General features: G+C 62.3%; 58 protein-coding genes, 1 tRNA gene and 3 pseudogenes. 18 read left to right on the top strand and 44 right to left on the bottom strand.

Going from position 1 to position 54,809, the window contains the following annotated elements:
• Nucleotides 1-86: 86 nt before the first annotated feature.
• The 3 genes from BN2694_RS12510 to mtnP form a co-directional block, all read right to left on the bottom strand.
• A complete protein-coding gene (locus BN2694_RS12510; RefSeq protein ID WP_135666008.1) occupies nucleotides 87-281 on the bottom strand; it encodes a XapX domain-containing protein in 195 nt (64 codons plus the stop codon).
• A gap of 243 nt (nucleotides 282-524) precedes the next feature.
• Complete coding sequence (locus tag BN2694_RS12505) at nucleotides 525-1,250, bottom strand: nucleoside phosphorylase (RefSeq protein ID WP_135666006.1); 726 nt, start codon at nucleotides 1,248-1,250, stop codon at nucleotides 525-527.
• 103 nt (nucleotides 1,251-1,353) lie between these two features.
• Nucleotides 1,354-2,217 (bottom strand): S-methyl-5'-thioadenosine phosphorylase, encoded by an 864-nt coding sequence (mtnP, locus tag BN2694_RS12500; protein ID WP_135666004.1) that lies wholly within the window; start codon nucleotides 2,215-2,217, stop codon nucleotides 1,354-1,356.
• A 110-nt stretch (nucleotides 2,218-2,327) separates the two neighbouring features.
• Here mtnP and BN2694_RS12495 point away from each other — a divergent pair, with 110 nt between their 5' ends.
• A complete protein-coding gene (locus BN2694_RS12495; RefSeq protein ID WP_135666002.1) occupies nucleotides 2,328-3,272 on the top strand; it encodes a ribose 1,5-bisphosphate isomerase in 945 nt (314 codons plus the stop codon).
• A gap of 60 nt (nucleotides 3,273-3,332) precedes the next feature.
• A complete protein-coding gene (gene deoC / locus BN2694_RS12490; protein WP_135666000.1) occupies nucleotides 3,333-3,974 on the top strand; it encodes a deoxyribose-phosphate aldolase in 642 nt (213 codons plus the stop codon).
• A 318-nt stretch (nucleotides 3,975-4,292) separates the two neighbouring features.
• Here deoC and BN2694_RS12485 read toward each other — a convergent pair whose 3' ends face one another.
• Nucleotides 4,293-5,432: a KaiC domain-containing protein gene (locus tag BN2694_RS12485; RefSeq protein WP_135665997.1), complete on the bottom strand. Its 1,140-nt coding sequence runs from the start codon at nucleotides 5,430-5,432 to the stop codon at nucleotides 4,293-4,295.
• A 112-nt stretch (nucleotides 5,433-5,544) separates the two neighbouring features.
• On the opposite strand from BN2694_RS12485, the gene BN2694_RS12480 reads away from it, so the two are divergent.
• A complete protein-coding gene (locus BN2694_RS12480) occupies nucleotides 5,545-6,420 on the top strand; it encodes an NAD(+)/NADH kinase (RefSeq protein WP_135665995.1) in 876 nt (291 codons plus the stop codon).
• Between the two features lie 6 nt (nucleotides 6,421-6,426).
• Here the strand turns inward: BN2694_RS12480 and BN2694_RS12475 are convergent, their stop codons facing one another.
• The 4 genes from BN2694_RS12475 to rpiA form a co-directional block, all read right to left on the bottom strand.
• Complete coding sequence (locus tag BN2694_RS12475; RefSeq protein ID WP_135665993.1) at nucleotides 6,427-6,717, bottom strand: hypothetical protein; 291 nt, start codon at nucleotides 6,715-6,717, stop codon at nucleotides 6,427-6,429.
• A gap of 91 nt (nucleotides 6,718-6,808) precedes the next feature.
• Complete coding sequence (locus BN2694_RS12470) at nucleotides 6,809-7,006, bottom strand: hypothetical protein (protein ID WP_135665991.1); 198 nt, start codon at nucleotides 7,004-7,006, stop codon at nucleotides 6,809-6,811.
• Between the two features lie 8 nt (nucleotides 7,007-7,014).
• Entirely contained in the window at nucleotides 7,015-7,236 is a 222-nt protein-coding gene (locus BN2694_RS12465) for a DUF7573 domain-containing protein (protein ID WP_135665989.1), read from the bottom strand.
• Between the two features lie 141 nt (nucleotides 7,237-7,377).
• On the bottom strand, nucleotides 7,378-8,064 hold the full coding sequence (rpiA, locus tag BN2694_RS12460) for a ribose-5-phosphate isomerase RpiA (RefSeq protein WP_135665987.1): 687 nt from the start codon (nucleotides 8,062-8,064) through the stop codon (nucleotides 7,378-7,380).
• 138 nt (nucleotides 8,065-8,202) lie between these two features.
• Here rpiA and BN2694_RS12455 point away from each other — a divergent pair, with 138 nt between their 5' ends.
• Together BN2694_RS12455 and rpe are read left to right on the top strand one after the other, a co-directional pair.
• A complete protein-coding gene (locus BN2694_RS12455; protein WP_135665985.1) occupies nucleotides 8,203-10,146 on the top strand; it encodes a methyl-accepting chemotaxis protein in 1,944 nt (647 codons plus the stop codon).
• A gap of 164 nt (nucleotides 10,147-10,310) precedes the next feature.
• Complete coding sequence (gene rpe, locus BN2694_RS12450; RefSeq protein WP_135665983.1) at nucleotides 10,311-10,958, top strand: ribulose-phosphate 3-epimerase; 648 nt, start codon at nucleotides 10,311-10,313, stop codon at nucleotides 10,956-10,958.
• Between the two features lie 31 nt (nucleotides 10,959-10,989).
• Here rpe and prs read toward each other — a convergent pair whose 3' ends face one another.
• Nucleotides 10,990-11,838, bottom strand: a complete 849-nt coding sequence (gene prs, locus BN2694_RS12445; protein WP_135666425.1) for a ribose-phosphate diphosphokinase — start codon at nucleotides 11,836-11,838, stop codon at nucleotides 10,990-10,992.
• A gap of 248 nt (nucleotides 11,839-12,086) precedes the next feature.
• Here prs and BN2694_RS12440 point away from each other — a divergent pair, with 248 nt between their 5' ends.
• Both BN2694_RS12440 and BN2694_RS12435 read left to right on the top strand, forming a co-directional pair.
• Nucleotides 12,087-12,773: a triose-phosphate isomerase gene (locus tag BN2694_RS12440; RefSeq protein ID WP_135665981.1), complete on the top strand. Its 687-nt coding sequence runs from the start codon at nucleotides 12,087-12,089 to the stop codon at nucleotides 12,771-12,773.
• Between the two features lie 132 nt (nucleotides 12,774-12,905).
• Entirely contained in the window at nucleotides 12,906-13,745 is an 840-nt protein-coding gene (locus tag BN2694_RS12435; protein ID WP_135665979.1) for an aldo/keto reductase, read from the top strand.
• A gap of 18 nt (nucleotides 13,746-13,763) precedes the next feature.
• On the opposite strand, the gene BN2694_RS12430 is transcribed toward BN2694_RS12435, so the two are convergent.
• From BN2694_RS12430 to BN2694_RS12385, 10 genes are all read right to left on the bottom strand, one after another.
• Nucleotides 13,764-16,457 (bottom strand): PAS domain S-box protein, encoded by a 2,694-nt coding sequence (locus tag BN2694_RS12430; RefSeq protein ID WP_135665977.1) that lies wholly within the window; start codon nucleotides 16,455-16,457, stop codon nucleotides 13,764-13,766.
• A gap of 98 nt (nucleotides 16,458-16,555) precedes the next feature.
• Complete coding sequence (gene fsa / locus BN2694_RS12425) at nucleotides 16,556-17,212, bottom strand: fructose-6-phosphate aldolase (RefSeq protein WP_135665975.1); 657 nt, start codon at nucleotides 17,210-17,212, stop codon at nucleotides 16,556-16,558.
• 20 nt (nucleotides 17,213-17,232) lie between these two features.
• Nucleotides 17,233-18,165, bottom strand: coding sequence for a transketolase family protein (locus BN2694_RS12420; protein ID WP_135665973.1), 933 nt, complete (start codon nucleotides 18,163-18,165; stop codon nucleotides 17,233-17,235).
• Nucleotides 18,162-19,043 (bottom strand): transketolase, encoded by an 882-nt coding sequence (locus BN2694_RS12415; protein WP_135665971.1) that lies wholly within the window; start codon nucleotides 19,041-19,043, stop codon nucleotides 18,162-18,164. Before BN2694_RS12415 ends, BN2694_RS12420 begins: the two co-directional genes overlap by 4 nt.
• Before the next feature lie 202 nt (nucleotides 19,044-19,245).
• On the bottom strand, nucleotides 19,246-19,692 hold the full coding sequence (locus BN2694_RS12410) for a ferritin-like domain-containing protein (protein WP_135665969.1): 447 nt from the start codon (nucleotides 19,690-19,692) through the stop codon (nucleotides 19,246-19,248).
• Nucleotides 19,693-19,809: 117 nt separating this feature from the next.
• Nucleotides 19,810-20,718, bottom strand: a complete 909-nt coding sequence (locus BN2694_RS12405; RefSeq protein WP_135665967.1) for an AEC family transporter — start codon at nucleotides 20,716-20,718, stop codon at nucleotides 19,810-19,812.
• A gap of 105 nt (nucleotides 20,719-20,823) precedes the next feature.
• Entirely contained in the window at nucleotides 20,824-21,390 is a 567-nt protein-coding gene (locus tag BN2694_RS12400; protein WP_135665965.1) for a UbiX family flavin prenyltransferase, read from the bottom strand.
• Between the two features lie 2 nt (nucleotides 21,391-21,392).
• Complete coding sequence (locus tag BN2694_RS12395) at nucleotides 21,393-21,824, bottom strand: aconitase X swivel domain-containing protein (RefSeq protein WP_135665963.1); 432 nt, start codon at nucleotides 21,822-21,824, stop codon at nucleotides 21,393-21,395.
• Nucleotides 21,824-23,002, bottom strand: coding sequence for an aconitase X (locus BN2694_RS12390; RefSeq protein WP_135665961.1), 1,179 nt, complete (start codon nucleotides 23,000-23,002; stop codon nucleotides 21,824-21,826). The genes BN2694_RS12395 and BN2694_RS12390 overlap by 1 nt, the downstream gene beginning before the upstream one ends.
• Nucleotides 23,003-23,009: 7 nt before the next feature.
• Nucleotides 23,010-24,311, bottom strand: coding sequence for a UbiD family decarboxylase (locus tag BN2694_RS12385; RefSeq protein WP_135665959.1), 1,302 nt, complete (start codon nucleotides 24,309-24,311; stop codon nucleotides 23,010-23,012).
• A 131-nt stretch (nucleotides 24,312-24,442) separates the two neighbouring features.
• On the opposite strand from BN2694_RS12385, the gene BN2694_RS12380 reads away from it, so the two are divergent.
• From BN2694_RS12380 to dhaM, 4 genes are all read left to right on the top strand, one after another.
• Nucleotides 24,443-25,168 carry an alanyl-tRNA editing protein gene (locus tag BN2694_RS12380; protein ID WP_135665958.1) on the top strand — a complete coding sequence of 242 codons (726 nt, stop codon included), beginning with the start codon at nucleotides 24,443-24,445 and terminating at the stop codon, nucleotides 25,166-25,168.
• 351 nt (nucleotides 25,169-25,519) lie between these two features.
• Entirely contained in the window at nucleotides 25,520-26,518 is a 999-nt protein-coding gene (gene dhaK / locus BN2694_RS12375) for a dihydroxyacetone kinase subunit DhaK (protein ID WP_135665956.1), read from the top strand.
• On the top strand, nucleotides 26,515-27,216 hold the full coding sequence (gene dhaL, locus BN2694_RS12370) for a dihydroxyacetone kinase subunit DhaL (protein WP_135665954.1): 702 nt from the start codon (nucleotides 26,515-26,517) through the stop codon (nucleotides 27,214-27,216). Before dhaK ends, dhaL begins: the two co-directional genes overlap by 4 nt.
• Nucleotides 27,216-27,596 (top strand): dihydroxyacetone kinase phosphoryl donor subunit DhaM, encoded by a 381-nt coding sequence (gene dhaM, locus BN2694_RS12365; protein ID WP_135665952.1) that lies wholly within the window; start codon nucleotides 27,216-27,218, stop codon nucleotides 27,594-27,596. The genes dhaL and dhaM overlap by 1 nt, the downstream gene beginning before the upstream one ends.
• 121 nt (nucleotides 27,597-27,717) lie before the next feature.
• On the opposite strand, the gene BN2694_RS17180 is transcribed toward dhaM, so the two are convergent.
• The 8 genes from BN2694_RS17180 to BN2694_RS12330 form a co-directional block, all read right to left on the bottom strand.
• Nucleotides 27,718-27,891, bottom strand: a complete 174-nt coding sequence (locus tag BN2694_RS17180; protein WP_167880029.1) for a hypothetical protein — start codon at nucleotides 27,889-27,891, stop codon at nucleotides 27,718-27,720.
• Nucleotides 27,892-28,143: 252 nt separating this feature from the next.
• Nucleotides 28,144-28,773 carry a HemK2/MTQ2 family protein methyltransferase gene (locus BN2694_RS12360; RefSeq protein WP_135665950.1) on the bottom strand — a complete coding sequence of 210 codons (630 nt, stop codon included), beginning with the start codon at nucleotides 28,771-28,773 and terminating at the stop codon, nucleotides 28,144-28,146.
• Nucleotides 28,766-29,641 (bottom strand): 16S ribosomal RNA methyltransferase A, encoded by an 876-nt coding sequence (locus tag BN2694_RS12355; protein ID WP_135665947.1) that lies wholly within the window; start codon nucleotides 29,639-29,641, stop codon nucleotides 28,766-28,768. The genes BN2694_RS12360 and BN2694_RS12355 overlap by 8 nt, the downstream gene beginning before the upstream one ends.
• Nucleotides 29,638-30,204, bottom strand: a complete 567-nt coding sequence (locus tag BN2694_RS12350; protein WP_135665945.1) for a DUF655 domain-containing protein — start codon at nucleotides 30,202-30,204, stop codon at nucleotides 29,638-29,640. The genes BN2694_RS12355 and BN2694_RS12350 overlap by 4 nt, the downstream gene beginning before the upstream one ends.
• Nucleotides 30,205-30,324: 120 nt before the next feature.
• Entirely contained in the window at nucleotides 30,325-30,681 is a 357-nt protein-coding gene (locus BN2694_RS12345) for an RNA polymerase Rpb4 family protein (RefSeq protein WP_135665943.1), read from the bottom strand.
• Nucleotides 30,682-30,688: 7 nt separating this feature from the next.
• Nucleotides 30,689-30,982 (bottom strand): 50S ribosomal protein L21e, encoded by a 294-nt coding sequence (locus BN2694_RS12340; protein ID WP_135665941.1) that lies wholly within the window; start codon nucleotides 30,980-30,982, stop codon nucleotides 30,689-30,691.
• Nucleotides 30,983-31,031: 49 nt separating this feature from the next.
• The gene (locus tag BN2694_RS12335) at nucleotides 31,032-31,298 is read right to left on the bottom strand and encodes an elongation factor 1-beta (RefSeq protein ID WP_135665939.1); all 267 of its coding nucleotides are present in this window, start codon (nucleotides 31,296-31,298) and stop codon (nucleotides 31,032-31,034) included.
• 36 nt (nucleotides 31,299-31,334) lie between these two features.
• Nucleotides 31,335-31,514 (bottom strand): HVO_2753 family zinc finger protein, encoded by a 180-nt coding sequence (locus tag BN2694_RS12330; protein ID WP_135665937.1) that lies wholly within the window; start codon nucleotides 31,512-31,514, stop codon nucleotides 31,335-31,337.
• 124 nt (nucleotides 31,515-31,638) lie between these two features.
• On the opposite strand from BN2694_RS12330, the gene BN2694_RS12325 reads away from it, so the two are divergent.
• On the top strand, nucleotides 31,639-31,923 hold the full coding sequence (locus tag BN2694_RS12325) for a DNA-directed RNA polymerase subunit L (protein ID WP_135665935.1): 285 nt from the start codon (nucleotides 31,639-31,641) through the stop codon (nucleotides 31,921-31,923).
• 111 nt (nucleotides 31,924-32,034) lie between these two features.
• Here the strand turns inward: BN2694_RS12325 and arcD are convergent, their stop codons facing one another.
• From arcD to hisF, 3 genes are all read right to left on the bottom strand, one after another.
• On the bottom strand, nucleotides 32,035-33,516 hold the full coding sequence (gene arcD, locus BN2694_RS12320; RefSeq protein ID WP_135665933.1) for an arginine/ornithine antiporter ArcD: 1,482 nt from the start codon (nucleotides 33,514-33,516) through the stop codon (nucleotides 32,035-32,037).
• Between the two features lie 105 nt (nucleotides 33,517-33,621).
• Entirely contained in the window at nucleotides 33,622-34,443 is an 822-nt protein-coding gene (locus tag BN2694_RS12315) for a hypothetical protein (protein WP_135665931.1), read from the bottom strand.
• Between the two features lie 87 nt (nucleotides 34,444-34,530).
• Nucleotides 34,531-35,346 (bottom strand): imidazole glycerol phosphate synthase subunit HisF, encoded by an 816-nt coding sequence (gene hisF / locus BN2694_RS12310; RefSeq protein WP_135665929.1) that lies wholly within the window; start codon nucleotides 35,344-35,346, stop codon nucleotides 34,531-34,533.
• 140 nt (nucleotides 35,347-35,486) lie between these two features.
• Between hisF and BN2694_RS12305 the strand changes: the two genes are divergently transcribed.
• Entirely contained in the window at nucleotides 35,487-35,675 is a 189-nt protein-coding gene (locus tag BN2694_RS12305; protein ID WP_135665927.1) for a DUF7550 family protein, read from the top strand.
• A gap of 674 nt (nucleotides 35,676-36,349) precedes the next feature.
• Here BN2694_RS12305 and BN2694_RS12295 read toward each other — a convergent pair.
• The 5 genes from BN2694_RS12295 to BN2694_RS12275 all read right to left on the bottom strand — a co-directional run bounded on the left by BN2694_RS12295 (nucleotide 36,350) and on the right by BN2694_RS12275 (nucleotide 39,706).
• Nucleotides 36,350-36,421 (bottom strand) — tRNA-Ala (locus BN2694_RS12295).
• Nucleotides 36,422-36,475: 54 nt separating this feature from the next.
• Complete coding sequence (rpsJ, locus tag BN2694_RS12290; RefSeq protein ID WP_210408978.1) at nucleotides 36,476-36,787, bottom strand: 30S ribosomal protein S10; 312 nt, start codon at nucleotides 36,785-36,787, stop codon at nucleotides 36,476-36,478.
• Entirely contained in the window at nucleotides 36,784-38,055 is a 1,272-nt protein-coding gene (gene tuf, locus BN2694_RS12285) for a translation elongation factor EF-1 subunit alpha (protein WP_135665923.1), read from the bottom strand. The genes rpsJ and tuf overlap by 4 nt, the downstream gene beginning before the upstream one ends.
• A 167-nt stretch (nucleotides 38,056-38,222) precedes the next feature.
• Complete coding sequence (locus BN2694_RS12280; protein WP_135665921.1) at nucleotides 38,223-39,176, bottom strand: homoserine dehydrogenase; 954 nt, start codon at nucleotides 39,174-39,176, stop codon at nucleotides 38,223-38,225.
• Nucleotides 39,176-39,706: an amino acid-binding protein gene (locus tag BN2694_RS12275; RefSeq protein WP_135665919.1), complete on the bottom strand. Its 531-nt coding sequence runs from the start codon at nucleotides 39,704-39,706 to the stop codon at nucleotides 39,176-39,178. Before BN2694_RS12275 ends, BN2694_RS12280 begins: the two co-directional genes overlap by 1 nt.
• A gap of 169 nt (nucleotides 39,707-39,875) precedes the next feature.
• Here BN2694_RS12275 and BN2694_RS12270 point away from each other — a divergent pair, with 169 nt between their 5' ends.
• Nucleotides 39,876-40,559 carry a hypothetical protein gene (locus BN2694_RS12270; protein ID WP_135665917.1) on the top strand — a complete coding sequence of 228 codons (684 nt, stop codon included), beginning with the start codon at nucleotides 39,876-39,878 and terminating at the stop codon, nucleotides 40,557-40,559.
• Nucleotides 40,507-40,722: a hypothetical protein gene (locus BN2694_RS12265; protein WP_135665915.1), complete on the top strand. Its 216-nt coding sequence runs from the start codon at nucleotides 40,507-40,509 to the stop codon at nucleotides 40,720-40,722. The genes BN2694_RS12270 and BN2694_RS12265 overlap by 53 nt, the downstream gene beginning before the upstream one ends.
• Nucleotides 40,723-40,745: 23 nt before the next feature.
• On the opposite strand, the gene BN2694_RS12260 is transcribed toward BN2694_RS12265, so the two are convergent.
• Nucleotides 40,746-41,717 carry an aldo/keto reductase gene (locus BN2694_RS12260; protein WP_135665913.1) on the bottom strand — a complete coding sequence of 324 codons (972 nt, stop codon included), beginning with the start codon at nucleotides 41,715-41,717 and terminating at the stop codon, nucleotides 40,746-40,748.
• 351 nt (nucleotides 41,718-42,068) lie between these two features.
• On the bottom strand, nucleotides 42,069-44,258 hold the full coding sequence (locus tag BN2694_RS12255; protein WP_135665911.1) for an elongation factor EF-2: 2,190 nt from the start codon (nucleotides 44,256-44,258) through the stop codon (nucleotides 42,069-42,071).
• Between the two features lie 355 nt (nucleotides 44,259-44,613).
• Here BN2694_RS12255 and BN2694_RS12250 point away from each other — a divergent pair, with 355 nt between their 5' ends.
• Together BN2694_RS12250 and BN2694_RS12245 are read left to right on the top strand one after the other, a co-directional pair.
• Nucleotides 44,614-45,363 carry a DUF5781 family protein gene (locus tag BN2694_RS12250; protein WP_135665909.1) on the top strand — a complete coding sequence of 250 codons (750 nt, stop codon included), beginning with the start codon at nucleotides 44,614-44,616 and terminating at the stop codon, nucleotides 45,361-45,363.
• Between the two features lie 365 nt (nucleotides 45,364-45,728).
• Entirely contained in the window at nucleotides 45,729-47,957 is a 2,229-nt protein-coding gene (locus tag BN2694_RS12245) for a vWA domain-containing protein (RefSeq protein WP_135665907.1), read from the top strand.
• 41 nt (nucleotides 47,958-47,998) lie between these two features.
• Here BN2694_RS12245 and BN2694_RS12240 read toward each other — a convergent pair whose 3' ends face one another.
• The 6 genes and pseudogenes from BN2694_RS12240 to BN2694_RS12215 form a co-directional block, all read right to left on the bottom strand.
• Nucleotides 47,999-48,808 carry a DUF7289 family protein gene (locus tag BN2694_RS12240; RefSeq protein ID WP_135665905.1) on the bottom strand — a complete coding sequence of 270 codons (810 nt, stop codon included), beginning with the start codon at nucleotides 48,806-48,808 and terminating at the stop codon, nucleotides 47,999-48,001.
• A 1-nt stretch (nucleotide 48,809) separates the two neighbouring features.
• A complete protein-coding gene (locus BN2694_RS12235; protein ID WP_135665903.1) occupies nucleotides 48,810-50,066 on the bottom strand; it encodes a PKD domain-containing protein in 1,257 nt (418 codons plus the stop codon).
• 47 nt (nucleotides 50,067-50,113) lie between these two features.
• Nucleotides 50,114-51,103, bottom strand: coding sequence for a DUF7261 family protein (locus BN2694_RS12230; RefSeq protein ID WP_135665901.1), 990 nt, complete (start codon nucleotides 51,101-51,103; stop codon nucleotides 50,114-50,116).
• Entirely contained in the window at nucleotides 51,097-51,765 is a 669-nt protein-coding gene (locus BN2694_RS12225; protein ID WP_135665899.1) for a DUF7288 family protein, read from the bottom strand. The genes BN2694_RS12230 and BN2694_RS12225 overlap by 7 nt, the downstream gene beginning before the upstream one ends.
• Nucleotide 51,766: 1 nt before the next feature.
• Nucleotides 51,767-52,261, bottom strand: a complete 495-nt coding sequence (locus tag BN2694_RS12220; protein WP_135665897.1) for a DUF7287 family protein — start codon at nucleotides 52,259-52,261, stop codon at nucleotides 51,767-51,769.
• Between the two features lie 2 nt (nucleotides 52,262-52,263).
• Nucleotides 52,264-53,796: pseudogene (locus BN2694_RS12215) on the bottom strand (type II secretion system F family protein); the annotation flags it as partial.
• Nucleotides 53,797-53,885: 89 nt separating this feature from the next.
• Here BN2694_RS12215 and BN2694_RS12210 point away from each other — a divergent pair.
• A pseudogene (locus tag BN2694_RS12210) lies at nucleotides 53,886-54,665 on the top strand (ISH6 family transposase); the annotation flags it as partial.
• Here BN2694_RS12210 and BN2694_RS12205 read toward each other — a convergent pair.
• A pseudogene (locus tag BN2694_RS12205) lies at nucleotides 54,656-54,809 on the bottom strand (ISH6 family transposase); the annotation flags it as partial. The pseudogenes BN2694_RS12210 and BN2694_RS12205 sit on opposite strands and share 10 nt — an antisense overlap.

The following is a 54,809-nucleotide window of genomic DNA, read 5'->3' as shown; positions in this document are numbered from 1 at the left end:
AAGGCCCCGGTACTGTGGAACTCGACGTAAAAAACCGCATCTTTCATCGCAGAATCAGTACGCTCGCCCGCCGCAAATCGGGCCGATCACAGACCGAGAGCGTCCACCAAATCGAACCCGTAATCGAGGAATCCCATCAACCGGTACCCCAGGAAGATGCCAACGATACCCATCACACCGGCGAGACTGGGTGGTGCCGGGATCGGCACTTCAAAGAAGCCGAAGACGATACCGGTCAACAGACCAGTCAGCGTCGCGAGCGCGACCAGAGTCGCGTTCATTGGGCCACCCCACGTTCCGTGCGCGTACGATTCGAACGCAGTCCGGTAGTCCGGACGAGGGCGTTCGGCGAGTCGATCCGGCGACGCCCGGCCAATCCGGCGTCGTCCGGCGACACAGCGCGGAACCGTTCCCCGCGACTGTCGCGTGGCAGTTCAATCATAGACACGCGATTTTAGTCGGATTCCACTGATAAGTACTGCGATCCATTATAAGGAAAGACGCATTATAAATGGAGAGTAGGTTTAGAGCTGTGTCGCGGTGTCGAGCGCGATTTCGATCGCTCGACCGACGTTGTTTTTGGCCTTGTCGGGGAGTTCGCGTTCGTCGGTCGCCCCTTTCTGGGTCCCCTCGACGAGGTTGCCGTCGACTGTGCAGATCGCACCCGCCCGCATGCCTCGACGGCGGGCGAGGGTAAACAGCGCCGAAGCCTCCATCTCGACGGCGAGAATGCCTGCCTCTTCCCAGTCGGCAACGATTTCCTCGGGTTCGTTGTAAAAGGCGTCGTCGGTGGCGATCGGACCGACGTGAACGTTTTCGTCGTTGGCCTCGGCCGTCTCGACGAGGGACGTGAGGACGTCGTAGTCGGCGACGGCGGGATACTCCGGGGACTCGTAGCGGTCGCTCGTCCCCTCGTTTTTCGCGGCGGCAGTCGCAACCACCATGTCGCCGATCTCGATCCCCTGTTGGAGTCCCCCAGTCGTTCCGACGCGGATGAGGGTCTCGACGCCGACGTTGGCCAGTTCCTCGATCGCGATGGCGGCCGACGGTGAGCCGATACCTGTCGAGACGATCGTTAGATTCTGCCCCTCGTAGGTCCCGTTGACGACCTTGAATTCTCTGTTTCTCGCGACCGTCTCGACGTCTCGGCAATAGGAGGCGATCCGATCGACCCGGTCGGGATCACCCGGCGACAGGACAATATCAGCCAGCTGGTCCATCTCGATCTGCAAGTGGGACTGTTTCAGCATAGTGGCCCGTTCTGGGTCGATCGACAAAAGTTTATGTCTGATCGCGGCGGTTGCCGCGTTTCGATCAGTCGCGATCGGACCCTCTCCGGGACGGCCCGATCGGTCAACGGTCGACGTACTCACCGACGAGCGGTTCGACGCGACGGTACGTCTCCGCCGGAATAGCCTCGGGCTCGGTGTTGACGGTCCCCTCTAGTGCGCTGTGACACGCACACGTGTGGTCCTCCGGGAAGGTCTCGACAGCGCGTTGGACGGCCTCTTTGAGAACTGACTCATTTTTCGCCGCGTTCGCGAGGACTTCTTCGAGCGTTACCTCTGCATCGTCCTTCCAGACGTCCCAGTCGGTCACCCCAGTGATCGTCGCGTAGCTAAGCTCGGCCTCGCGGGCAAGTTTGGCTTCAGGAATCGCTGTCATCCCGACGACGTCCCACCCCTGTGCCCGATAGAATTCGCTCTCGGCACGAGTCGAGTATTGGGGACCCTCGATGCAGACGTACGTTCCGCCCCTGCGGGCGGTCTCGTCGGTCGCCTCGTCGACGGCGTCCGCGAGATGTCTCTGCAACTCCGGACAGAACGGATCGGCGAATCCCTGATGGACGACGATTCCGTCGCCGAAAAAAGAGTACTCCCGCTGGCGGGTCCGGTCGAAAATCTGGTCCGGGACCACGATGCTCCGGGGCGGGATGTCCGGCGAGAGGCTCCCGACCGCATTCGTCGCGATGACGTGGGTAACCCCGAGGTCCTTCAGAGCGTAGATGTTCGCCCGATAGGGAACCTCTGTCGGTGAGTATTCGTGGTTAGTACCGTGTCGCGGGACGAACGCGAGTTCCCGGCCCGTACCGGCAAGCGTCCCGAGCGTGATCGGCGCGCTCGGATCGCCAAAGGGAGTCTCGATCTCGACTGTCCGCGTATTCTCCAGCGGAAGGGCGTCGTAAATGCCGCTTCCGCCGATGAACCCAATCGGCATACTGTGAGGTACCGTCGCCAGTCATATAGCCGTTGATGACCCGTGGCCCCGGGACAACACGCGCGTCGAAGGCGGCGGATTCTTGGTGGTAGCGAGAGTGGTCCCGCGTAATGACCCACCAGCGAGTTCGCTCGGTGTCGACGCAGATCGAAAACCGAGACATTCGTGGGGCCGCGACGATCGCCCGCGAGACGGTCCAGGCCCTGCAGGCCCAGGCAGCGGACGCACAAGCGGACACGCCCGAGGACTTCCGGGCGACGATGCGGGAGACAGCCCGGATCCTACACGACGCTCGCCCCGACGACGACAGCCTCTTGAACGCGCTCAGATACGTCTTCCAGCGCATCGAAGGAGAAACCGTCGCGGAGTTGCAGGAATCGACGAAGGCCGCGGCTCGGAGCTTCCAGGAGAACATCGAGAACGCACGCGAGGAACTCGGACAAATCGGGTCCCGACGACTCCGGGACGGCGACACGGTCATGGTCCACTCTCACTCCGCAGACGCCCTCTCGACGGTCGAGCACGCGCTGGCAGACGGCAAGGAGATCGACGCGATCGTCAAGGAAACACGTCCCAGAAAACAGGGCCACATCGCCGCCCAGCAACTTCAGGAGTGGGGCGTCACAGTCACACTGATCGTCGACAACGCGGCACGTCGGTATCTGGACGATGCGGATCACGTCATCGTCGGTGCCGACAGCATCGCCGCGGACGGGTCGGTCGTGAATCGGATCGGAACGAGCGACCTGGCGGTCATCGCTCGCGAGCGCGGGGTTCCCGTGACCGTCGCCGCCCAGACGCTCCGGCTCCACCCGGACTCGCTGACGGGCCACAACGTCGACATCGAGATGCGCGCAGAGCGGGAGGTCGTCGACACCCCAACACGTGAACAGATCGGCAACGTTCGCGTCGAGAACCCTGCCTTCGATGTGACGCCCGCGCGCTATGTCGATGCGATCGTCACCGAACGCGGCCAGTACCCACCCGAGAGCGTGGTGACACTCATGCGGGAACTCTACGGCGGCTCGACGAAAGACCCCTGGCTCGAGGACTGAGCGTCTCCTCCGACGGATGAACCCGTCTTTTATATGCCAAGCAGTACTTAATGGAAGCGTATGGACGACGTACTCTCTCGAATCGAACACACCGTGCTCGGTCCGGAAACGACACCCGCGGACGTACGGACGCTGCTAGACGAGGCGAGCGAATACGGGTTGCGAGCGTGCATTCCACCCTGCTACCTCGAAATGGCCGACGAGTACGCCCCGGATGTCAAAGTGGCGACCGTCATCGGCTTCCCCCACGGGAACAACACTCCCGAGGCCAAGGCCCAAGAGGCGGTCGACGCGGTCGATGCCGGCGCGGACGAACTCGATATGGTCATGAATGTCGGTCAGCTCAAGGCGGAGGAAGACGACGCCGTCCGCGAGGACATCGAAGCAGTGGTGGCAGCGACGACCAAGCCGGTGAAGGTGATCATCGAGACGCCGCTTTTGAACGAGGAGGAAAAGCACCGTGCCAGCCAGCTAGTCGCCGACGCCGGTGCGGATTTCGTCAAGACGGCAACCGGCTTCGGCGGCGGTGGCGCGACTGTCCCTGACGTCGAACTCATGAGCGAGTACGCACCCGTAAAAGCAAGTGGCGGGGTCGGTTCCTGGGCGGACGCCGAGGCGATGTTCGAGGCCGGCGCGGCCCGCATCGGTGCCTCAAGCGGCGACGTGATCGCACAGGAGTATCTGGACCAGCACGAAGAGTAATCCGCCTTTAGTGCGCCAGTAGTCGCTTACACATCTTGCATCGTCGAGCGGAGCGAGACGTTCGCTGCGCACGAGTGTCACGAGTGCGCAGGTAGTTTTTCCCACCGGGAGAGCGAGCTCTCCCGAGCCCACACTCACTGTGTTCGTGTGGACCAATTTTTGCGACGAGCGGGTTGCGGGCCGACGGCCCGCAACCGGATGACGTGGCGGAGGAGACGGCGTCCGCCGTCTCCGATCGGGACAGTGAAACCGCCCCGACCGCCACGCGGTTCGATCGCGACAAATGGAGCGATCGAACCCGAGGAGTAAAAAGTGGTCTCAGAAGATGCTCGCTTGTTGGTAGACGTCGATGCCGTCGAGAGTAATGGCGTAGGGTTTGGTCTGGCGAGAGTGGTTTGCGTTGCGGATTTTCTGGATTTCGACGGCCAGACGGGTCTCCTGGGTGTCCCCACGGACATACTGGAGGACGAACACGGCATCGGTCAAGTACTCGATGATGCCGTGTCTAGAGGCATAGGGATTGTCCTCGCTGGCCTCGCTAGTTACCATCGTCGTCACGCCCGCAGCCTTCAGCGATCGGGTGAAGTCGAACACCTCCGTCCGACGACGAGATTGATCGTCGTACATCATCTCCAGCAGCGAGACGGAATCGAGCACCAGCCGGTCGGCACCGAACTCCCGAACGAGTTCAGGGAACTCCCCGCGGATGTTCTCCAGGCTGTTGGCCATCTCGACCGGATCGAGGTCGACGATCGCCAGCCGGTCCTCACGTTCGTAGCGGTCGAATTCCCATCCCCGTTCGTTGGCAGTGTCGATGATGCTCTCGCGACTTTGTTCTAACGTGACGAAGACGGCGTTCTCCCCGCTCTGGAGGCCGTGGTTGAGAAACTGCAGTCCGAAGGTCGTCTTTCCGGTCCCCGGTGCCCCGATGACGACCATCAGGTGGCGACTGGGGATGCCGCCCTGGATCATCTCGTCGAGCCCCTCGATGCCGAGGTTGATCCGAGGGATCTCCGAATCGAAGTCCTCATCGTCGAAGCCGCCGGTTTCGGCGTCTTCGCCCCCCTCAGGTCCCCCTGCCGATGCAAGCGCACTAGCGAAGTCCTCCTCGAACAACGAGTCGTCCGCTCCCTCGTCAGCAACGTCGATACCCCCGGCGCCCACGGATGCTGCGGCGTCGGTAGTCTCGGCGTCCATCGCGCCCGTGGTGTCGGCGGCCTCATCGTCTCCGGGAGCCATGGCATCGGACTCACCGGTGGTCGAGACACTATCGGTAGCCTCGGCATGCGGACCGAGTTCGTCCTCACCAGCGGTTTCGGATCGCTCACTGGCCGAGCTGTCTTCCCCTTCGGAAAACCAGTCCGCATCGTTGGTCAGTTCGGACGGGTCGACCTCTTCGTCGGCTTCGTCGGCAAGCGCCCGCTCGAACCAGTCTTCGTCGGCTTCGTCTTCACTCATGGCCGCCCTCCCCGGCCGGTTGCCATATCCGTATTTCACACCAGAGTTCAATAACTCTGTCCGTCGTCGGAGATGCTACGATTTTATGAGTGGGGGCGAGCAACCACGAGGTATGAAGCTCGGACTCGTCGGGCAGAAGGACAATCCACGAGCCCACTCGCTGGTCGAAGCCGTTCGCATGGACCTCCGGGGCGAAGGTGTCGACATCGTCGTCGACGACGTGACGGCCCGAGCACTGACGGACAACGGCCACGAGACCTACGGCGGCGTCGCCACACCGGAACTCGAGCCGCCCGAAAGCATCTCCATCGAGGAGATGAGCGACTGCGATCTCGTCGTCTCGATCGGCGGCGACGGCACGTTTCTCCACGCCGCCCGCGGCTCCGCCGGGACGCCGATCATGGGCGTCAACCTTGGCGAAGTTGGCTTTTTGAACGCCGTCTCGCCCAACGACGCCATCGAGACGATCCGAGACGTCGTCACGGAGATCCGCGAGGAGGGGACGACTCCGACGCGGGAACTGCCACGGCTGCAGGCCAGCGGCGACGGCTGGAGCCTCCAGCCCGCGCTCAACGAGGTCGTCGTGCAGGGCCCCCAGCGCGGCCACGGCAGCGGCGTCGGTGTCACCGTCCGGGTCGACGACGCGCTGTACACGAGCGGGCACGCCGACGGCGTCCTGGTAGCGACGCCCACGGGCAGTACAGCCTACAACCTCAGTGAGGGCGGCCCACTCGTGCACCCTGATATCCCAGTCTGGGTCGTCACGGAGATGGCCGCCGAGCGTCCGATGCCGCCACTCGTCGTCGAGGAAGACACCACGATCACCATCCGCGTCGAGGACGCCGAGACGGCCTCGGTCGTCAGCGACGGCCGGACGACCGAGGAGATCGAGCCCCCGACACAAGTGACGATTGAACGCGCCGAACAGCCGGTAGAAGTCGCCGGACCGACTCTGGAGTTCTTCACCGCGCTCGGGAAGCTCGAGTAACCGGCGTTACTGCCTGGAAGTCACGTACAGTACCGGACCGGCAAGCAGCAGCACCAGCCCGAAAAACTTGTACTGCAGAACCGACCCGAGCAGACTCCCGTCGCTCGGTTCCAGCGCTGCGGTGGGCGTCACCACCAACAGGAGACCGAACGCGATTGCTTGCGTCGAGAACATCTTCCTGGATCGCAACACGATGGCCGCAAGTACCGAGAGTCCGAGCAACAACAACAGTGCGTCCCCCACGTTGTAGTTGAGAAGGACGCTATCCACCAGCTGCAGGGGGAGTAGCCCGTTCATTCCTGTCCCAGAATCACCCTGACTCGATCATTAAACTTCCGCTACCCCCTGGAATCGCCGCCACGGTGGGCAAGTGACAACCGTCGAGCGCTCACGTCCCCCGGAACTCGAGATCTCGAACCCAGCCGTACCACAGGACGAACACTGTCGCGAGGTAGCCGACCCCCCAAACAACCCCGCCGACCGTCGGATAGCCAGCGCTCGCCAGGGCGTAATCGGCCAGGCCAAAGCCGACGACACCGCCGAGCAAGATCGCGACAAACACCAGTCGGGACCGTTGTAACGTCACGTTCACGCTCACCACTTCTTACAGGCCGGACACACGAGGTCCCCGTCTTGATGCCAGCGACGTTCAGTCGCCTCCCCACACGCCTCACAGGTCCCTCCGTCCGGGACGAACGCGTAGGTCGTCCGCGCCGGCTCGACCCCGACGGCGTCGGTCTTCCCCGACTCCCGACGCTGTGTCCGGGATCGATCCTCTCTCTCGACGAAATCGCCGAGAGTCGCGTCCTCTCCCATATCGCTAGCCAGTAACGGGATGAACTTAGCCGTGACGACAGGGGAACCGGACGACGGCAACGAAGGCAGACCGGCTCGAAGGGTTCCCAGTGCACGCCGGATAGAATCAGGCGAGACTGTCAGTGTCGATCAGCGTCGTCGCTACGGGTCGAGGACATCGACACCATCGGTCGTACCGACGTGAACCACATCGGCGAATGCGGGGAACAGTCCGTGTTCGACGACGCCGGGCAGCGTCGCCAGGTCGGTAGCCAGCGCCGTCGGATCGTCGACTGCGCCGAAGTCACAGTCGAACAGCAGGTTCCCATTGTCCGTGACGACAGGGCCACTCTTGCGTTCGGCTCGCCGAAGGATCGGATCACCACCCAGCTCTTCGACTGCCGCGGCGGCCGTCGCCCGGGCGTCGGGCAACACTTCCAGGGGGACCGGTTCGTTGAGGACGTCGCTACGTTTGGTCTCGTCGACAACGATCACGAGCTCGTCGGCCGCACTCGCCACAATCTTCTCCCGGGCGTGAGCGGCTCCACCGCCCTTGATCAGATCTGCCCCGACGAACTGATCGGCGCCGTCTACCGTCACGTCGATGTGACCATCGGTCTCGTCGAGGGTCGTCAACTCGATGCCGACCTCGATGGCGACCTCCCGCGCCTGAAAGGACGTCGGGACGCCGACGATGTCCAACCCGGAATCGACCCGATCACCGAGGATCCGGATCGCGTGTTCGGCCGTACTGCCGCTTCCCAGACCGACGACGTCACCGTCGGAGACGGCTTCGACCGCACTCTCGCCCGCCCGACGCTTCGCCTCTGTTCGGGTTTGTTCGTCCATGTCCATACGTTAGGCCTCCGCGCCAAATAACTACTGTTAGAGGCTGAGAAGACCGGGCGGAGCGTCCCACCCACATGTCATTTCAGAATTTGATAGCCTGAGAGACGGGTTTTTGACCGGGTATCCATGCCTACGGGTATGGAAAGCACGGAAACCCCCAAAACCAGAGAATATACCCGTTGGATCGGGTGGAGACACCGGTTGCAGGAGACGCTGAAGTACGTCCCGAGCGGGCAGTCGATCCCTGAAGAGTCCTGGCGGAGCCGCCATCGGAACATTGTCGTGTTGATTCTCATTCACGTTCCGTTCCTGTTTCTGCTTGGAACCTTCGAAGGGACGGAAACGGTCGTCACCGGCGCGACGATCCCGGCGATTCCGCTGGCGCATCTGCTCGTCGAACTCGCGATCGTCGTGGCCTTCGCACTCGCCGCTTCCGTCCCTCGGTTCTCACGCCGGGTGCGGACCGCGCTGGCGACGACTGGCCTGTTGTCGGCGTCGGTCGTGCTGGTCCACGTCTCCGGGGGGTTCATCGAGGCACACTTTCACTTCTTCGTCGGAATGGCCGTCGTTGCGGTCTATGAGGACTGGCTCCCCTTCGCCCTGGGGATCGGATACGTGGTCCTCACGCACGGTGTGTTCGGCATGGTGAACCCGAGTCGTGTCTATAACCACACCGCCGCGATCAACAACCCTTGGGCGTGGGGCTTCATTCATGGTATCTTCGTCCTGGCACTGGCCATCGCGCTGATGTCCCACTGGTATTCGACCGAGCGTTCCCGCGAGGAGGCACGCGAAAAACTCCGGGAGGCCCGCGAGAAGAGCCGGGAGATCGAAGATCTCGAAGCCAAACAGGCTGAAATCGAGGAGGCACAGGCACAGGCCCAGGAGATGAAAGCCGAGGCCGAGGCCCGACAGGCCGAGATCGAACGGGCCAACGAGCGACTCGAAGCGACGGCCGACGCCTACAGCACCGAGATCAGGCGGGCCGCTGACGGCGATCTCACGGTCCGGCTCGACGACGGCGTCGAGAGTGACGCGATGGCCCAGATCGCCGCAGCGTTCAACGAGATGGTGACAGAAACAGCCACGACGACGACTGAACTGCAGTCGTTCGCCGAGACCGTCGCCGAGGCAAGTGCCGAAGCGACTGCGGGAACCGACGAGGCCGCGAACGCGAGCGAGGAGGTCAGCGCGGCGGTCGAGGAGATTGCGAGCGCGGCGGCCGACCAGCGGGAGATGCTCGAGGCCGCCTCGGGAGAGATGTCGAATCTCTCTGCGAGCGTCGAGGAGGTGGCCGCCTCAGCCGAAACAGTCGCCGAGCGGTCCCAGGAGACGGCGCGCATCGCCGAGGAGAGCGAGGCGACCGCCCAGCGCGCCATCGAGGATGCGCAGGACGCACGAACGGCGATCGACTCGACAGTCGAGAGCGTCGAGTCCCTCGAGGAACGGATGGCCGAAATCGGCGATATCGTCGATCTCATCGGTGACATCGCCGACCAGACGAACATGCTCGCGTTGAACGCCAACATCGAGGCGGCGCGAGCCGGCGGCGAGGATGGTGACGGATTCGCCGTCGTCGCCGAGGAGGTCAAAGGACTGGCCGAACAGACACAGGCGTCGGCAGCCGACATCGAGGTACTCATCGACGACGTCACGTCACAGACCGAGCGAACTGTCGAGAAAGCCCGGACGGCCGAGCAGTACGTACTCGAAGAGCTCGAAGCCGCCGAGGCGGTCGCCGAAGCGTTCGAACAGGTCGCGACCAACGCAGAAGAGACCGACGAGGGGATACAAGAGATCAACAGGGCGACCGACGAGCAGGCCACAGCTACTGAATCGATCGTCTCCTCGATCGAGGACGTCGCCGACGGGAGTCGGACGGTCGCCCAAGAAAGCGAGGGTGCCTCCGCAGCGGCCCAGCAGCAAGCGGCGTCGATGTCGCAGGTCAGTACCACCGTCGAGTCCCTCAGCGACCGGGCCGACCGGCTCCGAACCCTGCTTTCGACTTTCGAGGTCGAGGCGCGAGCGGCGGAGGCCGACAGTCCGGACGTGGCGATGGGTGATGGCGGACGCGCGGAGTAACGGTCCCCTGCTGGTGTGAGGCGACGAGTTGATACGACTGGTTTTGGCTGGTGTGACGACTTGTCCTTCGCTGGTATGACGACTTGTCCCTCGCTGGTATGACGACTAGTCCTTCGCTGGTGCGAGGCGACGATTTGATACGACTCCGTTCTGAATGTCCCGGTATGGGTCGAATCGCACCGTCGATTCTCGCAGCCGATTTCAGCGATCTTTACGGTGACATCAGCAAGGTCGAGGAAGGTGTCGACCTCCTGCATCTGGATGTCATGGACGGACAGTTCGTGCCGAACATCTCGTTCGGACAGCCGGTGATCGCCTCGGTGCGCGAGCGGACCGATCTGTACTTCGATACGCATCTGATGATCGACCGACCGAGCCGCTACGTCGAGGACTTCCGGGACGTCGGCGCCGATCGCCTCACCGTCCACGTCGAAGCGTGTGCCGACACGCAGGCAGTCGTCGAGAAGATCCACGACCACGGCATGGATGCCGGCGTCGCACTCAACCCGGACACCGACGTCGAAGCGGTCGAACCGTTCATCGACGACGTCGAGGTCGTCCTCGTGATGAGCGTCCAGCCAGGCTTTGGCGGCCAGTCGTTCAAGCCAAAGACACTCGACCGCGTCGAACGCATCGCTGACCAGACGGACACCGAGATCGAAGTCGACGGCGGTATCGACGAAGAGACAGGTGCCCAGTGTGCCGAGGCAGGGGCCGAGACGTTCGTGATCGGGTCGTCGCTGTTCGGTCGCAAAAACGTCCCGGCTGCGCTCGGGGAACTGCGCGAGGGGATCGGGATCGAGGGTCGCTGAGACGGACAAAAATCGAACGGCGAACGCTGAATTACTGCTGGAGGACGTCGGCGATCGGTGGCGCGGCGCTTACCTGGCTGATCGAGCGGTCGATGGTATCGGTGGCGTACAGCGACTGAACGCCGGCCCGGTGAAGGCGACTCATGGCGTTGTCGACCAAAAGCGGGTGAATGCAGGTGACGAACACGCGCCGAGTGTCCTGCTTGGCGAGGAGGTTGACCGCCCCGCTCATGGTCCCGCCGGTGGCGATCATGTCGTCGACGAGGACCACGTCCCGGCCCGAGAAGTCCTTGTCCTCGGCGGTCATCTCGACCTCGGTCGCGGAATGGCGGATCTTCTCGAAGTTCTCGACGAGACCGACGCCGTAAGTGTCACGGACCGAGTGCGCGAGCCACTCGGCGTCCTCGTCGGGGCCCAAGAATACCGGTTCGACCAGGTCATCCGGGAGGGGCTTGGCGAGTTGCGGGGCGGCGTCGACCGGCTCGGCCGGGACGCCGAAGTACTCCAACACGGAGATGTTGTGTGGGTTGACCGAATAGACACGATCCGTGCTCGCGCCGAGGGCTTTCCCGACCGCACGGGCCGAGATTGCCTGGCCCGGTTCGAAGAGCTTGTCCTGGCGGGCATAACCCAGATACGGGAGCACGGTGACGACCTCCTCGGGGTCGCGATCGTTCGCCCGCTCCTGGAGTTCCAGCAGTTCGAGGTGTGCACGGCTGGACGTCGTCGAGCCGATGACGACGACACGTTCATCGTCGCCGACAGTGACGCCCTCGGCGGTCTCGGCGGTGCCGTCCGCCTCGAGATCGACCAGTGGTTCCCCGAGCCGCTGGGAGACGGCCGCCGCGATCGCCTGGGCCGTCGACGTGCCCGTTATCATGTGTGCGCTACTTGGCTGGAGGGACAATAAGACATTTCGGTTCGTCACCCACGCGAACCCGAGACACCGCTTCGGCGAAGTCTCCGGCTCGTCGGTCCCAGCGAAAGTCTTCGGCTCGTCGGTCCCAGCGAAAGTCTTCGGCTCGTCGGTCCCAGCGAAAGTCTTCGGCTCGTCGGTCCCAGCGAAAGTCTCCGGCTCGTCGATCCCGGCGACAGGTTTTATCGCTCGCCGCAGGTACCCCCGGCAGGATGAGCCTGCCATATCCACACTTCCAGGTGAACTACAAGCTCTACCCGGGGACGTGGGGGTCCGACGGCCTGGCACTGGCGAAGACGATCGAGCGAATAGGTAAACAGACCGGCGGGAATTTCGTGCTGACGCCACAGGTTCCAGATCTTCGGCTGATCGCCAGCGAGACGGATCTGCCCGTCTTCGCACCGGCCGTCGATTCCGTCTCGCCCGGGCGGGGCATGGGGAAACGCCTCCCCGAGGCGCTCGCGGATGCGGGCGCAGTCGGAGCAGTCATCAACCACGCAGAGAACCGGGACACGCTCGCGGACATCGAGACGAAAATAGAACGGTGTCGAGCGGCCGGCCTGGATGCGATCGTCTGTGTCGACAGCGTCGAGATGGGCCGAGCAGTCGCCGCGTTCGAACCTGACCAGCTGTTGTTCGAGCGGCCGGGCGACATCTCGACCGATCGAGCGATCACCCGAACCCATCCCGAACAGATCGAGCGATTCATCGCGATGCGAGACGACACGGCACCCGAGACGAAAGTCCGAGTCGGCGGGGGGATCTCCTCGGCCCCGGACGTCCGGCAGGCATTCGAACTCGGTGTGGACGCGACCGGCGCGGCGTCGGCCATCGTCACTGCCGAGGACCCCGAGCGATTGCTTGGCGAGATCGGCGAGGTCGTCGCGTCGGCGGAGTGATACCCCGATCGGAGACGACACGCACGCGGTGCTCGTCGTGTTCACGAGCAAGATCAGGGCCAGTGATACTCCGACCGGAGACGACACGAACGGTCACATTAAGGGCCGGGCGGGCGAATTCTTATGCGAACTATGTCTGTCCCGACCACGCCGTTGCCGAGTGGCGACGAGTTGCCCGTCGTCGGCAAAGGTACGTACGAACTCGAAGGCGAGACCGTCCAACAGCCAGTCGAGATCGCTCTCGAGACAGGTTACACCCACGTCGACACCGCCGAGGGGTACATGAACGAGGCGTCGCTCGGCAAGGTACTCGCCGATCAGGACCGCGAGGATCTCTTTGTAACCTCGAAGGTCCTGGCGAAACACCTCAACTACGAATCGGTGATCGAGGCGGCCAAAACGACCCTCGAAGACCTCCAGACGGACTATCTCGATCTCTATCTGATCCACTGGCCAAATCCCGCGATCTCTATCCGTGAGACGATGGACGCCATGGCGACGCTCAAAGAGCAAGGGATGGTCCGGAACGTCGGGGTCTCGAACTTCGATCTGTACCAGCTCAGTGCCGCCCAGCACGTCAGTAACGTCCCGATCGCCGTCAACCAGATCGAGTTCCATCCCTACTTGCAGCGACCCGATCTCGTCGAGTACTGCCAGGACAACGATATTGTCGTTGAGGCCGCGGCTCCACTGGCCCGCACTGCAGTGCTCGACGACCCCGTGATCGAAGAGCTAGCGGAAACATACGACCGCACGCCCGCCCAGATCGTTCTCCGGTGGGCCGTCGAGAAAGACATCGTCGTCCTGCCACGCTCGACCACCCGGGGGCACATCGAGCAGAACATCGACCTCTTTGACTTTGAACTCGACGACGACGATCACGCCCGCATTGACGATTTAGACCGTGACGAGCCGGTGTACGACGACCGCGCCCGGTCGTGGGACGACGACGTCTGGGGGATGGCGGAGTAATCGGTTGTCACACGCCGCTCACTCCTCGATCACGTCGACGTCGGTGAACTCGAAGCGCGCGCCGCCGCCCGCACCCTCCGTTACTCGAACACGCCAGTCGTGAGTGTCAGCGATCGCCTTGACGATCGCGAGGCCGAACCCCGTGCCGTCTTCAGCCGTGGAATGGCCCGGTTCGAACACCGTTTCGCGGCTCTCTTGGGGGATGCCAGGGCCGTCGTCTTCGACGTAGAAGCCGTCTTCGAGCGCCCCCACCGTGACGGCGACATCCTCGCCGGCATGAGCCACCGCGTTCCCAAAGAGGTTCTCAAGCAGTTGTCTCACCCGCCCCGGATCAGTGTCGATCGTCCGATCGGTCTCGACGGAGAGGGTCGCATCGGCGGTCATCACGGTTTGCCAGCTATCCGCGGCCGCTTGGGCGAGTCCGACGGGTTCCGTCTCGATGGCTGCCGTCCCTTCGACGGTCAACGTCCGGAGGTCGTCGATCAGCGAGAGACTTCGCTCGATGGCCGCCGATGCGTGTTCGAGATGGACGCTATCACACTCATCGGCGGCGAGTTCGAGGCGGCTGGTCGCGACGTTCAACGGGTTGCGGAGATCGTGACTGACGACGCTGGTGAACTGATCGAGGCGTTCGTTTTGCTGTCGCAGGCGGCGCTCGTTGCGCGTCCGCTCGGTGACGTCCCGGTACAGCCAGAGGTTGGCCTCGCCATCGGGTAACGTATAGGGCACGTAATCGCGTTCGAGGACCCGCCCGTCGGCGAGTTCGAGTCGCTCGTTTTTGACGGGATCGCGCGCGTCGATCCGCTCATCGACTCCGTCGATGAACCCCTCGGGATCGGCGAAGTAGTCCTTGAAATTCTCGGCGGCCAGCGTACAGTCCTGGCCGATCAACGCGTCAGTCGAATACGGGGCATCGAAAAGCGAGAGCAATCGCTCGTTGACCATCAGGACGTCGCGGTCGGCGTCTTCGACGAGAACGCCCATCGGCAGATGCTCGACGATCGTCCGGAGAACTGTATTGGCCTGTTCGCGTTCGCGCTCTCGTCTCTTGCGGTCAGTGACGTCGACGTTGATCGCGACGAAGCGCTCGATCTCCCCGTCGGTTCTGACGGGTGTAATCGTCTGCTCGACGACGTAGCGCTCTCCGTCCGCCCGTTCGTTGATGAGTTCCCCCTCCCACGTCTCACCGTCGAGGATCGTTTCCCAGAGGTCAGCGTAAAACGCCGCGTCGTGTTCGCCGGAGGCGAGTACCGACGCGCTCTGGCCGATCGCTTCCGTGGCAGCGTATCCGGTCTGGTCCTCGAATGCCGGGTTGACGTACTCGATGGTGCCGTCGGAGGCCGTCCAGTAGACGGCGTGACTAACGTGTTCGACCGCCTGACGGAACGCCCGGAGTTCACGCTCGTCCTCGCCCCAATCGGTGACGTCCGTGTACCAGACGTAGTTGCCATCCGGGGAACCATCCCCAAGCCCGAACGGGATGACGTGCATGATAAACTCCCGAACCCCGTCGCGCGTCCGGCGCTCGACGGTGGCAGTGATCGCTTCCCCCTCGGCGGTGCGTCTTCGAAACTCGACGTGTTCGTCGTGATGCCCTTCGGGAACGAGAACGTCCGACACTTCTTCGCCGACGATCGTCTCGCGGTCGAACCCAAAGACGTCCTCGAAAGACTCGTTGACGTCTGTAACGTACTGTTCGTTGCCCTCGCCCAAAGGACGGGAGGCGACGACTGGCGTCGGGGCGTTCGCGAACAACGCTTCACGTCGGTCACGTTCCTCGCGGCGCTGGTCATCGACGACCAACGAGTGCAATGCGTGGCCGATGTCGGCCCCGAGTTCAGCCAGCAGTGCCCGCTCGTCGTCGTCGAAGGGCTGGGTTTCCTCGGCGTACAGCGTGAGTACACCATACAGTGTCTCTCCGTGTTCCAGCGGGACGGACGCGATCGACCCGAATCCGTAGGCACTCGCAATGTCGGCCCACCGATCGAGGTCAGGATCGGACGCGATGTTTTCCGTGACAGCGACGCGCCGCTCGCGGGCCGCGGTCCCAGCAGGCCCCTGCCCGGTCGGACTGTCGTCGGCCGTGACGGTGATTTCCGTAAGGTATTGTTCGGCTTCCCCGGCTGTCTCGCGTGGTTCGAGACGATTCGTCTGGGTGTCGACGTCCCCGATCCACGCAAACGCGTAGCGGTCGGTGTCGGCAAACCGTTCACAGACGCGGGACTCGACTTCGGCCCGAGAATCCGCCCGCACGAGGACCTGATTGACGTCGCTAGCAAGCGAGCGGATCCGGTCGAGTTTCGCCGCCCGTCTCTCGGAACGGTACTGGGAGACGGCGTTGCGGATCCGGTTGGTGAGTAGGTCGTACTGCTCGGTGCCGCCGCCTTTCTGGAGGTAGTCGGTCGCCCCGGCAGTGATCGCCTCGCTGGCGACCTCCTCGCTGCCCTTGCCCGTGAACAGGACAAACGGGAGTTCGGGATACTCCGCCCGGACCGCCTCGAGGAACGCGATACCATCCATCTCCGGCATCGCGTAGTCGGAGACGACACAGTCGAAGCGGTCCGGCGAGAGCCGGTCGAGTCCCTCGCTCGCACTCGTCGCCGTCTCGACGGTGATGTCCGCGTGCCGTTCGAGCATGTCGGTCACGAGTCCAGTCAGATCAGGCTCGTCATCGACGTGCAAGATGGTAATCGCGCCCGGTTCGTCCGTCATCAAGCTGACGCCAATTGGTATCCGAGAATCAAAAGCCTGTGGCGGCGATTCTCAAAACAGATACTCGGGATGAACGACGACGGAAAGCAACGAGAGAGTTACTTCAGCGCGGGGCTCTCGCGGTCGCCCCAGTCGTCGAGGAAGGCCTCAAGCCCACTATCAGTGCGCGGGTGGTCGAACATCGAGTCGGCCACGTCCGGCGGCAGCGTCGCGATGTCCGCGCCAGCCTTCGCGACCTCCTGGACGTGGTAGGGGTTGCGGATCGACGCCGCGAGGATGTCCGTCTCGAAGTCGTAGTTGTCGTAGACTTCGCGGATGTCCTCGATGAGACCAACGCCGTCGTGACCGTTGTCGTCGAGTCGCCCGATGAACGGCGAAACCATCGTCGCGCCGTTCTTGGCGGCGATCAGCGCCTGGTTGACCGAGAATATCAGCGTGATGTTAGTCTGAACGCCCTCATCCGAAAGGGTCTGGAGGGCCTTCATGCCGTCGCGCGTCATCGGCAGCTTGACGGCGATGTTGTCACCCCAGGTGTCGTACTCGCGGGCTTCCTCGAGCATCCCCTCGTAGTCGGTGGCGATGACCTCGACGCTGATCGGTCCCTCGACGAACTCGTCGAGTTCGTCGATGATGTCCCGGTACTCCCGATCGGTCGAGGAGACCAACGACGGGTTCGTAGTGACCCCGTCGACTAGGCCCAGTTCGTCGGCTTCTCGTACCTCGTCGACGAACGCAGAGTCAATGTATGTGCGCATGATCGGTTGTGTTAGTGGACTTACTCCAATAGCCCTTTCGCCGTCTCGGCGATGTCCTCGCCAGTGAAGCCGTAGTAGTCGTAGAGATCCAGCCCGTTGCCGGAGGTGCCAAACTCGTCTTCGATACCGACGCGCTTCATCGGCGTCGGGCGCTGCTCGGCGAGCACTTCGGCGACGGCGCTGCCCAGTCCGCCGTAGATGTTGTGGTCCTCGGCGGTGAGGATCGCGCCGGTCTGCTCGGCGGACTCGACGACGAGTTCCTCGTCGAGGGGCTTGATCGTCGACATATTGACGACGCGGGCGTCGATGCCGTCCTCGGCGAGGACTTCGGCGGCTTCCTGGACGACGTGGACCATCGCACCGTGGGCCATCAGCGTCACGTCCTCGCCCTCGCTGAGGATCTCTCCCTCACCGATCGTCGGTTCGTAGTCCTCGGCGTCGTGGATGACGGGGACGGACTCACGAACCAACCGCAGGTAAGCGGGGTCGTCGTCGTCCGCCAGCGCGGTCACGAGCGCGTTCGCTTCGACAGCGTCCGCGGGCGAGATGACGCGCAGGTTCGGCAGGCCACGGTAGGCCGAGATGTCCTCGACCGTCTGGGCACTCGGGCCGTCCTCGCCCGTGATGACGCCGGCATGGCTGCCGACGACGGTCACGTTGCGCTTCGGGCGGGCGATCTGCTGGCGCACCTGCTCGAAGCCACGCTCGGAGAAGATGGCGAAGGTATTGGCAAAGACCGGCCGGCCGGTCTCGGCGATGCCGGCCGCGGTCGCAAAGAGGTCCTGCTCGGAGATGCCGACGTTGATCCAGCGTTCGGGGTACTCGTCGCGGAACCAGCCACCCCGGGTTGATTTGGCCAGGTCGGCGTCCATGACGATGAAATCCTCGCGCTCCTCAGCCTCGCGCAACAGTCCGTTCCCGAAGCCGTTCCGGGTCGAAATCTTCTCGCTCATTTGGTGCTCACCTCCACGGTCGCGGGGTCGAAGCCGAGTTCCTCAAGGGCCTCGTCGAATTCGTCGTCGGTCAACGCGCCAGCGTGATAGCCGTTGGGCTGGGCCTCCATGAAGTCGATTGGGTTGCCCTTGACGGTGTTGGCGATCAGCAGTCGCGGACCGTCGGTCTCGTTGATCTCTTCGAAGGCCTCGGCGATCTCCTCGAAGTCGTGACCGTCGACCTCCCAGGTATCCCACCGGAAAGCCTCGAACTTCTCGGCCAGCGGATCGATCTCCATCGTCTCGGCGACGGGGAGATCGTTCTGTTTCCTGTTGCGATCGACGATCGCGACGACATCGAGTTCCTTCTCGCCGGCCGACATCGCGGCCTCCCAGATGTTGCCTTCCTGGGTCTCGCCGTCGCCCAGGATGGCGTAGACGTCGTAGTCAGCGTCGTCGAAGTCGGCACCCATCGCCTGACCGTTGGCGTAGGACAGTCCCTGACCGAGCGATCCCGACGGGAACTCGACGCCGGGGACCTTCGGCGAGGAGTGGCCCGGGAGTTCCCCGCCCAGGCGGCGGAACTCCTCGTTTGGATCGCAGTCGATGAAGTCGTAGCGAGCCAGCAGTGCGTACAGCACGGGACAGGCGTGCCCTTTGCTGTAGACGAGTCGATCACGGTCCGGATCCGTCGGGTTCTCGGGATCGACGTTCAATTCCTCGTTGTACAACCAGAGCAGAAACTCAACGGCAGACAGCGAGCCGCCCGGATGGCCCGACTGTGCCGCATAGACCATCTCGACGATGTCCCTGCGGACCTCCGTTGCCGTCTGGCGATACTGTTCGATTCGCGCGTCCAGATCGCCGTCTGGCGCTCGATTACCAGGCAAGTGTTTCACCCACGGGAATTACCCCTTCTCGTCAGTAAAAAGCTTCCCATTATCCCAAGCTCGTGAGCTGCTACGACGATATCTCGGCGGTCTGACGAGACAAATCGATCAATCTCGTCGGGAAACGGGGTCGATTCGGGGCGATTTGGTGCCGGTCGTGGGCGGCCGTACACCTCGCCCGGGCCAATACGCCGAAAAACGGTGACAGCCGTCAGGCGAACTCTTTACGGTAGCTGAGGAACTCCGCGAGGTGGGCCTGCTCGTCGGCCAGCAGTTCGGTCGCCAGATCCTCGGTGACGGGATCGTCGGCCTCCTCAGCCGCATCAATCAGGGCCTCGTAGGTCTCGACGGCGTCCTCTTCGGCTTCGATGACGCCCTCGACGACTTCGAGCACGTCACTGCCCTCGGCGGGCGGCTGGAGCGACTCCTGGTTGACCTCGAGGTCCGCCGACGCCGGCGGAACCTCGCCGTAGAACCGCAGCCGATAGCCCAGTTCCTCGGCGTGATGGAGTTCCTCCTCGACGTCCTCCTTGAGCGATTCGGCGACGGTCTCTCCCAGCACCGTCTCTAAATAGATCGCGTTGGCGAGGTAGTTCATCGCGGTCTCTACTTCGTCGAGATACGCCTGCTCGAGCAGGTCGACGATGTCTTGGGACATGCGTTCCGTTGTTCCACCCGGCGGACATAAAGAGTCACAGTCCACTCCCACCGACTGAGAACGTGCGAGAGGCAGACGAAGACGTTCGGTCACTCGTGTCGTGAATGGGAGTGTCCGTCAGGGCACGACAGCGAGCAACGCAGAGAGGGTGATCGCCGAGGCGACCGTCGTGAGAAAGACGTTCACCGAAGCCAGTCGTCGATCCCCGCCCATTTCGGTGACGTAGACGAACGTCGAGACGGCCGCTGGCGCTCCGAACATGACGACAGCCGTCCGGAGCGCCCACGGATCGGCCCCGAGCCCGGCGAAGACTAGCCAGGCAACCGCCGGCATAACCAGCAGTTTCAGCGCCAGGACGCTGCCGACGATCGACCGGTCGAAGTCGATCGACTCGAGTTCGATCGACCCGCCGACACAGAGCAACGCGACGGGTAGGGCCGCCTCGGCGACCAACGCGACGCCGTCGGCGGGCGCGCCCGTGACCGCGAACGGGAGCTGGGTGGTCGCCAGCCCGATGAGAAGGGCGATCAAAACGGGATTGGTGAGCAGTCGTTTCGCCTCCTCGCGGACGTTCGTCCCGCTGCCGGTGATCCGGACGAGTAGTAGCACAGTCAGCGGGATCTGGACGAGCGCACCGATCCCCAAGACGACGCTGCCGATCGCGGCCGCCCGCTCGCCGAGCGCACTCGCCACGACCGGGAGGCCGATGTATCCCAGGTTCGTGTGGTAGGACTGGACGGTGGCCGCAGCCCGCGGCCCGTCGGCGTCGATGCGCCGGTGGAACGTGACCGCGATCGCCGCCATCGCGATCACCACGCCAACCACGCCGACCAACAGTTCCCGCGAAACGATCTCTCCGAGCGGCTGGGTATGTGTCGAGTCGAACACCAACGCCGGCAGGACGACGTAGAACGCGACGCTGTTGAGCCAACCGACCCGGGTAGCATCGAGCACGTCGACCTCCCGGAGGCCGACGCCGACCGCCAGCAGTCCGATCATGACCACCAGCCGGGTCAGTACGTCCATCGGTCAGAACTTGCGGAGCCGCGCGCTTGGGCCTTTCCAGTCGAGTCCATGATGGGATCCGTTCACACTACTGGTTCCCGGCAGGTGAGTCGACAGCCGGCCGACTCACGACGGGTCCCAGCGGTCGTAGCAATCGTGATCGAGGTCGAAGCGTTCGAGAATCTTCCCGACGACGTGATCGACGAAGTCCGCCGGGTCCTCGGGGTCGAAGTAAAAGCCGAGCATCGGCGGCACCACGTCGACGCCCAGTTCGGCGAGTTTCGTCAGATTCTCCAGATGGATCTGGCTGAGCGGCGTCTCCCGCGGAACGACGACGAGTCGACGGCATTCCTTCAGCGTGACGTCGGCGGCACGAGTCACCAGCGAGTCCGCCCGCCCGGTCGCCACCGCCGAGACGGTGTTCATCGAGGCCGGGACGATCACCATGCCGTCGGTGTCGAACGATCCCGAGGCGACCGGCGCGCCCACTTCACTTTCCCCGTACAGCTCGGTCGATGCCTCACGCAGGCGAGTTATCGTCGCCTCGGGCGACCCCGACTCGTGGGCCATCACCGATTCGGCGGCGTCGGTGACGACTGTGTGGACCGCAGCGTGTTCGGCCAGCGCCTCGACCGCCCGGACGGCGATCGGGATGCCCGAGGCACCCGTGACGCCGACGACGACACGCTCCACGGTTACACCCGCCTGATGGTGCCCGTCTCAGCGTCCACTTCGACGGTCTCGCCGTCTTCGAGTGTCTCCAGTGGCGCGTCCGGTGAATCGACGCAGGGGATTTCCCCGAGGATTGCCCCCGTGGCGACGATGGTTTCGGTCTCCTCGTTGACGATGGCGGCGGGCGCACACCCGTTGTTCGCCAGTCCGTAGAGGACGTACGACCCCACCGTCGATCCTTTCCCGCGCGGGAAGACCAACACCTTCCCTGCGATGTTCTCGCCTTCCAGCGGATGGCCGTCCTCGATGAACTCGCCGGTCTCGGGTTCGACAGCGCCGTAGAAACTGATCGGGACGGGAGACCGGATGACTTCCCCCCGGCCTGTGCCGTCCGTGATTGGTTGGGCGTCGATCGTCTCCTCAACAGCCGCCGAGTCACTCGATTCCGGCGCCATCACTCGGTCACCTCCGCCAGCAGCGTCTCCTTGTCGTTGAACGCCACGTCCTGGTTGCAAAAGCCGGGGAGATAGGTCGCAGCCTTCGCCGAATCGGTCGCGCTGGATTCATACCCCAGTTCCTCGATCGGCGAGACGACATTGCAGGTGTCTGCGAGGACGCGTCCGCCCGCCGCCTCGATCGTCTCGGTCAGCCCGTTACGGTCGGCCCAGGTCTTGACCGAGGCACTCGTACAGACCCACAGATCGCTGGTGAGGTCCTTGCCCTCAACAGTCGCCGCCACGTCCTGAATCTCCTCGGGCGAGCAGTGGGGACACCCGATGACGACGAGTTCCGGATCGTCGGCCGTCGTAAGTTCCTCGTACTCCGCTTTGAGTTCGCCCTCGCCGAACGTCACCGTCTCGACGTTCTCGGGTGGGTCCATCTCCGTCGTCACACCCTCGACGAAGTGTAGCGCGACCGCGCCAGTCGCAGCCATCGCCGCCCCGAGGGCCTTCAACTCGTCCGTTCCCCCGGCGTCGATGCCAGTGAAGTACGGCTTGCCATCCTCGACGAGTCGTCCCGTCCAGGAGCCAAGCGCCGCGAAGTCGGCCTGACTCTCGATGTCTGCCTCGACGTCGATGCGGTAGGTCGGCTGGCGGTTCTCTTCCAGATGGAGGCCGTACTTCGGCGTCCGGCCGGTGATCGCCGCCGCGAGCGCGGAGGGACCGCCCTCGCGGTTGGTCTTTGCCCCAACCACGCTGTTAACAAAGGAGACCGCAGAGGATTCGGCCCAGGCGACGTGCTGGCCGCGCCGCGGGAGGTTGCCCGCGAGATACGGCGTACAGGTAAAGGATAGAACGATCCCCATCTCTTCAAGTGCGTCCCTGATTCGGAACTGCTTGTCGGCAAAGTCCTCGTCTACGCCCATCTCTTCCCAGCGTTCGAGATCCATCCCTGCCGGGTTGGCGAACGTGGGAACCGACGCCTCGGCTCCCTCCTCGGCGAACCCTTCGAGGAACTCGACGCCGGGATCGCCGATCGACTTATAGGAGATGCCCGACGCCTGGGCGGACTCGATCTCGATCATCTCCTCGGCCCCGTAGATGTCGCCCAGTTTCACGAGCAGTTCCATCGCCTTGCGGACGGCGTCGTTGTCCGATTCGAGCAGATCCTCTTCTTCCTGTGTCAGGTGCATGGGTGTATTACTGGTAGTCCGCGAGGTCGATCTCCTCGGCACCGGGTACGGTCACCTCGGCGAAGTCCGCGCGGTCCCGGTCGCCGGGCACAGTCGCGTCGACGATCCACTTCGCGAGTGTCCCGCGGTCGTAGTCCTGTGAGGGGTCGAGTGAGGACCCCTTGGCGTTCTCGATGACCGTAATGTCCTCGTCGGGTTGCATGCGTGTCGCCGTCGCCCACTCGACGGCCGCCGGATCGGCGGCGTCGATGTCGCTGTCGACGACGGTGACTTTCTTCATCGAGGGATGACCCGCGAGCGCGGCCATTCCGGCGTTCTTGGGATCGCCCTCGCTGCGCTTTTCGATCTGGACGACGCCGTGCAGCCACGAGCACCCGCCCGGCGTCAGCACGACGTTCTCGACCGTCGGGACGGTGTTCTCGACGATCCGGTAGATCCGGGGTTCCTGTGGGATCCCCATCAGGTGGGCGTGTTCGGTCCGCCCGGGGACGATGATCCGGGCGTAGGGATCGGGCCGCATGTAGAGATCGTCGACCGTCACGACGGGCTGCTGTCGAGTCCGATCCCAGGTCCGCGAGAGATCGACGAACGGCCCTTCCTCGGCTCGTTCGTCAGTGATCGTCGCCCGCATGACGATCTCGGCGTCGGCCGGTACGTCGATGCCATCGGCGTCGGCGGTCGTCAGATCGCCGTCGAGCAGGCGATTTGCCAGCGCGAGTTCGCTCTTCTCGGGCGCAAAGGAGGTCGCAGCAGCGAGTTCGACCGCGGGATGGACGCCCATCACGATCGCAACGTCGAGACCTTCCTCCGTACGCGAATACATATCGTGGAGATGGCGCTCGACCAATCGCATGACGAGTCGGTTACCCTCGTCGAACATCATCCGATGGAACGAACAGTTGGTCACGCCAGTCTCGGGGTCTTCAGCGATCACGACCGACGAGGCGAAGTACTGGCGTTCGTGCTCGTCGTAGAATACCGGGATCGGCACGTGCTCGTCGATGGCCGGGTCGCTCCCAACGTGCTCGAAGGACGCCTCGGCCGTCTCCTCGACGGCCAGCGGGTCGTCCATCGCCGATCCCATCGCGTCGACGATATCGGAGGCCGCAACATCCAGCGCCCGACCGATCATCTCGCGAGAGCCGAGCGTATTGGCGACCGCACGGACGTCCGGATACCCGTCGACGGACTCGAAGACGGTCGGCTGGCGCTCCGCTTGAACGGCCAGTGCCGGAAGTTCGAATCGGGGGTCGACCGGTTCGGTGAGCGTCGTCTGGTCTTCTGCCTGCAGAAAGGCTCGTAAACCCATGGTGGGCGGTCATTGGACGGCTTCCTATTCATGTCCCGGGGTGGACTCCCGGCGCGTGAGAATCCGGCGGGACCACCGAGGCCGGCCCGCCCACGGGAACGTTTGTAGGGCCAACTCACGAATGAGTCTCCATGGCTGATCTGTTGTACCTGCCCGACGCCGACGACGTGACCGAATTCGAGGCGACCGTCCTCGAGGCGAGTGAGGACGCAATCGTCCTCGAGGGAACGTACTTCTATCCCGAAGGCGGCGGTCAGCCGGCCGACCGTGGCACACTCGAATGGAACGACGGTAGCGCGGCGGTCGTCGACGTTCGAAAGGACCACGGCGAGATCCACCACGAGATCGACGATGTTGCAGGTGATCTCCCAGCGAACGGCGAGACCGTCACGGGACACATCGACGAGGAGCGCCGAGAGGCACACCGACGCATGCACACCGCCCAGCACGTTCTCTCGCGGGTCGTCCTCGAAGAATACGACGCGACGACAGCGGGCAACCAGATCCACGCCGACTTCTCGCGGATCGACTTCGAACCCGCGGACTTCGACGACGAGGATCTCGAAGCGATCGAAGAGCGGACAAACGAGATTATCGAGCGTGATCTGCCGGTCACGAAAGGCGAACGACCGCGTGAGAGAGTCGAGGCAAATGTCGCCGAGGGTAGATCGAATCTCGATCTATTGCCCGATCACGTCGGGGAGTTGCGGGTCGTCGAGATCGGCGACTTCGACATGTGTCCCTGCGGTGGCACCCACGTCGACCGAACGGGTGCGATTGGACAGATCGAAATCACCAATCGACTCTCGAAAGGGGCTGCCGTCGAGCGGATCGAGTTCGAGTTGCGCTCTGGATGATACTGAGAGCGTATCAATTGATTCTCGGTAGGGCGATTGGGTACACAGCCGTTCTCCGTGAGTGGGCTTTCGGGTAGCGTGCAGTTGTATCGTGTAATAACAACGGAAACCGCCAGTATCCTCCGTGGGCAATATCCACGTATCTCGAAGAATTTCAGCGGTAGTACTCGATCGGCAAATCCGTATGGCCCGATTGTCCTCGTTAAATTGGACCCTAGATCGAGCATAAAGGACAACAAGGGGACCTCGACTGACGGTACCTCCGGTATCCAGCATTCCCGCCTACCTTTAATCGTGTATAATTTATATAAATAATTTTTTGTCGTGTAGTATCCATTGTTCGAAGGGAGTATGAAGAAACTAATCAACGATCCCGATGACGTCGTCGACGAAATGCTCGATGGGATGGTACGTGCCTACCCCGAAGAACTACGACGACTGTCGGATACACAAGTTTTAGTCCGAGATGACGCACCCGTAGAAGACAAAGTCGGCGTCGTCAGTGGTGGCGGCAGCGGACACGAACCGACTCACGGTGGATACATTGGTGACGGTATGCTCGATGGCGCGGCTGCAGGTGACGTGTTCTCCTCGCCGACCGCCGACGAGTTTGAAAAATTGATCACCACCACTGACAGTGGCGAAGGGGTCCTCGCAGTTGTCAAAAACTACGAGGGCGACGTAATGAACTTCGAAACGGCTATCGAGATGGTCGAGATGGAAGGGGTCGAAGTCGAGACGGTCGTCGTCAACGACGACGTCGCCGTCGATGACTCACTGTACACTTCCGGGCGCCGGGGTGTCTGTGGGACCATCCTCGTCCACAAGGCAGCGGGCGCGAAAGCCGCCGAGGGTGCCGATCTGGAGGAAGTCCAGCGAGTCGCCCAGAAAGTCATCGACAACGTCGGGACGATGGGTATGGCTCTCACCTCGTGTATCACGCCGGAGAAAGGCGAACCGACGTTCGATCTCGGTGACGACGAAATCGAACTCGGCATCGGTATCCACGGCGAACCGGGAACGGAGCGGACCGATGTCATGGAAGCCGACCCAATCACCGAGGAACTGACCGAGACGGTTCTCGATGATCTCGACCTCGATGCCGGCCAGGAGGTCATCACCATCGTCAACGGCATGGGCGGCACGCCGTTGATGGAACTGTTCGTGGTCAACAATCGGCTGCAGGAACTGCTCGAGGACGAGGGCCTCGAAATGTGGGACGCGTGGGTCGGCGATTACATGACCTCCCTGGACATGGAAGGAGTTTCGATTACGGTGGCCGCCGTCGACGACGAACTGAAAGCGTTGCTCTCGGCGCCTGCCGATACACCGGCACTGACAGTCCAATGAGCGCGAATGGGCAAGCGGTCGTCGCCGTCATCGAGAATATCGCCGAGCGCCTCGAAGAGGAACGCGACTACCTAACCGAACTCGACTCCGCCATCGGCGACGCAGACCACGGTGGTAACATGGCCAGAGGCTGGGCCGAGGCTGCCAATACAGTCAGGGATCTCGAAGATCCCACCCCAGAGGAGGTCGTCAAGACGGCCGGGAAAACCGTCCTGGGAGAAGTCGGCGGCGCGGCGGGCCCACTGTACGGTGGGTCCCTCGTGTTCGCCAGTCCAGAACTCGAAGATGGACTCACCGAGGAGAGTGTCGTCGCGTTCGCCGAGACGTACCTCGAAAAGCTCAAAGACCGCGGTGACGCAAACGTGGGCGACCAGACGATGGTCGACGCACTGACGCCGGCGGTCCACACGTTCAAAAAATCCGTCGAAACCGACGACCTGCCGATACTCGAGGCGCTCGCCAAAGCCGTCGATGCGGCCGAACGAGGCGTTGACTTCACCGTGGCCATCCGCGCGAACAAGGGACGGGCATCGTATCTCGGCTGGCGGTCAGTCGGCCACCAAGATCCGGGGGCGACGAGTACGCTGTTCATCTTAGAGACACTCCTGGAAACGGCCGCCGACAAGATGGACGCCGAGATTCCTGACGTGGACGCCACGTCACCGACAATCCCGGATGCAGAACCAGCGGAAGAATAATGGTTGGACTCGTCGTCGTCTCACACAGCCAGCGCGCCGCCGAGGGAATTGCCGAGGTTGCGAGCGAAATGGGTGGTGACACCCACATCGAACCGGTCGGCGGCGACGGTCATGGTGGGTTTGGTACTGTCGCCGACGACATCGAAGCCGCGTTAGAAGCAGCCGACAGTGGGGATGGGGTCGTCGTCCTGGTTGACCTCGGGAGTGCAGTGATGAACGCCGAAGTCGCTGTCGAAACCAGTGATGTCGATGCAGTGATCGCGGATGCGCCGGTACTGGAAGGGGCAGTCAACGCCGCTGTCGCTGCGACCAGTCCGAAGGCCACGGTCGATTCTGTCCGCGAGCAAGCCGAAGCCGCTCGCGAGATAGCGAAGCTCTGAGTCGGGTACTTTCGTGTTTGAATCCACAGGCCGAGCGGCGTAGAAATCCGTGCTGTGAGTGGATGACAGGTAAAATCTGGCTCACGTTTCGGACCGTCCAGCCATGGGTACAGACGACCGGTCATAAGAGAAGGCTGTGGGACGCCATGCCCAGGAACGGCGAATGTCGATTCCAGCAGGTTCCGAACGCCGCCCACGTCTCGCAAGCCAGGACCGCTGCCGGGAGGTCCGCTGTCGTATCCAGGTCCATCTCTGTCACCTGCTGCTGTACCGCGGCCACCGGTACGGCACTCATGCTGATACTGGTGGCTATAAGTTCGTAAAGATATCCGGCACACCGTCGTGCCGGATCATTTCGAAATGTTATAGCCACCAGTATGAGTTCGTCGAGGCTCAGTCCGACGAGTAGTTCCGTGACGTCGGGATTCCCGTCCATCTGACCACACAGGCCGACTCGACCGTCAGCTCGCAGGCAGCTGCTGTCTCATCAGTCCTGAATCCGCCACGATTGTAGACTCGATGCCGGTTTGGCCCCACAGCGGGGCAACTACTGGCGATATTGAAGACACAACACGACCAGCCGCTCGAAAGGGAACGACTCCTCGGCGACGATCGACGAATCGAGTCCCTGGGTCCCAGCGTATCCTCGAACCTCGTCGATCCCCGTGAGGCTGCTGACCAGCAGGAACGCCCGCCCATCGTCACGAAGGACCCGACCCACGTCCGCGACGAACGGATCGACTGCCGCCCGGCCGTCCTCGCCACCCGAGAGGGCCGTCTCCATCCAGTCGCCCCACTCCGTCTCTGGGACACTCGGTAGATACGGCGGGTTGAACGCCACCACGTCGACCGCGTCGGCCTGGATCGGATCGAGCAGGTTCGCCCGCACGGCCGGAATGCCGGCCTCGTGGGCCTGTCGACAGGCGGCCGGATTCAGGTCCGTCCCGATCACGTCGGCACCCGCCTCGGCGAGTGCGCGCGCGACGTACCCCGAGCCTGTCCCGACGTCCAGCGCACGCTCGCCCGGCTCGACACCCTCGGCGGCAGCTTCCGCGAGCAAATGGGAATCCTCGCTTGCCCCGTAGACCGAGTCGACGCCACGCTGGTCGGCGAGGGCTGGCCGACCGGTCTCGTCTGCATCGTCCGTCTCCGCCTCACTGTCGCCGTCGTCAGTCATCGCTGAATCCCACTTCGGACGCGAGACGCGCCAGTTCAGCGAACTCAGTCGGTGAGAGATCGCCTGCGCGTTTGGCCAGTAGATTCTCGTCGGCCGCCTCGACGACCGCGTCGGGATCGTCGAGTCCGGAAATGTGGGGCGTGTTCCGGATTCCGTTCCGGACCGTCTTCCGTCGCTGGGTGAACACAGCCTTGACGAAACCCAGGAAGAACGCCTCGTCGGCAACGGTGTAGTCCGGCTCACGTGGCAACGCCCGGACGACGGCGCTATCGACGGCCGGCGGCGGCGAGAAGGCTTCCGGCGGGACAGGCTCGACGAGTTCCACGTCGGCGTAGTGACCGGCCGTGACTGACAGCCGACCGTAATCGTCGCCTCCGGGTTCGGCGGCCATCCGGTCGGCAAACTCTCGCTGGACCATCGCTATCAGTGGCTTTCCCGCAGGGAGAAGTCGGAAAAGGATCTCACTGGATGCGCCGTAGGGTAGATTCGAGATCGAGGCCGTGTACGCGGGCAGATCCACCTCCAGGGCGTCACCTTCGAGGACGGTCAGGTGACCGTCTGCGATCGCGTCGGCAAACTCCTCGCGGAGGAACGCGGCCAGATCGGGATCGCGTTCGACAGCAGTCACGCGGTCGGCAACCGCGAGTAGCCGATCGGTGAGCGCGCCGTTGCCGGCACCGATCTCCAGGACGTGAGAGAGATCGACCCCGGCCTCGGTCGCATAGGTCGGAATCCGATCGAGGACGCGGTCGTCGACGAGGAAGTGCTGGTCACGGCCCGGATCGCCGCTCGCCCCCGCGCGCGAGAGGAGGGCGTCCGGGTCGCGCGTGCCCACCGTCGTCCCTGCCGGCGTCTCGTCGTCGGTCATTCCTCACGCCGGGCGAACGTCCGGTACTTGAGGTCGTCCTCGCGGATCTCTTCCATGATGCGATCGGCGAGCACCTCACGGGGGTTGTGCAGACCGTCGACCCGTTCGGTGAGTTCCTCGAAACTTTCGAAGGGTTTGCGCTTGCGCTCGTCAAGGATCGCATTACGGAGTTTCTTCCCAATCCCCGGCAGGAGGTTCAGCGAGTGCAATCGCGTGGTGATCGGGCGGGCGTCGTTGAAGAAGTCGACGAACCGCTGTTGTTCCTCCTCGATGACGTCCTCAATGACGTACGCCAGTTCCGACTGCGCACCGCCAGAGAGATCACCGTAATCGACCGTCCGCGAGGTCTCGATCAGATCGGCGTCAAGGTCAACAGTGTCGTCGATCGAGAGGTCGGCGTCCGCGACCAGCGTCAGTTCGACCAACCGAAAGTCGTCGATCGTCACCGCGTACGCGAGGGGCTGTTTCTGATACTGGGGACGGTCGTCGTCTGACCGGCCGTGCGGGAGATGATCGAGAATGACGGCCGTCTCCGCGTCCGGGTCTGGCTGGCTGTCGCTCATGTCAACCGGGTACGGTGAGGGGATACTTAAACCCAGGCAGGGCTGTCGAGTCAGCACCGCGAAAAGCGGTCACTGCGTCCTTTGCCGTGCAGGGACAGCCCCAGACGGACTGTCAACCGATCAGACGTACTTCGCGACGACATCGAGAATGTCGTCGAGTTCCTCACCGTCGAGCGTGTACCGCTCTTGGGCGTAGATCGAGCGGAGTTCGTCCCGATCCTGTGGGCGGAGATTGACGATCTTGTAGGCCGTCGGTTCGTCGACCTTCTCGAGGGCGAGCAGTTCCTCGACGAACTCGTTCGATTCCTCGATGTCGAGGACGGTAAATCGATTGACGTGTTCGATCGCCCGGGTGAGTTCGTAGCGCATCTCTCGGTCCTCGTCGGCGGCCCGCTCGGCCTCGATGTCCGCGAGGAGTTCTTTGGCCTCGGGGAAGGTAAGATACTCCTCCTCGAGTTTGTCCTTGAAGATCGTCATGAGCCGTTTACTCCTGCTGCTCGCGCAGGTGGGCCGGCTTGACGATAATCGTCTTCTCGTTGCCGCCGTCGTTGATCCGTACCTTGTAGGCGCCACCCTGGCTCCCGATGACCTCGCCGGTGTGCCCGGAGAAGCGCGGATGGAAGCGCCCGTCGGGGACGCTCGGATCGATCGCGAGGTGAACCGTCTGACCGGCCTCGAACTCTTGGACGGCGCGGTTCGGCGGGGACGTCCCGCGATCTCGGGGGTCGTTGCTGAGCTTGTTGCGCGTGCCTTCGAGTGGTCCGTTCGAACTGGGCATTCTTGGAATGCGCTAATCCGGTTGGACTTATAAAACGTGCGTTCCGGCCCTACAGGCGGCCGACATCTGCGACAGAGACACTCTCGACGCCGTCGACGCCCTCGAAGGCTTCCTCGACGGCTTCGGTGCCACCCGATTCGTCGGGGACGATCACCGTCGGGAGCAAAGCGACGAGGCCGAATGCGACATCGTCACGCTCGAACCCATTGATCTTCGCGCCCTCGGGGAGGGACTGCTCTAAGCGCTCTTGGAGCGCGTCGAGGTCGATCTCCGGACTCTGCGGCATGACCTTGATGGCGGCTGCTACTTTTCCCATGGATGTGGATTACAGTATGCGGTTATGTGTCTGTCGTTACGGGCCCGTGAAGCCACACTCGGGGCACTCATAGAGAGTGCTCTGCTTACGGCAGGTCGGACACCGGTAGATCCGGTGGCCACAGTCCGGACAGTCGAAGGCGGCGGCGTTCGTCCCCGAGATGTTGATCCCGCAGGAGACACACTTCTGCGTGCGTTTCTGTTGACTCTCGCTCATACACCCCCCTTTCCGTCGGCGACGTTTAACCCTTACCAAGCCGTTTCGACGCCCCGAAGAGAGGTCCTGCCGGCGTTCGTCGGCGTAACGTAACGTTGATGCGCGCGAAGCCGAAGAGACGTGTATGGAACTGCGGGTCATCGAGAAGGACGATACCTCGCTGTCGATCGAGATCGCTGGCGAGGATCACACCTTCATGAACGTGCTCAAGGGCGCGCTGCTGGAGACGGAGGGGGTCGCCGCCGCGACCTACGACATGAATCCCGAACAGTCCGGCGGCCAGACCGATCCGATCCTCACGATCAAAACCGAAACGGACACCGATGCGCTAGACGCCCTCGAAGCCGGGACCGAACGCGTCATCGAGAAGGTCAACGCTTTCCAGACGGCCTACGATGCGGCAGCGTGACCTCGGCGCGTGACGCCGGGTCAGGGCTGTTTCTCACGTTTCGATCGTATCACAAGCGAGGCTACTCTCGTTGCGTCGAATAGATTCGAAACCATCCAGTAATCAAGGGCGTCAGTGGTCGTCGACGTTCCGGTCTGCTGTGGCCGTCGCGTCGTCCTCGCTTGCTGATTCCTCGAGCGGACGGATGCCCCAACCAGTCACGCCCATGACGACCAACACGAGCGGCGAGAGAAAGCCGAGCAGATAATACGGCGCGTAGGAGACCGTCGGGACGTCTAGGACGCCAGCCATGTAGATGCCACCGGTACTCCAGGGGACGAGGGCACTCGTCGTCGTCCCGGCCGCCTCGATCGCCCGCGAGAGGTTCGAGCTATCGAGATCGTACTCGTCGTAGAGGTTGCGAAGCGTCAGACCGGGCACGACGAGACTCATGTACTGTTCGGCCGCGAGGACGTTCATCGAAAACGCCGAGATTGCGGTCCCAATCGTCAGACTCGCGACCCCGCTGATGGCTCGCTCGAGTCCGTGGGCGAGCACCGCGAGAACGCCCGTCCGCTCGAAGAGGCCGCCAAGGGACAGCGCGATCATCACCAGCGAGATGACCCACATCGCTCCCGACAACCCGTCGGCCGCGAGCAAGCCGTCGACCGCCTTGACGCCCGTCGCAGGGTCGGTCCCGAAGTGGATCGTCTGCCAGACTGTCACCATCGAGGCCCCCTGGACCGCGACGGCAGTCGCGGCACCGACGAAGACACCCGAGAGTAACGACGGGATGGCCGGATACCCTCTGAGAGCGAGCGCGAACGTGACGACAACGGGGAGAAACGACAGTGGCGTGATCGCATACGCACCTTCGAGCGCGGCGATGATCGTCTCAAGACGATCGACAGGGATCGCACCGCCAGCGTGCAATCCCAGGACGACGTACGCGAGTAGCGCAATCCCAAAGGCGACTCCCGTTCCGATGCGCATGGCACTGACGTGATCCATGAGGTCGGTGTTGGTCACCGCCGCTGCGAGGTTCGTTGTGTCCGACAGCGGCGAAATCTTGTCGCCCGTGTAGGCTCCGCTGAGGACGGCTCCCGCCGTCATCGGCTTGGGGATGCCCAGCCCCGTCCCAATCCCGATGAATGCCACCCCGAGCGTCCCCGCAGTCGTCCACGAGGAGCCGACGGTGAACGCGGTCACAAAGGCCAGCACGGCCGCGACAGGGAGAAACACCACTGGCGTGAGCACCTCCAAACCATAGACGATCAACGCCGGAATCGTTCCCGCCGCGGTCCAGGCGGCGATCAACATATAGACGATCATCAGGATCAAGATCGCCTGCAAGCCCATTCGAAGCCCGTCGACGATCCCGTCATAGAGTTCGTCCCAGCTCCGGTCGAACCAGAGCCAGCCGACCAAACCGGTGAATACGCCACTCCATAACAGTGGCATGTGCGGGCTCGGCTCCTCGATCGGCAACACCACCATCCACAGCGACAGCAACACCAACATGACGATGATCGGAACCATCGCCTGCACGAGCGTGGGCCGTCTGTCGGGCGACAGATCCTCGTACGCGAGCGGCTCGTGAGACAACTGGGGCATTCAGGCAGATATTTCCGAAGGTCGGTATGGATGTTTCCATTCGACGCCGTTTGGAAAACGAATTGACCAGTTACGTCGGACCGACGGACGGGACAGTGACGACGGTCAGCAGACGATCTGCGTGACGAACAATCGACCGTCCGGCCCGTAGTGGAAGTCGACACCCGTCCGCGTCGCCGTACTCCCGAACGCGTCGGTCTCGCCCGCCAACGCCTCGGTCGCGAGTGCGTCGCCGAGCGCCGACGACGACTCCGAGGATACCCCCTCCAGCGGAACGGGGCCCAATTCGTAGATCGCGCCACGACATTGCACGTCGAAGCGCTCGCCGAGTTCCTCACCAGTCGGTCGCGTACCGGCCCCGGAGACGCTCTTCACCCGACGCTGGTTGTAGTACGTGGCGACGGCCCCGAGCGTGTCCGTCCGTTCGAGTATCGCACTGCCCGCCGCTTCACGACGGTCGTTCAGCCCCTCCAGATACGCCGTCTCGACGTCGGCGAGGGAAAGTCCTTCGGCCACGGTAGCGTTGCCCGGCACGTTCTCGACAGTCGGCGCTTGCTGGGGCGTTAGTCCGGGGATCGAGATCACGCCCATGAAGCCGAGGATGCCGACTGCAATCAGCGCGACCAAGAGCCCAAACGCGGCGAGTTCCTGCCGACCGATCAACCCCAGGTATCCCCGGGTGGACGTGTCGAACTCCTCGTACTCCAGGGGTTGCTTCTCGAAGGTTCCAGCACCACAGCGCGAGCAGGGTGGATTGTTCCGCTGGTGGGTGCGTCCGCACTCGCTGCAGGCCCACACGAAAGAGTCGTGATCGGCTTCCGGCGCCTCGGGGACGACTGCCCGCTCGAAGGAGTGATGGCCGCAGTTCTCACACGGCGGATCGTTACGTTCGTGCGGTTTACCGCACTGCGGGCAGCGCCACTTCATATTCTCACCGCGGTGTTACGGCGACAAAACTCTCCCGTCTCGAACCGGCGTGAGCCGATCGCGTCCAGTCATCCGGACGAGAAGCACTCACAGCCGGACCGGAACGCCACGCTCGTCCAGATACTCCTTGGTCTCGGCAATCGAATATTCCCCGAAGTGAAAGATCGAGGCCGCTAGCCCGGCGTCCGCGCCGGCCTCGGTGAACACCTCGTACATGTCTTCGGGGCCGCCACAGCCCGAGGAGGCAATCACCGGCGTGTCGACGGCGTCACAGACCGCCCGCGTCAGCGGGATGTCGTAGCCATCCTTGGTGCCGTCGGCGTCGATCGAGTTGACGAACAATTCGCCCGCGCCACGCTCCTCGGCCTCGTTCGCCCACTCGATGACGTCCAGTCCGGTCCCCTCGCGACCGCCCTTGACGGTCGCCTCGAACCAGACCGACTCGCCATCGACCTGCTCGTAGTACTCGCCCGCCTCGTCGTACCGACGGCGAGCGTCGACTGAGATAACGATACATTGATTCCCGAAGGCGGTTGCTCCCTCCTCGATGAGATCCGGGTTCTCGATCGCGCCGGTATTGATCGACACCTTGTCGGCCCCGGCCCGGAGCGTCTCTTTGATGTCCTCGCGAGTCCGAATTCCGCCACCGACCGTCAGCGGGATAAATACCTCGTCAGCGACTGCTTCGACAGTTTCGAGCATCGTCTCTCGCCCCTCGGCGCTTGCCGTGATGTCCAGAAAGACGAACTCGTCGGCCCCGGCCTCGTTGTATCGCTTGGCCATCTCGACGGGATCGCCAGTGTACTGGAGGTCCTCGAAGTTCACGCCGGTGTAGACCGCTGCGTTGCCCTCGTCGTCCAGATCAACATCGATACAGGGAATGATCCGTTTCGTGAGCGTCATCTGGCTCCGCTTTCGGTGCGGGCGCTCAAAAGTGGTCTGCACCGCTTTTCGTCGCCGGACGGAGACTCCAGTTTGAAGTACGCTGAACCGTGATTGTCGGATCCGATAGTTGCAAGTGCCAGCACCGAGAACCGCCGGGCATGAACGACGACCACGCCGAACAACGACCCGAGTACGATCCGACCGAACCCCAACCCCCCGCCCGGGAACCGCCACTACGGAGCACTGCCCCACAGGGTGAATACACCACCGGCCAAGTCGCGACCGGGTTCGCGATCGCCACTATCGGCATCGCGATCACGTTCGGGCTGGCACTGCTGATGGCCTGAAAGGATCTTCCCAGTCTCGTAGCGTACCGGACACACCGGAAGACTCACTCTGCTTGTCTTCTAATCTTCGTTCGCTTCGTTATCCCACGACAAGGCCGCGAGAATGATCGCGGAAGATTTGAACGGAAGACGGTCCTACTCGCTGTTTCGCTCTCCCCCGCGGGCTACGTCTGCTAAGCTCAAATGCCCGTTCGAACGTTCAGATTTGCTTCCCCATGAACTTGTGAGCGACAGTAAATATGGGCACACGGAGGTCTCGTAAGGAGTGAGCGATGCTCACCTCCGAAGCACTGCGGATAGCCACACAGGTCGTAGTGCGGTCGGTAGGCGGCGACCTGAACGCGCGTGTACTCGGCGTCATCGTCGTAGCAAACCGGACAAGCGGGTTCCGGGTCGTCAGTGTCCGGGTCCGGTCGGTGGAGCATCCTGGCGTATTGTGAGCGATTTCTGACAGCAATTTCAACGTCAGTTCGGCCCGAACCGGTCCGACTGCTCACGGCCGCCACCCCCGCGTTTCACTCGCTAAAACCGCACGACGGGGCGAGGCAACCGGTAGACGTGCATTCCTTCTATTCTCAACGGGGTTTGTTGCACTACCCGGCGAGACACAAATACGCTTCTCGGGGACTATACCCGGGACTGACCGGATAGTTCGCGAAGAAGACGGGGTGTAGTGGACTCGCGGGGATTTGAACCCCGGGCCTCTTCCTTGCGAAGGAAGCGATCTGCCGCTGATCTACGAGCCCGCGTGTAGACGTAGATAGGTCGAGACAGTTGAATCCGACGATCCGAGTGCGTGGTCAGTCCTCGAGGACGATCTCGATGGAGACGTCGTTGGGCACCTGGATGCGCATGAGCTGGCGGAGCGCGCGTTCGTCGGCGTCGATGTCGATCAGCCGCTTGTGGACACGCATCTCCCAGTGCTCCCATGTGGCGGTCCCCTCACCGTCGGGAGACTTCCGGGCTGGGACTTCCAGCGTCTTGGTCGGGAGCGGCACCGGACCGGAGAGCTCGACCCCAGTCTTGTTGGCAATCTCACCGACCTCATCGCAGATGGCGTCGAGGTCTTTCGGACTCGTGCCCGCCAGACGGACGCGTGCTTGCTGCATTATTCGCGCTCGTCGACGTCAAGGACCTGTCCGGCAGCGATGGTCTGGCCCATGTCTCGGATGGCGAAGCTCCCCAGCTCGGGGATCTCGCTGGCCGGCTCGATGCTGAGGGGTTTCTGTGGTCGAACAGTGACCTTCGCGGCGTCGCCCGACTGGATGAAGTCAGGGTTCTCTTCGGCGACCTCGCCGGAAGAGGGATCGATCTTCGCGTCGATGGACTCGATCGTACAGGCGACCTGTGCCGTGTGGGCGTGGAAGACCGGCGTGTACCCGGCCGTAATCACGCTCGGGTGCTGCATGACGACGATCTGGGCCTGGAAGGTGTCGGCGACCGTCGGCGGATGGTCGGCGGGGCCACAGACGTCACCACGGCGAATGTCGTCCTTGCCGACGCCGCGGACGTTGAACCCGACGTTGTCGCCGGGGCCCGCGCTGTCGACTTCCTCGTGGTGCATCTCGACGGTCTTGACCTCGCCACCGACGTCGCTTGGCTGGAAGACGACGTCGTCACCGGGGAACATCTCACCGGTCTCGATCCGACCGACGGGGACTGTCCCGATACCGGAGATGGTGTAAACGTCCTGGATCGGCAGCCGAAGCGGCGCGTCCGTCGGCGGCTCCGGTACCGGCAGGTCGTTGAGTGCCTCGAGGATGGTCGGCCCATCGTACCAAGGCATGTTGTCGCTGGTGTGTTCGACGTTGTCGCCCTCGAAGGCGGACGACGGGATGAAGCTGGCGTCCTCGGTGTTGAACTGGACCTGCTTGAGCAAGTCCTTGACTTCCTCGACGGCCTCCCGATACCGGGACTCCTCGTAGTCGACGAGGTCCATCTTGTTGACGGCGACGATGAGCTCGTCGATACCCAGGGTACGAGCCAGGAAGACGTGCTCCTGGGTCTGGGGCTGGACGCCGTCGTCCGCGGCGACCACGAGCACGGCGTTGTCGGCCTGGGACGCGCCCGTGATCATGTTCTTCACGAAGTCACGGTGGCCCGGACAGTCGACGATGGTGAAGTAGTACTCGTCGGTGTCGAACTCCTGGTGGGCGATGTCGATGGTGACCCCGCGCTCGCGCTCCTCGGCGAGGTTGTCCATCACGTAGGCGAACTCGAAGCCGCCCTTGCCCTTCTCTTCGGCTTCCTCTCGGTGCTGCTCGATGACGTGCTCCGGAACGCTGCCAGTTTCGAACAGAAGTCGCCCGACGAGAGTGGACTTCCCGTGGTCGACGTGTCCGATGATGGCGAGGTTCTGGTGCGGTTTGTCCTCACTCATTGGAATCTCACGCGCAGAGGCGCTGTATCGGAATCGTTCGGCAGAAGTAATTAAAACGGTTTCGATACGCCGTTCGTACGATCGCGGTTTCGTATGGCGATCTGGGAACGCATGACACGACCGCGATGGGACGTCAGTAAGCCGCCGCGGGAGCGGACCCGTTCGGTTTACCCGAGCCGACCGACGTCGGCGAGGATTGCCGACGCAGTCTCGGGACCGCCCGCACCGCGGCCCGAGAGGTTGAGTCGGCCGGCGTTCGCCGTTTCCAGCTGGACGATGTTCGTCGTGCCCGTCACCGCGAGTTCGCTATGCTCGGGCACGAGCCGCGGCCCGACGCGAACCTCGCCGTCGACGACTTCGCCGATCAGCCGGATCGTCCGGCCATCTTCGCGGGCGAGTTCGAGCGCACTGCCCGGGACGTCTTTGATCCCCTCGACAGTCGCATCCTCGAGGGAGTAGGTCCGCTCGCCCTCCGCGAGGACGTTCGCCAGGATCACGCACTTCAGTGCGGCGTCGGTTCCCTCGACGTCGAAGGAGGGGTCGGTCTCGGCGACGCCGAGATCCTGAGCCTCAGCGAGGACGTGCTCGTAGCCCAGGCCCTCGGCAGCCATCCGCGAGAGGATGAAGTTCGCGGTCCCGTTGAGGATGCCCCTGGCGGCCGTGACCGTCCCCGGATCGTAGTCTTCGATCGTCGAGAGGACCGGGATCGCTCCACCGACGGTAGCCTCGAAACGGACCTCACCGTCGCTCTCTCGCTCCAGCGCGCGGACGTCAGCGTAGCGTTCGGCCATCGGTCCCTTGTTGGCCAAGACGACGTGTCGGTCCTGTTCGAGGGCAGCCTCGACGTGACTGAAGCCAGGTTCGGCGTCGTCCAACGTCACCGGCGTCACTTCGATCAGGGCGTCGTACTCGGCAGTCAAGGCGTCCTCGGGGTCCTCCTCACCGAGATGGGCCTCACCCGCGGTTCGCTGTCGTTCGAGGGCCGCCGCAGTGTCCAGCCCGTCGGGATCGATCGCTGCGGCGTCGACGTTAGCCATGGCGGTGACGCGATGCCCGTATGCGCTTGCGAGTTCGGCGACGGAAGTCCCGACTGTCCCCGTTCCCATGATGGCGAGATCCATCAGGCCTCACCCCCGGGGGCAAGAGGTTCGACGACGCGCAGATCCTTCTGTTCGGCCACCGACCGAACCGCAGCGAGGGTATCCTCGACGGCACCCTGTTCGGTCTTGAGGCGCAATCGGGCGCTGGAAACGTCTTCGACGCCTTCCGGGGCGGACAGCGAAAGATCAGTGACGGCTCCGTTCTCGGCACGGAGTGCCGAGAGCGTATCCGACAGGTCCGTGTCGACGAGGTGGCCTACGAGCAAGACTGTCACCTCCTCGCTGTACCGTTCCTGGCCAGCCTCGATCACGTTGACGCCGGCCTCCCGCAGTGCCTCGACGATCCCGTCGAAGCGGTCGGGCGTCGCCTCCAGGTCGACCTCTACGGGAATATGACCACGTGGGGTCATGTTACCGCGTTCATGATAGATACTCAAGAGGTTTCCACCATTCTCGGCGATCGGTTCGAGGGCCCGGAGGAGTTCCCCGGGTTCGTCGACGAGTTCGAGCCGAACTGTGTACGCCCGGACTTCGTCCTGGGGATCGCTCATAGAACACTCACCTCGACTAGCGAAGACGCGTGTCTGGGCGCGTACATCGTATCCAATCCACGGGTGGGCTAGTATAAGAATCCCCTGAACGTGACTCCTCGGGACAAAGCAGGTGCTGCCGTACGCAGACATCGGCAGAGTTTACAGACATGACAGCGCATGAAATGGTGTGGCCGAGGACGAACGGACCGTCGAGCAGCCGTCGGAAACCGTCGACAGCGGCGAGTCCGGTTCGCCTGCAACCGTTGACGAGATCGACACCGAACGAAACGAAGCCGACGCCTCGACGGACGCCGCGAGGAACCGGTTGGACGCTGACGAGGCCATCGCGAGGTTCTACGAGCTAGACGAGGACTTCGACCGACCACCCGGCGGAGCGTCAGGTGAACCGCGCCGTGCGATAGTCACCGACGCGGAGCAGGTCGACGAAGGAGAGATCCCCGAGACGTATCCGCTCGAGGGTGATCCGGCACAGGCGATCGCGCTGACGCTGGACTTCGGCACGGAGACGGCGACCGCCTACCTCGCCTTGCCTGGGGGCGACCGTGAGACAGGGCTGACCAGATTACTGGACGCACTCGACGTCGAGTTACGTGGTCTCTACGGCGAAACAGTCCTGGTCGAACGGCAAGGCGTCCACACCGTGATCGTCACGCCCGAGGAGACGCCCCGGGGGAGCGATCGCCGCCCGGGCATACTCGTCGGGATGGGCATCGTCGCCACGTTCGTCGGCATTCTGTCGCTCGTCCCGGACGCAGCCACGGTGTCCGCTTCCGCTGTGGGCCCTAGCGACGTACGCCATGCTGCCCGCTCTCGTCTACAAAGACGCCTGGTACGTCCGGACGCACAGTGACTGGGACGGCGGACCGGCCTACTGGGCGCTGTTTGCCGCGCTCCCGTTCCTGAACCTCGGGACGATCGGGCTGTATTTTTGGCGGCGCTCCCGGGCACGGTTTTTCGACAAACAGTGCTCGATGACGGGGTCGATCGCCGCGAAAGTACGCTCGCTGCTGTGATCGGGTCGAAATCGGTCGATGACTCACTCGTGACCGAACACGTCGACGGGCGCGTAGGGTTCTTCGAGATATTCGACATCGGATTCGCTGAGATCGACGTCGAGCGCCTCGACGGCCTCCTCCAGGTGTTCGATGCTCGACGTCCCGACGATCGGCGCGTCGACGTTGTCGTTCTGGAAGTGCCAGGCCAGCGCGATCTGGGCCATCGTCACACCGTAGTCGTCGGCAAGTTCTTCGACGCGGCCGTTGATCTCCTCGCTGCCCGGCCCCTCGTGGTACGGCGTCCCGTAATCGACTTCGTGTTCCGCACGCGTCGTCGTCATGAACTCGTCGTGGGGACGGGTGAGATAGCCCGCCGCCAGCGGCGACCACGGCAGGACACCGACGTTCTCCTTGTCACAGACGGGGTACATCTCGCGTTCCTCCTCGCGATACGTCAGATGATAGAGGTTCTGCATCGTCTCGAACCGGGCAAGTCCCGCCCGGTCGCTGACGTGCAGCGCCTCCTGGAACTGGTGAGCCCACATCGACGAAGCGCCGATGTGACGGACCTTCCCGCGGCGGACGGCATCGTCAAGCGCCCGCAGGGTGGTCTCGATAGGGGTGTCGTAATCCCAGCGGTGGATCTGGTAGAGATCGACCGTCTCCATGCCGAGGCGATCGAGACTATTCGAGAGTTCCTGTTCGATCGCCTTCCGGGAGAGGCCCTGGGCGTTGGGGTTGTCCTCGTCCATCTCGCCGTAAACCTTGGTGGCGACGACCTGCTCGTCACGGTCGTAATCTGCGAGTACGTCGCCCAGGATCTTCTCGCTCTCGCCCGAAGAGTAGACGTTTGCGGTATCGAAGAAGTTGATCCCCAGGTCGATCGCCCGCTCTACGAGTTCCCGCCCTTCCTCCTCGTCCAGCATCCAGTCGTCCCCGCCCCCAAAGCTCATACAACCCAACGCGATCTTTGAAACCTCCATGCCGGTCGAACCGAGTGTCGTATACTCCATGCCATACGGAACACGAGTCCCGATGAAATATATCTACCGGCGTAAACAGTCGAGACAGGAGCGAGACTAATATCGGCTTTCAGCGTAGTGAACGAGATGGCTGTCGTCGAGCGTACGACGGCGCTTGCGCCGTCGTTTCACCGTCAGAGCAGAGCTCTGACGGGCTCTCGTTCGCTGTCGCTCCACGGGTCGCTTCGCTCCCCGCTCCGCATCGAGGGCTCCCGTTGGTCGCCCTCGCTTCGCTCACGAGAACACTGCGAGCGAGTCAGTGACTCGCTCGCAGATGTTTTTGGTCCAGCTTTTTGCGAAGAGGGTCGCCGTCGGCGACCCTCTGAAGTAAAAAGGTGGTCTCTAGAAGTAATCGATCGCTTCGGGCAGCTCGGTCTTCATGCCCTTGCGCTCGCGAATCTCGGTGATCTTCTCGGGCTGGAGGTTGTCGGCCATGACGCGGAAGCCGGCGTTCTCGGTGTTCCAGGAGGCACGCCCCTCGGTTGCGCTCCGGATGTCCGAGGAGAAACCGATCATCTCCTCGACGGGCGCGATGCCCTCGACGACCATCAGGTCGCCTTCCTGGTACATGTCGTCGACGCGGCCACGCCGGCCCTGGACCTCGCCACTCGCGGCGCCCATGTGCTCGTTGGGGACGTCGATACGGACATCCTGAATCGGTTCGAGCAGGCGGATCTCGCCGTCGATCAAGGCGTTGTGCAGCGCCTGGCGAACGGCGGGGATGACCTGCGCCGGGCCGCGGTGGATGGCGTCCTCGTGGAGCCGGGCGTCGTGGAGCCGAATGAGCGAACCCTGGACCGGCTCAGCTGCGAGCGGACCGTCGTTGAGCGCTTCCTCGAACCCTTCGAGAACGAGTTCCATCGTCTCGTTCAAGTGCTGGATCCCCTTCGTGTCGTCGATGATGACGTTCGTCCCGTGGATGTGCTCGACGTTCTGGGACGTGTCCTTGTCCATGCCAGCTTCCTGGAGCGCTTCACGGCGCTCGAGTTCGGGCATGTCCATGGAGGCCTCGCCGAGCTGGATCGCGTCGACGATGTCCTCTTCGAGGGGTTCGACCGTGATGTAGAAGCGGTTGTGACGGTTCGGCGAGATCCCTTCGACCTCGCGGCTGGACTCCTGGGGAGCCTCCCGGAAGACGACGATCGGTTCGCCGGTCGTGATCGGGATACCCTGGTTGCGCTCGATGCGCTGGGTGACGACTTCAAGGTGGAGTTCGCCCTGCCCGGAGATGAGGTGCTCGCCGGTGTCTTCGTTGATCTCGATCTCGATGGTCGGGTCCTCTTTGGAGACCTGCTGGAGCGTCTCGATGAGTTTGGGCAGGTCGTCCATGCGCTGGGCCTCGACGCTCTTGGTGATGACCGGCTCGGAGATGTGCTCGATCGACTCGAATGGCGTCATCTCGAGGCTCGAAACCGTCGAGCCCGCAATGGCGTCTTTCAGGCCAGTGACGGCAGCGATATTGCCAGCCGGGACCTCCTCAACTTCCTCGCGCTCGCCCCCCATGTAGACCCCGACGCTCTGGACACGGTTCTTGCCTGCCGTCCCGGAGACGTACAGTTCTTGACCCTCCTCGATGGTGCCGGAGAAGACACGACCCGCCGCGACCTCGCCGGCATGGGGGTCGACGCCGATGTCGGTGACCATCAGGACAACGTCGCCGTCCTCGTCGACCAGTTGCATCTGCTCGGCGACCTCGCTATCGGCGTCGCCACGCCAGATGCGGGGAATACGACGGGGCTGGGCGTCGATAGGGTTCGGGAAGTGCTCACATACCATGTCGAGGACGACATCCGCCAGGGGCGTCCGCTCGTGAAGTTCCTGGCGGTTGTCGTTGCGCTCAAGTTCCATGATCTCGCCGAAGTCCATCCCGGTGCGCTGCATCGAGGGCATCGAGACGCCCCACTTGTACAGTGCCGACCCGAAGCCGACGGTCCCCTCCTCGACGGAGACTGTCCAGTCGTCCTCGATGTCGTCCATCTCCTCAGTCATCCCGCGGATGAGCTCGTTGACGTCCTGAATGACGCCTAGGAGTCGCTCTTGCATCTCCTCGGCCCCTTCCTGAAGCTCGGAGATGAGGCGGTCGACTTTGTTGATGAACAGCGTGGGCTTGACGCCCTCCCGTAGCGCCTGTCGGAGGACGGTCTCGGTCTGGGGCATCGCGCCCTCGACGGCGTCGACGACCACCAAGGCGCCGTCGACGGCTCGCATCGCGCGAGTAACGTCCCCGCCGAAGTCGACGTGGCCCGGTGTGTCGATAAGGTTGATGAGGTGGTTGGTCCCCTCGTATTCGTGAGTCATCGAGACGTTCGCCGCGTCGATGGTGATCCCACGTTCCTGTTCGTCTTCCTCCGTGTCCATGGCGAGTTGCTCCCCGGCAGTCTCGTCGGAGATCATACCCGCGCCGGCCAGAAGGTTGTCAGTCAGCGTCGTCTTCCCGTGATCGACGTGAGCAGCGATGGCGATGTTCCGGATGTTCTCCGGCTTGTCCATCAGTGTCTCACACTCCTGTACGATCTTCTTGCGTCGGCCCATGATATGCGATTCTACCGGCAGGCGCGGTAAAAGGGTAGTGTTTCGCCGTGAGCGTGCCATTCGCACTCGAACGGCGAGGCTGGAAAGAGAGCGACTGGAGAGGAGCGATCTTTCGGTGTTTCCGCGTGAGTGCGCCACTCAGGCGCACGAACGCGGACGCTCGTCAGCGAACGGGCAAAGCGAGTGAACTGAAGGTGTTTCGCCGTGAGCGTGGCAGTTACACACGAGAGAGCAGCGTCTCAGAGCGTCACTGATCGGTGTTCGTTGTTGACGTCCGAGCCGGGACCGAACGGCCAGAGGGAGAACCGCCGGGACCCCAAGAGTCATACGCTACAATCGATTGTGAATAACCCACATGGAGTTGCAGGTCGGCGGTTCCGGCCCGGCCGCACCGTTTCTCGGGGCGCGAGACCTCTTCGAGACCGAATACGACCTCGATCGTCCGGTAACTGTCGAGATCCGGCGCGATCCGGACGAGCGAACCCGTGTCAGTCACGACGACGACCGCCACACGCTGGTCGTCTCCCGGCGGGTGGCCACCAGCGCGATGGCACGGGAGTTTGCACTCCACGAGTTCGCGCATATGCATCACACTGAAGAAGGCCATCCCTCACATACACTCCCAACAGAAGAGGCGATTTTTCTGGCACTCTCCGGACGGAGCGTCGAGCGCCGGACGGTCGCACAGTGTTACCAGATCGCTAATCACGCCCGCGACGTCTACGCGGACGACGTCTGGATGGACCTTGCGCCCGCCGCCAAGCTGGTGGACTTCCTGGAGGCCAGTCTCGCCGCTGCGGTGGCAGATCGTCCCGACGACCCGATAGGCTGGGACCGCATCACGGGTGGGGCCGACCCGGATATTACGGCGGTCAATGCCGCGTTCGCGCTGGCACTGGTCGAGCGACACGACCTCGTCGAGACCGGCCACCGGCTGTACGATCTTGCCCACGCCGCCGCCACCGACGCGCCCCATCTCGGAGTTGACGAGTTTCGTCGCCGATTTCGGTCACTCGACCGTGACCCGTCCGAAAGCGAGTTTCGCGGGGCTCTAGTCGACCTCACACGAACGTATGCGACTCGGACGTCCCAGCTCGCAGACTGAGTTCGATCACCGAAGGACATATTCGATCAACACACCCGATTGCGTCCGCCTCGATCATGCCAGCACAAAGAAGAACACTGCCAGCAGCGATATTGCCGTCCGACGTTCGCGACCGTCAAGACATCGTTTCGGCGGAGAAATAGTCGGAATACTAGGGTGTCATAGAACCGTTCACAAGCCGGTTGGTTTCACGACCGAAGGGCGTGAATCTCTTGGTCAGTACCCGTGCTTATCTTTCACCAGGAGCCGTTTCAGACCAGTACATGAAAATAGCGTTACCGAGGAGGAGACAGCCGAACGCCAGATGAAACACACCCTCCGGAATACATTTATACCGTATCACGGAAAAGATAGGACTAGTAACGATGAGATCCAGGGGATTGACTGCGGTTGCCGGCACCGACAGGGGCGTCTCGGAGTTGGTAGGGTACGTGTTGTTAGTTGGAATCGTTATCGCCGGGGCACTGGCGATCATGGTATTCGCAACACCGTTGATGAACGACAGTCAGGATCAACAGGTGGACGAAACGTCGGAATTCGCCATGGAAGAAGTCGATGCGCGCCTTACATCACTCGCGGCCTCCGGCGGATCGGCCGCGACCGAGTTTCGACTCCTCGAGAACGAACAGCAGACTCACAACGAGCCGGAACTAGTGGCAAACAAAGGCCATATAAACGTCACTATCAACAAGAATAGTACCTGTTCGGTGAACACGTCTCTGGATTCGATCCGTATCGAGACAGAGACGGACGATACCCTGGTCTACGAGGCCGGTGGTGTCTGGCGACAGTCGAGTGAGGGGGGCGTGGTCGCGGTCACCCCGCCGACGCTCAGCATCCAGAATGGTCACGTCGATCTCTCTCTGACGAACCTGACCGGCAGTGTCTCGGGTGGGAGTACTGAAGCGCTATTGAACGCGACGACATCGAACCAGGACACCCGGAACGCGATCCAAACGCTGTACCAGGGGAACTGCAAGCGCCCGGACAACGTCACGGTCGAAATAAAGAGCAATCTCTACGAGGGCTGGGCCGAACACCTAGAGGACACGGGCGGATATACCTCTCTGACTGTCGACGAAAATAACGAGACGACGACGGCCTTCCTCGCCCAAAGTGCGCTGCCGCCCGAAACCAACGACGCGGTGAACAACGTCGTCAACCTGACGAACGCGAGCTACATGAGCAACGTGACGGTCTCCCAGAGCGGGATTGCCGTCAGCAAAAACGCCAGCAACAACTACACGGTCTACGTCGAGCCGGTGGCCGACGATATCAATATCGGGACGGTGCGAAACATCTCTGCATCTGGCAACGTGACCCGCGATCCGGTGGACGTGATGTTTGTGGTCGACGAGTCAGGGTCGATGGGAAATCCAGCGGCAGGCTCAAGCAAGGACAAGTACCAAGTCGCACGGGGCGCGATGCAGAACTTCACGACGTATTTGACTCCGGCCTACGACCGAGCCGGTCTGGTCGGCTTTAAAAAGATATCGTCTGGATGGACTAATAGGTTTGTTGCAAACGTCTATCGGACGAATGACTATAGATTGAGCGGTAATCTGACGAAATTCAATTCGACAGTAAACAAAACCAAACATTCTGGAGGGACGTTCACCGCGATCGGCATGAAACGGGCGCACTCAATTTTGAGCCTAGAGTCGAACGAAACCCGGGACAAGTACATCATTATGCTGTCTGACGGAAAGAACACAGGCACTCAAGAGATCTACGTCGGAGATACCAGATACACTGACCCGGACCCGGCAACTGAACGGATCGCCACGCTGGCTAACAGATCTAGGACGACGGTACATACGATCGGATTCGCGGACAACGCCGGTGATCTGAACGAGGCATTCCTCAACCAGACAGCAACAAACGGCGGGGGGAAATACTACTACGCCAAAAACGCGAGTGAGCTCGAAAAGGCGTTCGAACGGATCGCTAAGCGCGTCTCCAGTACCCAGCAGATCGGACGAACGCCGTTCTCGACAAATATCTCAGCGAACGGGTCGATACAGACGCCCCAGATTACCGGGAACGTCTCCAACATCGCCAACGTGACGAAGATGAACAAGACGTTCCTGAACGTCAACGACCCAACCGCGCCCTCAACGTTCAGTCACGCGTTCTCTATCTCGGACGGAGGAAACGTGAACTTCAGCGCGACGGTGTACGGCTGTGACCAGTGGGTCACGACGGGACAGAAACAGACTACCAACGGCAGTAACTACCCGGTGACACGCTGTAAGACGATGAACCCCTCGAAGAACACGACCGTCTCGGGAAGCGATGTCACTGTCTACACGAACGCCAACTCGACGGCGTTCACCACCATGCTCGGCAACACGAGGACGGCCGACTGGCAAGCGAATCTGACCGACCTCGTCGTCAACCGGTCGCTCTATAACGCGACGACGGATCAACTCAGCCTCGACAGCAACCAGGCGCTGGTGCTCTATGATTTCCCCGACGGGAAAAACAGCGACAATAAAATGTTGGTTCTCTATACGATCGGGGAGAGCGATGAGATGCGACCAGCCAACGTCGTCGACATCTCCATCAGTAATATCGAACTAGAGCAGGAGTAGCGACGGGGCCAACCACCGTTGGCCCGAACGTTTGTTCGCGATCAGTTCGACAGGCTGACCGAGATGTTCGTCTGTCGGACGTAGACGCGTTCGAGACTCCCACCACACTGGATCGTCGTCCCCGAAGCGTTCCAGTTCTCGGCGTTGTCGAAGTGGTCCGTCCACGGTCCTTCGCGCGGCGAGGTCATCTCTACGGTCACGTTCGCGGCGTTAGTGGCGTTATCACCCGTCCGATTCACCGGATAGACGAGTCGAGTATCGGAATGGCTGGCGGTGATCGACACCTCCCCTCCGCTGATCTTGCCGGCCTGGGTCCGTTCTTCGAGAGTGACGAACGACAGCACAGCGACATCGTCACTGCAAACGAACTTGGGTTCGGTGGTCATGACGCCACCCTGTGACTCCTGGCGATACGTCGCCCCGTTCTCGTAGGAGATGCGTGTCGATCCCTGTGAGTAGACGAGTGCGTTGAGATCGAGCAACTCACTATGGAGTCGCCCACCACTCGAATTGAAGACGGTCACGTTCGCTACCGATCCTTTCTCGACTTCGATAGATCCGCCCGAGAGGTCCATCGCTTCGGATCGAGTCACCGCGTCACCCTCCTCGATGCTCTCAAGTGACCCCCCGACAATCTCCATCGCCTGTTCCGCGTTGTCGAGTTGCTGGGCGTCCCGGAAGTCAGTGAGTTGCCCGAACCCGAGCGTCGCGATGAGCGTGACCGACACGAGCACGATCCCGAACGTCAGCGAGAAGCCGACGAGTTCCGAGACGGCACGAGTGTCTTGGCCGAGCCACTGTCGATCCGCCATACTGTCCCGGTCAGCCGGCCACGACGATATCCCGGACATCTCAGGGGCCCTCCGTGATCAACGTCCGGTAAGACGTATCGTCGCTCCAGTACCGGAGACCGACCGTTATCGGGTATAGATCCTCTCCGTCCTCCAGGCCCTGAATACGGATGGTAGCCGTATCACCGGAATTTATCGTGATAGGAGTTTCGAGAGGGATTATAACACCGTCTTCCTTGTTGGAGAAATCAATTTCTGCATCTTGCCCGTGCAAGCTTCCTGTATCAATCTTAAGTTCAGGACGATCGATAGGAAATCCGAAAGGAGGCGAGTCTTTCGCTTCCATCGAGTCAACATGCTCAGGGTCAATGCTGATGTGCGAAAGGGTAACGTCCTCCGAGGACCAATCATTCGTCACGGTAAAGCTAAGACACTGACCGGTATCCGGACACGAGCCAGATTTGTCTTCCGCCATGTCATCGTTGTACACCAGCCCGGACACGGAGATCGTGCGGGTCTTGTTCCCGACGCCACCCTCGTCGTCGACGGTTCTGAGCTTGATCTGATGGGTACCGGGCGACAGCCCGCTCGTGCGATTGTAGATCTGACCGGACGAAGCGTTCGCCCCGTCGACGTACCAGTAATAGTCAGTGATCGATCCGTCCGGATCGCGACTCGGCGAGGCATCGAACTCGATACTGTCACTGCTGTCAGGGAATGTTGGGTCGAACGTGAACTCGGCAATCGGCAGCCGATTGAGTGGGTTAATGGCCGCCCTCCCCGACTGAGCGACGTTGGATCCGACCCCCATCTGTAGCGTATGATCGATCGGAACCACGTCCGATCGCGTCGCAGCACCGCCCACCCGGACGGCCCGCAGAGTGAACGTCGTCGAGTCCAATCGCTCAATCGAGACGTGTACGTTCGAACCGTTCTGGACGGGGAACTCACGGACGAGGTTCCCACCGGGACGGGAGACCTTAACAACCAGGCAGGCGCTGGCGGCTACGCGACACGCGCTTGCGTCCTCAAGAGAGACGCCGTAGGAATTCGACAGCACCTGTGCCGGTTGGTTGACGCGGAGCGTCGCCTGCTGGCTGTCGGTACCGAGCTGTGCGGCCTCCTCCAGTTGACTCGCCAGTTCGGCCCCGATGGACTCGACCTGCTGGCGGGCGCCGACATCGCGCTTGTCTTCGAGGTACGCGTTCGCGGCGAAGATGAGCCCGAAGATCAGGACCGTCGTAATCGCGATCGACAGCGAGTGAGTGACCGGCGTGGATATTCCCCGATCATCGTCAGATAATCTGGTGGCATGCATCGGTACAGGCGCCGTAGCGGACGATGTTCGTTGTCGACGTTTCGATGTCATGTTTCCTCTCCGTAGACGGTAACGTTCCGCTGTTGGGCATATTGGGCTGTAGCGGACTGATACGTGAGATCGACCGAGCCGTTCCAGACGACCGGCGATCGACATAGCGGGACCGTGCTGGTTGCTCGACAGCGGTCGAAAGAGGTGAAACTCGCGTTCCACGTGCTGTCTGTGACAATCGAGTACTTCCCGGCGACGTTGTCACCACCCTCGAGGGATATGTCGTACTTCGGATCGAGATACTCCCCGATCCCGGTGAACGAACAATTCTCGCTCGATCCTGTACCCTCATAGAGGTCCAGAAGGATACGACCGCCGGTCGACGTACAGTTTACCGAGTCTAGGTTCGTCGACGAATTGTAGACGGCAAGCGAGAGGTTGTTCCCGTCGCCGCCGTCCGATCGATTCATCCGGAAGTTGAGGCCCTCACTACTACCGGACGTGTTGATCCACGCGTGGTCGGCAGTCGTGTTCCGAAGATTGACGTTCAGGAGGAACCAGCCAACGTCGGTCTCGTTACTGGGCGATATGACGGGCCAATTGGTACCAGGGGCCGTATGAGGGGACGTGAAGTTCCCGTCGCTCGGCTGGACGAGTCGCGTCCCGTTGTGGAACGTCGTGTTGTAGGAGACGTTCACGTACGCAGTCCCGGACATAGCGTGGGAACGACCCAGCACCTCGTTGTATCCGGCGATCGATTCCGTGACGTTCTCGTTGAGTTGGTCGACGGACCGATCGTGGGCCTCGTGGTTGACACGCAGCAGTACCGATCGGGTGGCCTTGCCGGCCTCGAAAGAGAACGCGTCGACACCATTGACCTCGGCCGAGACGCGTTCGGTCCCGGCGTTCTCCGTGAACAACACAGTGTTGACGACCATCGCAAGGACGACGACGACCAGCGCGATGACCAGCGCCCCAATGAGCAACAACTGGCCACGACGATCCGACGGGAGCGATCGCTCGCCCCCGAGTGGCCCGGTCACCATACGATCACCCGCACTTCTACGATATTGTACACTGGCCCGTCTACAGCGTTCGGAACCGGATAGTACCCACTTTTCCCGGGGACCGGATTCGTCGTCGAGCGCGTGTCGTACTGCCACAGTTCAGCCGTCCCGGCAGAAGGGCCAGTCAGTGTCATATTGTCGTATAGCACGACACGCTGGGACGCCACGACGGCGTCGCCCGATGGTGATCCTTGCGAGGCGATCGTGACCGTTCCAGTCCCGTTGGACGGACCGGATTTGAGATACGTCATCTCGACGTTGTACAGCCGCCCCCGCTCGGTGACACCCTCACGGAGCAGAGTACCGAGTGAGCCTGGGACTTCCGCCATGCCGTAGCCGATGTCCGGGTTCAGCGCCCCGGAGAACGTCCGGCGACTCTGGGACCAGTTCCGGACGAGCGACGAGAGATCGTTGTCCTCCGCTTGGGAGGCGATCAACAAGGCGTCGTCAGTCTGCTGGCGGATATTCTCGCGGAGTTCCGAATCGACTGCGCCACCAGTTTCGGGCATCACGACGACGATCTGGAGAGCATACCACACTGCGGTCAGGATCAGCAACGCACCGACCAACCCCTCCAGAGTAAACGCCTGTCCGCGATCCGTACAGCCCCCGTCCGTGCGGTGTGTCTGTTGTCGTCTCATGTTACCACGTCCTCACGACCATCCGGCAGGCCGGGTCACAGTTGCCCGACGTGACGTTTACGTGCACGATTCGAGTGGATATTGCGGTCTGATTCCGGGTGATGCCGTCGCCGACGGTTTCGAACTGTGCCGATCCGTTGAGCGCTTCAAGCGTGACGTTCAGTTGCGTCGGACGCGAAAGGTTGAACCGCGTCCTGACGTCCGACGTCGAGAGGGCGAACAGGTTCCTGGTCGCCGTCGTGTTGAGGTGGTTCGGCTGTTCCGGTACCGAGAGGTTCGAGACGATGGTCGAAGAGACCCGGTCAGCAGTCGCCTGCTTGTCGCGCCCAATGTCGGAGTGGAACGGACCGAGCAGCCCAGGGAACATCGAGAGAACGATGAAGATGCCGACGATGAAGATGCTGATCCCGAGGACGTAGTCCTGTAACGTCTGTCCGCGGTCTCCTCGGGGTCCGTGGCCCGTCTGCTGGCTCGCGTACTTTGGCATGTCTCGCATGCTCAACCCCCCGCGATGATCCACACCGCGAGCGACACCGTTAGCAGGCCGACCGCGAACTTCAATCCGGAGATGAGGTCGACGTTCCGGATGTAGCCGGCGATCACCGCCGAGAAGATCGCCTGCAGCGTCACGGCGTGGAAGAACAGCATCGACAGCATGTTCTCGCCGGGCATGTTCGACCCGAACGAACCCCCGGAACTAACGGACTCCCCGCCTGAGGCCTGTTCGGATAGCCCGGCCATCGTCCCGAAGAACTGCACCTTCAACATGGCGATGACGCCGAGCAACGTGAGGAACGTCATGACAATGATGACGACCTGCATCCGCGTCCGTGACTTGCGGTCGCGTTCGATGTCGTCCTGGTTCTCGCTGGCCTGAGCGGCCGTCGAGAGGACGTCCTGAATCTGATTCGAGGCCTCTTGGGCGTCACTGATGAGTTTCACCGTCCGGCTGAGTCGCGGGACGTGATACTTGTTGTTGAACTCCCTGAGTGCCTGTTTCAGACTCGTTCCGTACTGGACTTTCCGGTAGATGATCGAGAACTCATCGGCCAGCCGACCCGAGGACGTGTCGGCGACGATCCGCAGCGACTCGAGTAAGGTCATCCCCGTCTCGTTGGCACTCGAGAGTTTCCGCAAGTTCTCGGAGAGTTTCCCGACGACCGACTTGCGATACCGGACGTTCCACTCGTGGAAGATCGCGAGCGGAATGAAATTGAGATAGGCGGGCACGTACACCCAGAAGAACGTCCCCTGTAGCGGTGCCGCCTTCATATCCGCAATCGAGGTCGGTGCCCAGCCCGCAAGCACCGTGAGTAACAACGCGATCAGCGTCATCGGGATCGTCAGTGCGAGGACGTACAGTGGGTTGTTCCGGAAGAAAATGTGCGGGGCACGCACAATATCCATTGCCTGGTAGGACCCTTCCCGACTCTTGATCCGATCGAAGACGCTTCGATCGCCCGTGTACTCCTCGATCAGTCGCAGGTTGAGAACGCCTGAGTTTTCCTGGACGACGATGCCACGTTCGTCCGAATCCGGTCGGAGGTACCCGTCGCCGCTCTCGTCAGACGTGACCGTCGAGACCAGCACGAGGAACGCGACGTTGATGAGCGGGATCAACCCGTAGACGGTGATGTACATCAGCTGGGTGCTCGCGTTGCCCATCATACTCATCACGACGAGAATAATGATCAAAAGCAGGGGGAACAGCGACAGCGTCATGTACATCTCGCCGAACAACTCCAGCGTCTCGAGCATGCGCTCTTGGGCCTGCTTGCTCGTGCGCATGTACTTGTTCTTCTGATCCTCGAGGAACGACGTCATGTCCCCGCCGGAGTTGACGATCGAGAGCATGTCCGTCAGAAACTGGCTGAGTTCGTCGCTTGGGGTCTGGAGCGCCTGGTTGCGGATCGCCGTCCGGTAGTCGACATCGAAGTATTCAGTTTCGAGAACGATCGACTGGAACTCCTTTGCGACCTCGCCGTACGTGTCGTCAGCCTCGGCGATCGCCTGGAGGATGTCCAATTGATTGGTCGTGTCGCAAAGTCCTCTAGAGTTCAGTAGCAACTGGCTCCCGTGAGGAACGGGTCGCCTCTGGTGTCCAACCTGAGAGGTGACCCATGCACGCCACAATCGACGTGCGGTTGACTGTTAGCATCGACGACGACAAAACGATACCGCTGGCCGCGCTGGCTGAGTTCATCACTGACCAGAACGTCGAGTCAGTTCTTCTCGAAGGACTGGTCGAGAGCCTCGACGCGAGCCGCGTCGAGGCGCTCTGTGGCGAGAAACACGCTCACGGCAATGGTGATCAGCGATTCCAACGAGCTGGAACCGATACTCGCACAGCTGTCACAACCGCCGGTGAGCACGAGTTTTCTCTCCACTACGTCGAGGATACCGACGCTGACCACGACGAAGCCAGCTACTTCCGGCCCGTTGAAGATGTTCTCAGCTTCGACGGGCAAAACCGCTATCAGCAGGACATAGCCGCCAAGAGTGTCGATCTCGCTACCTCGCTCAGCTATCGTGATGCTGCTGACCACGGCGACGGCATCCTCTCGGAGATGCCGTCGCCGACCACTATCAACCGCCGCGCGAGAAAGTACGGCAGTAAGCTCAAGCAGTTCCTTCCCGACTGTGTCGCTGATACAGACGCTGATGCGGTTATTCCTGACGGCACGAAGTGTCACAGTCAAGACGACGACCGTTCGTACCACTCCGTCCAAGCCACGCTCGGCGAAGATACTGCAGAGGAGTCACGCTCCTTGCTGGATCTTTCGGTGAACGCTGATTGGGACGAGACAGCAGCTGACCTCAATGAGATCGACGCAGTCACTGACGACGCGACAGTCGTCAGTGACGCTGATGACGTGCGGTTGACTGTTAGCATCGACGACGACAAAACGACACTCTTGGCGGCTATGTCCTGCTGATAGCGGTTTTGCCCGTCGAAGCTGAGAACATCTTCAACGGGCCGGAAGTAGCTGGCTTCGTCGTGGTCAGCGTCGGTATCCTCGACGTAGTGGAGAGAAAACTCGTGC

Origin of the sequence: Halorhabdus rudnickae (assembly GCF_900880625.1) — an archaeon.
In the GTDB taxonomy this organism is placed as follows: Archaea; Halobacteriota; Halobacteria; order Halobacteriales; family Haloarculaceae; genus Halorhabdus; species Halorhabdus rudnickae.
The sequence above is the reverse complement of the archived record's forward strand: the minus strand, read 5'-3'. Positions and strand labels throughout refer to the sequence as shown.

Bases quoted from the DNA above. Each gene is read 5' to 3' on its own strand.
- BN2694_RS12510 (WP_135666008.1), bottom strand. From the start codon at position 281: ATGAACGCGACTCTGGTCGCGCTCGCGACGCTGACTGGTCTGTTGACC.
- BN2694_RS12505 (WP_135666006.1), bottom strand. From the start codon at position 1,250: ATGCTGAAACAGTCCCACTTGCAGATCGAGATGGACCAGCTGGCTGAT.
- mtnP (WP_135666004.1), bottom strand. From the start codon at position 2,217: ATGCCGATTGGGTTCATCGGCGGAAGCGGCATTTACGACGCCCTTCCG.
- BN2694_RS12495 (WP_135666002.1), top strand. From the start codon at position 2,328: ATGACCCACCAGCGAGTTCGCTCGGTGTCGACGCAGATCGAAAACCGA.
- deoC (WP_135666000.1), top strand. From the start codon at position 3,333: ATGGACGACGTACTCTCTCGAATCGAACACACCGTGCTCGGTCCGGAA.
- BN2694_RS12485 (WP_135665997.1), bottom strand. From the start codon at position 5,432: ATGAGTGAAGACGAAGCCGACGAAGACTGGTTCGAGCGGGCGCTTGCC.
- BN2694_RS12480 (WP_135665995.1), top strand. From the start codon at position 5,545: ATGAAGCTCGGACTCGTCGGGCAGAAGGACAATCCACGAGCCCACTCG.
- BN2694_RS12475 (WP_135665993.1), bottom strand. From the start codon at position 6,717: ATGAACGGGCTACTCCCCCTGCAGCTGGTGGATAGCGTCCTTCTCAAC.
- BN2694_RS12465 (WP_135665989.1), bottom strand. From the start codon at position 7,236: ATGGGAGAGGACGCGACTCTCGGCGATTTCGTCGAGAGAGAGGATCGA.
- rpiA (WP_135665987.1), bottom strand. From the start codon at position 8,064: ATGGACGAACAAACCCGAACAGAGGCGAAGCGTCGGGCGGGCGAGAGT.
- BN2694_RS12455 (WP_135665985.1), top strand. From the start codon at position 8,203: ATGGAAAGCACGGAAACCCCCAAAACCAGAGAATATACCCGTTGGATC.
- rpe (WP_135665983.1), top strand. From the start codon at position 10,311: ATGGGTCGAATCGCACCGTCGATTCTCGCAGCCGATTTCAGCGATCTT.
- prs (WP_135666425.1), bottom strand. From the start codon at position 11,838: ATGATAACGGGCACGTCGACGGCCCAGGCGATCGCGGCGGCCGTCTCC.
- BN2694_RS12440 (WP_135665981.1), top strand. From the start codon at position 12,087: ATGAGCCTGCCATATCCACACTTCCAGGTGAACTACAAGCTCTACCCG.
- BN2694_RS12435 (WP_135665979.1), top strand. From the start codon at position 12,906: ATGTCTGTCCCGACCACGCCGTTGCCGAGTGGCGACGAGTTGCCCGTC.
- BN2694_RS12430 (WP_135665977.1), bottom strand. From the start codon at position 16,457: ATGACGGACGAACCGGGCGCGATTACCATCTTGCACGTCGATGACGAG.
- fsa (WP_135665975.1), bottom strand. From the start codon at position 17,212: ATGCGCACATACATTGACTCTGCGTTCGTCGACGAGGTACGAGAAGCC.
- BN2694_RS12420 (WP_135665973.1), bottom strand. From the start codon at position 18,165: ATGAGCGAGAAGATTTCGACCCGGAACGGCTTCGGGAACGGACTGTTG.
- BN2694_RS12410 (WP_135665969.1), bottom strand. From the start codon at position 19,692: ATGTCCCAAGACATCGTCGACCTGCTCGAGCAGGCGTATCTCGACGAA.
- BN2694_RS12405 (WP_135665967.1), bottom strand. From the start codon at position 20,718: ATGGACGTACTGACCCGGCTGGTGGTCATGATCGGACTGCTGGCGGTC.
- BN2694_RS12395 (WP_135665963.1), bottom strand. From the start codon at position 21,824: ATGGCGCCGGAATCGAGTGACTCGGCGGCTGTTGAGGAGACGATCGAC.
- BN2694_RS12390 (WP_135665961.1), bottom strand. From the start codon at position 23,002: ATGCACCTGACACAGGAAGAAGAGGATCTGCTCGAATCGGACAACGAC.
- BN2694_RS12385 (WP_135665959.1), bottom strand. From the start codon at position 24,311: ATGGGTTTACGAGCCTTTCTGCAGGCAGAAGACCAGACGACGCTCACC.
- BN2694_RS12380 (WP_135665958.1), top strand. From the start codon at position 24,443: ATGGCTGATCTGTTGTACCTGCCCGACGCCGACGACGTGACCGAATTC.
- dhaK (WP_135665956.1), top strand. From the start codon at position 25,520: ATGAAGAAACTAATCAACGATCCCGATGACGTCGTCGACGAAATGCTC.
- dhaL (WP_135665954.1), top strand. From the start codon at position 26,515: ATGAGCGCGAATGGGCAAGCGGTCGTCGCCGTCATCGAGAATATCGCC.
- dhaM (WP_135665952.1), top strand. From the start codon at position 27,216: ATGGTTGGACTCGTCGTCGTCTCACACAGCCAGCGCGCCGCCGAGGGA.
- BN2694_RS17180 (WP_167880029.1), bottom strand. From the start codon at position 27,891: ATGAGTGCCGTACCGGTGGCCGCGGTACAGCAGCAGGTGACAGAGATG.
- BN2694_RS12360 (WP_135665950.1), bottom strand. From the start codon at position 28,773: ATGACTGACGACGGCGACAGTGAGGCGGAGACGGACGATGCAGACGAG.
- BN2694_RS12355 (WP_135665947.1), bottom strand. From the start codon at position 29,641: ATGACCGACGACGAGACGCCGGCAGGGACGACGGTGGGCACGCGCGAC.
- BN2694_RS12350 (WP_135665945.1), bottom strand. From the start codon at position 30,204: ATGAGCGACAGCCAGCCAGACCCGGACGCGGAGACGGCCGTCATTCTC.
- BN2694_RS12345 (WP_135665943.1), bottom strand. From the start codon at position 30,681: ATGACGATCTTCAAGGACAAACTCGAGGAGGAGTATCTTACCTTCCCC.
- BN2694_RS12340 (WP_135665941.1), bottom strand. From the start codon at position 30,982: ATGCCCAGTTCGAACGGACCACTCGAAGGCACGCGCAACAAGCTCAGC.
- BN2694_RS12335 (WP_135665939.1), bottom strand. From the start codon at position 31,298: ATGGGAAAAGTAGCAGCCGCCATCAAGGTCATGCCGCAGAGTCCGGAG.
- BN2694_RS12330 (WP_135665937.1), bottom strand. From the start codon at position 31,514: ATGAGCGAGAGTCAACAGAAACGCACGCAGAAGTGTGTCTCCTGCGGG.
- BN2694_RS12325 (WP_135665935.1), top strand. From the start codon at position 31,639: ATGGAACTGCGGGTCATCGAGAAGGACGATACCTCGCTGTCGATCGAG.
- arcD (WP_135665933.1), bottom strand. From the start codon at position 33,516: ATGCCCCAGTTGTCTCACGAGCCGCTCGCGTACGAGGATCTGTCGCCC.
- BN2694_RS12315 (WP_135665931.1), bottom strand. From the start codon at position 34,443: ATGAAGTGGCGCTGCCCGCAGTGCGGTAAACCGCACGAACGTAACGAT.
- hisF (WP_135665929.1), bottom strand. From the start codon at position 35,346: ATGACGCTCACGAAACGGATCATTCCCTGTATCGATGTTGATCTGGAC.
- BN2694_RS12305 (WP_135665927.1), top strand. From the start codon at position 35,487: ATGAACGACGACCACGCCGAACAACGACCCGAGTACGATCCGACCGAA.
- tuf (WP_135665923.1), bottom strand. From the start codon at position 38,055: ATGAGTGAGGACAAACCGCACCAGAACCTCGCCATCATCGGACACGTC.
- BN2694_RS12280 (WP_135665921.1), bottom strand. From the start codon at position 39,176: ATGGATCTCGCCATCATGGGAACGGGGACAGTCGGGACTTCCGTCGCC.
- BN2694_RS12275 (WP_135665919.1), bottom strand. From the start codon at position 39,706: ATGAGCGATCCCCAGGACGAAGTCCGGGCGTACACAGTTCGGCTCGAA.
- BN2694_RS12265 (WP_135665915.1), top strand. From the start codon at position 40,507: ATGCTGCCCGCTCTCGTCTACAAAGACGCCTGGTACGTCCGGACGCAC.
- BN2694_RS12260 (WP_135665913.1), bottom strand. From the start codon at position 41,717: ATGGAGTATACGACACTCGGTTCGACCGGCATGGAGGTTTCAAAGATC.
- BN2694_RS12255 (WP_135665911.1), bottom strand. From the start codon at position 44,258: ATGGGCCGACGCAAGAAGATCGTACAGGAGTGTGAGACACTGATGGAC.
- BN2694_RS12250 (WP_135665909.1), top strand. From the start codon at position 44,614: ATGGAGTTGCAGGTCGGCGGTTCCGGCCCGGCCGCACCGTTTCTCGGG.
- BN2694_RS12245 (WP_135665907.1), top strand. From the start codon at position 45,729: ATGAGATCCAGGGGATTGACTGCGGTTGCCGGCACCGACAGGGGCGTC.
- BN2694_RS12240 (WP_135665905.1), bottom strand. From the start codon at position 48,808: ATGTCCGGGATATCGTCGTGGCCGGCTGACCGGGACAGTATGGCGGAT.
- BN2694_RS12235 (WP_135665903.1), bottom strand. From the start codon at position 50,066: ATGCATGCCACCAGATTATCTGACGATGATCGGGGAATATCCACGCCG.
- BN2694_RS12230 (WP_135665901.1), bottom strand. From the start codon at position 51,103: ATGGTGACCGGGCCACTCGGGGGCGAGCGATCGCTCCCGTCGGATCGT.
- BN2694_RS12225 (WP_135665899.1), bottom strand. From the start codon at position 51,765: ATGAGACGACAACAGACACACCGCACGGACGGGGGCTGTACGGATCGC.
- BN2694_RS12220 (WP_135665897.1), bottom strand. From the start codon at position 52,261: ATGCGAGACATGCCAAAGTACGCGAGCCAGCAGACGGGCCACGGACCC.